The 49,245-nt window shown below is 72.7% G+C and carries 46 protein-coding genes; 22 read left to right on the plus strand and 24 right to left on the minus strand.

Going from position 1 to position 49,245, the window contains the following annotated elements; translation table 11 throughout:
* A partial coding sequence (locus tag AB0M83_RS34500; protein ID WP_364512377.1) for a manganese catalase family protein occupies window positions 1-116 on the minus strand: 116 nt, incomplete at its 3' end.
* Window positions 117-249: 133 nt separating this feature from the next.
* Between AB0M83_RS34500 and AB0M83_RS34505 the strand changes: the two genes are divergently transcribed.
* A complete protein-coding gene (locus AB0M83_RS34505; protein ID WP_364523602.1) occupies window positions 250-1,290 on the plus strand; it encodes an NAD-dependent epimerase/dehydratase family protein in 1,041 nt (346 codons plus the stop codon).
* A gap of 84 nt (window positions 1,291-1,374) precedes the next feature.
* On the opposite strand, the gene AB0M83_RS34510 is transcribed toward AB0M83_RS34505, so the two are convergent.
* Window positions 1,375-2,193: a family 1 encapsulin nanocompartment shell protein gene (locus tag AB0M83_RS34510; RefSeq protein ID WP_364523519.1), complete on the minus strand. Its 819-nt coding sequence runs from the start codon at window positions 2,191-2,193 to the stop codon at window positions 1,375-1,377.
* 1 nt (window position 2,194) lies between these two features.
* Window positions 2,195-2,746 carry a hemerythrin domain-containing protein gene (locus AB0M83_RS34515; protein ID WP_364523521.1) on the minus strand — a complete coding sequence of 184 codons (552 nt, stop codon included), beginning with the start codon at window positions 2,744-2,746 and terminating at the stop codon, window positions 2,195-2,197.
* A 154-nt stretch (window positions 2,747-2,900) separates the two neighbouring features.
* Between AB0M83_RS34515 and AB0M83_RS34520 the strand changes: the two genes are divergently transcribed.
* The 10 genes from AB0M83_RS34520 to AB0M83_RS34565 all read left to right on the plus strand — a co-directional run bounded on the left by AB0M83_RS34520 (window position 2,901) and on the right by AB0M83_RS34565 (window position 19,792).
* A complete protein-coding gene (locus tag AB0M83_RS34520; RefSeq protein WP_364523523.1) occupies window positions 2,901-3,653 on the plus strand; it encodes a D-Ala-D-Ala carboxypeptidase family metallohydrolase in 753 nt (250 codons plus the stop codon).
* 390 nt (window positions 3,654-4,043) lie between these two features.
* Entirely contained in the window at window positions 4,044-5,738 is a 1,695-nt protein-coding gene (locus AB0M83_RS34525) for a fatty acyl-AMP ligase (protein WP_364523525.1), read from the plus strand.
* A complete protein-coding gene (locus AB0M83_RS34530; protein WP_364523527.1) occupies window positions 5,738-12,589 on the plus strand; it encodes a beta-ketoacyl synthase N-terminal-like domain-containing protein in 6,852 nt (2,283 codons plus the stop codon). Before AB0M83_RS34525 ends, AB0M83_RS34530 begins: the two co-directional genes overlap by 1 nt.
* A gap of 7 nt (window positions 12,590-12,596) precedes the next feature.
* On the plus strand, window positions 12,597-14,186 hold the full coding sequence (locus AB0M83_RS34535; protein ID WP_364523529.1) for an acyl-CoA carboxylase subunit beta: 1,590 nt from the start codon (window positions 12,597-12,599) through the stop codon (window positions 14,184-14,186).
* Between the two features lie 27 nt (window positions 14,187-14,213).
* A complete protein-coding gene (locus AB0M83_RS34540; protein ID WP_364523531.1) occupies window positions 14,214-15,431 on the plus strand; it encodes a lipase family protein in 1,218 nt (405 codons plus the stop codon).
* 305 nt (window positions 15,432-15,736) lie between these two features.
* The gene (locus AB0M83_RS34545) at window positions 15,737-17,095 is read left to right on the plus strand and encodes an ATP-binding protein (protein WP_364523533.1); all 1,359 of its coding nucleotides are present in this window, start codon (window positions 15,737-15,739) and stop codon (window positions 17,093-17,095) included.
* 76 nt (window positions 17,096-17,171) lie between these two features.
* Complete coding sequence (locus tag AB0M83_RS34550; protein ID WP_364523535.1) at window positions 17,172-17,591, plus strand: roadblock/LC7 domain-containing protein; 420 nt, start codon at window positions 17,172-17,174, stop codon at window positions 17,589-17,591.
* Window positions 17,588-17,947: a DUF742 domain-containing protein gene (locus tag AB0M83_RS34555; protein WP_364523537.1), complete on the plus strand. Its 360-nt coding sequence runs from the start codon at window positions 17,588-17,590 to the stop codon at window positions 17,945-17,947. The genes AB0M83_RS34550 and AB0M83_RS34555 overlap by 4 nt, the downstream gene beginning before the upstream one ends.
* The gene (locus tag AB0M83_RS34560; RefSeq protein WP_364523604.1) at window positions 17,940-18,536 is read left to right on the plus strand and encodes an ATP/GTP-binding protein; all 597 of its coding nucleotides are present in this window, start codon (window positions 17,940-17,942) and stop codon (window positions 18,534-18,536) included. The genes AB0M83_RS34555 and AB0M83_RS34560 overlap by 8 nt, the downstream gene beginning before the upstream one ends.
* Window positions 18,533-19,792 carry a cytochrome P450 gene (locus AB0M83_RS34565; RefSeq protein ID WP_364523539.1) on the plus strand — a complete coding sequence of 420 codons (1,260 nt, stop codon included), beginning with the start codon at window positions 18,533-18,535 and terminating at the stop codon, window positions 19,790-19,792. The genes AB0M83_RS34560 and AB0M83_RS34565 overlap by 4 nt, the downstream gene beginning before the upstream one ends.
* A gap of 12 nt (window positions 19,793-19,804) precedes the next feature.
* On the opposite strand, the gene AB0M83_RS34570 is transcribed toward AB0M83_RS34565, so the two are convergent.
* Both AB0M83_RS34570 and AB0M83_RS34575 read right to left on the minus strand, forming a co-directional pair.
* The gene (locus AB0M83_RS34570; protein WP_364523541.1) at window positions 19,805-21,019 is read right to left on the minus strand and encodes a cytochrome P450; all 1,215 of its coding nucleotides are present in this window, start codon (window positions 21,017-21,019) and stop codon (window positions 19,805-19,807) included.
* Window positions 21,020-21,180: 161 nt separating this feature from the next.
* Window positions 21,181-21,738 carry a CGNR zinc finger domain-containing protein gene (locus AB0M83_RS34575; RefSeq protein WP_364523543.1) on the minus strand — a complete coding sequence of 186 codons (558 nt, stop codon included), beginning with the start codon at window positions 21,736-21,738 and terminating at the stop codon, window positions 21,181-21,183.
* Between the two features lie 139 nt (window positions 21,739-21,877).
* Here AB0M83_RS34575 and AB0M83_RS34580 point away from each other — a divergent pair, with 139 nt between their 5' ends.
* Together AB0M83_RS34580 and AB0M83_RS34585 are read left to right on the plus strand one after the other, a co-directional pair.
* The gene (locus AB0M83_RS34580; RefSeq protein WP_364523545.1) at window positions 21,878-22,561 is read left to right on the plus strand and encodes an AzlC family ABC transporter permease; all 684 of its coding nucleotides are present in this window, start codon (window positions 21,878-21,880) and stop codon (window positions 22,559-22,561) included.
* Window positions 22,558-22,878: an AzlD domain-containing protein gene (locus AB0M83_RS34585; RefSeq protein ID WP_364523547.1), complete on the plus strand. Its 321-nt coding sequence runs from the start codon at window positions 22,558-22,560 to the stop codon at window positions 22,876-22,878. The genes AB0M83_RS34580 and AB0M83_RS34585 overlap by 4 nt, the downstream gene beginning before the upstream one ends.
* On the opposite strand, the gene AB0M83_RS34590 is transcribed toward AB0M83_RS34585, so the two are convergent.
* Window positions 22,871-23,095 (minus strand): hypothetical protein, encoded by a 225-nt coding sequence (locus AB0M83_RS34590; protein WP_364523549.1) that lies wholly within the window; start codon window positions 23,093-23,095, stop codon window positions 22,871-22,873. The genes AB0M83_RS34585 and AB0M83_RS34590 overlap by 8 nt on opposite strands.
* A 388-nt stretch (window positions 23,096-23,483) precedes the next feature.
* Between AB0M83_RS34590 and AB0M83_RS34595 the strand changes: the two genes are divergently transcribed.
* Window positions 23,484-24,407 (plus strand): LysR family transcriptional regulator, encoded by a 924-nt coding sequence (locus AB0M83_RS34595; protein WP_364523551.1) that lies wholly within the window; start codon window positions 23,484-23,486, stop codon window positions 24,405-24,407.
* 608 nt (window positions 24,408-25,015) lie between these two features.
* On the opposite strand, the gene AB0M83_RS34600 is transcribed toward AB0M83_RS34595, so the two are convergent.
* The 14 genes from AB0M83_RS34600 to AB0M83_RS34665 form a co-directional block, all read right to left on the minus strand.
* Window positions 25,016-25,624, minus strand: coding sequence for a flavin reductase (locus tag AB0M83_RS34600; protein WP_364523553.1), 609 nt, complete (start codon window positions 25,622-25,624; stop codon window positions 25,016-25,018).
* Between the two features lie 26 nt (window positions 25,625-25,650).
* Window positions 25,651-27,174, minus strand: a complete 1,524-nt coding sequence (locus AB0M83_RS34605) for an amino acid adenylation domain-containing protein (protein WP_364523605.1) — start codon at window positions 27,172-27,174, stop codon at window positions 25,651-25,653.
* A gap of 5 nt (window positions 27,175-27,179) precedes the next feature.
* Window positions 27,180-28,148, minus strand: a complete 969-nt coding sequence (locus AB0M83_RS34610; protein ID WP_364523555.1) for a hypothetical protein — start codon at window positions 28,146-28,148, stop codon at window positions 27,180-27,182.
* A 4-nt stretch (window positions 28,149-28,152) separates the two neighbouring features.
* The gene (locus tag AB0M83_RS34615) at window positions 28,153-28,752 is read right to left on the minus strand and encodes a 4'-phosphopantetheinyl transferase superfamily protein (protein WP_364523557.1); all 600 of its coding nucleotides are present in this window, start codon (window positions 28,750-28,752) and stop codon (window positions 28,153-28,155) included.
* A 242-nt stretch (window positions 28,753-28,994) separates the two neighbouring features.
* Window positions 28,995-30,116, minus strand: a complete 1,122-nt coding sequence (locus AB0M83_RS34620; RefSeq protein WP_364523559.1) for an acyl-CoA dehydrogenase family protein — start codon at window positions 30,114-30,116, stop codon at window positions 28,995-28,997.
* Window positions 30,109-31,260 (minus strand): acyl-CoA dehydrogenase family protein, encoded by a 1,152-nt coding sequence (locus AB0M83_RS34625; protein ID WP_364523561.1) that lies wholly within the window; start codon window positions 31,258-31,260, stop codon window positions 30,109-30,111. Before AB0M83_RS34625 ends, AB0M83_RS34620 begins: the two co-directional genes overlap by 8 nt.
* Entirely contained in the window at window positions 31,257-31,508 is a 252-nt protein-coding gene (locus AB0M83_RS34630) for a phosphopantetheine-binding protein (protein WP_364523563.1), read from the minus strand. The genes AB0M83_RS34625 and AB0M83_RS34630 overlap by 4 nt, the downstream gene beginning before the upstream one ends.
* An 11-nt stretch (window positions 31,509-31,519) precedes the next feature.
* The gene (locus tag AB0M83_RS34635; RefSeq protein ID WP_364523565.1) at window positions 31,520-32,803 is read right to left on the minus strand and encodes a type III PLP-dependent enzyme; all 1,284 of its coding nucleotides are present in this window, start codon (window positions 32,801-32,803) and stop codon (window positions 31,520-31,522) included.
* The gene (locus tag AB0M83_RS34640; RefSeq protein ID WP_364523567.1) at window positions 32,787-34,289 is read right to left on the minus strand and encodes a class I adenylate-forming enzyme family protein; all 1,503 of its coding nucleotides are present in this window, start codon (window positions 34,287-34,289) and stop codon (window positions 32,787-32,789) included. The genes AB0M83_RS34635 and AB0M83_RS34640 overlap by 17 nt, the downstream gene beginning before the upstream one ends.
* Window positions 34,286-35,392, minus strand: a complete 1,107-nt coding sequence (locus tag AB0M83_RS34645; protein ID WP_364523569.1) for an acyl carrier protein — start codon at window positions 35,390-35,392, stop codon at window positions 34,286-34,288. The genes AB0M83_RS34640 and AB0M83_RS34645 overlap by 4 nt, the downstream gene beginning before the upstream one ends.
* Entirely contained in the window at window positions 35,382-36,734 is a 1,353-nt protein-coding gene (locus tag AB0M83_RS34650) for a TrpB-like pyridoxal phosphate-dependent enzyme (RefSeq protein ID WP_364523571.1), read from the minus strand. The genes AB0M83_RS34645 and AB0M83_RS34650 overlap by 11 nt, the downstream gene beginning before the upstream one ends.
* Complete coding sequence (locus AB0M83_RS34655; protein WP_364523572.1) at window positions 36,734-37,018, minus strand: acyl carrier protein; 285 nt, start codon at window positions 37,016-37,018, stop codon at window positions 36,734-36,736. The genes AB0M83_RS34650 and AB0M83_RS34655 overlap by 1 nt, the downstream gene beginning before the upstream one ends.
* Window positions 37,015-37,755, minus strand: a complete 741-nt coding sequence (locus AB0M83_RS34660) for an alpha/beta fold hydrolase (RefSeq protein WP_364523574.1) — start codon at window positions 37,753-37,755, stop codon at window positions 37,015-37,017. Before AB0M83_RS34660 ends, AB0M83_RS34655 begins: the two co-directional genes overlap by 4 nt.
* Window positions 37,755-39,020, minus strand: a complete 1,266-nt coding sequence (locus AB0M83_RS34665; protein ID WP_364523577.1) for a glutamate-5-semialdehyde dehydrogenase — start codon at window positions 39,018-39,020, stop codon at window positions 37,755-37,757. The genes AB0M83_RS34660 and AB0M83_RS34665 overlap by 1 nt, the downstream gene beginning before the upstream one ends.
* Window positions 39,021-39,244: 224 nt before the next feature.
* Between AB0M83_RS34665 and AB0M83_RS34670 the strand changes: the two genes are divergently transcribed.
* From AB0M83_RS34670 to AB0M83_RS34690, 5 genes are all read left to right on the plus strand, one after another.
* Window positions 39,245-40,246 (plus strand): aldo/keto reductase family protein, encoded by a 1,002-nt coding sequence (locus tag AB0M83_RS34670; RefSeq protein WP_364523579.1) that lies wholly within the window; start codon window positions 39,245-39,247, stop codon window positions 40,244-40,246.
* 38 nt (window positions 40,247-40,284) lie between these two features.
* A complete protein-coding gene (locus AB0M83_RS34675) occupies window positions 40,285-41,340 on the plus strand; it encodes a fatty acid desaturase family protein (RefSeq protein ID WP_364523582.1) in 1,056 nt (351 codons plus the stop codon).
* Window positions 41,327-42,664 (plus strand): PLP-dependent transferase, encoded by a 1,338-nt coding sequence (locus tag AB0M83_RS34680; RefSeq protein WP_364523584.1) that lies wholly within the window; start codon window positions 41,327-41,329, stop codon window positions 42,662-42,664. Before AB0M83_RS34675 ends, AB0M83_RS34680 begins: the two co-directional genes overlap by 14 nt.
* The gene (locus AB0M83_RS34685) at window positions 42,661-43,404 is read left to right on the plus strand and encodes a gamma-glutamyl-gamma-aminobutyrate hydrolase family protein (RefSeq protein WP_364523586.1); all 744 of its coding nucleotides are present in this window, start codon (window positions 42,661-42,663) and stop codon (window positions 43,402-43,404) included. The genes AB0M83_RS34680 and AB0M83_RS34685 overlap by 4 nt, the downstream gene beginning before the upstream one ends.
* Window positions 43,405-43,523: 119 nt before the next feature.
* The gene (locus AB0M83_RS34690) at window positions 43,524-44,522 is read left to right on the plus strand and encodes an IS481 family transposase (protein WP_364523607.1); all 999 of its coding nucleotides are present in this window, start codon (window positions 43,524-43,526) and stop codon (window positions 44,520-44,522) included.
* Here the strand turns inward: AB0M83_RS34690 and AB0M83_RS34695 are convergent.
* Complete coding sequence (locus AB0M83_RS34695; RefSeq protein ID WP_364523588.1) at window positions 44,519-45,193, minus strand: hypothetical protein; 675 nt, start codon at window positions 45,191-45,193, stop codon at window positions 44,519-44,521. The two genes, AB0M83_RS34690 and AB0M83_RS34695, sit on opposite strands and share 4 nt — an antisense overlap.
* 94 nt (window positions 45,194-45,287) lie before the next feature.
* Here AB0M83_RS34695 and AB0M83_RS34700 point away from each other — a divergent pair, with 94 nt between their 5' ends.
* Window positions 45,288-45,719 carry a nitroreductase family deazaflavin-dependent oxidoreductase gene (locus tag AB0M83_RS34700; RefSeq protein WP_364523590.1) on the plus strand — a complete coding sequence of 144 codons (432 nt, stop codon included), beginning with the start codon at window positions 45,288-45,290 and terminating at the stop codon, window positions 45,717-45,719.
* 79 nt (window positions 45,720-45,798) lie between these two features.
* Here the strand turns inward: AB0M83_RS34700 and AB0M83_RS34705 are convergent, their stop codons facing one another.
* Both AB0M83_RS34705 and AB0M83_RS34710 read right to left on the minus strand, forming a co-directional pair.
* A complete protein-coding gene (locus AB0M83_RS34705; protein WP_364523592.1) occupies window positions 45,799-46,194 on the minus strand; it encodes an HPF/RaiA family ribosome-associated protein in 396 nt (131 codons plus the stop codon).
* A gap of 67 nt (window positions 46,195-46,261) precedes the next feature.
* Window positions 46,262-47,296 carry an alpha/beta fold hydrolase gene (locus AB0M83_RS34710; protein WP_364523594.1) on the minus strand — a complete coding sequence of 345 codons (1,035 nt, stop codon included), beginning with the start codon at window positions 47,294-47,296 and terminating at the stop codon, window positions 46,262-46,264.
* A gap of 137 nt (window positions 47,297-47,433) precedes the next feature.
* Between AB0M83_RS34710 and AB0M83_RS34715 the strand changes: the two genes are divergently transcribed.
* Entirely contained in the window at window positions 47,434-48,075 is a 642-nt protein-coding gene (locus tag AB0M83_RS34715) for a class I SAM-dependent methyltransferase (RefSeq protein WP_364523596.1), read from the plus strand.
* 130 nt (window positions 48,076-48,205) lie between these two features.
* Here the strand turns inward: AB0M83_RS34715 and AB0M83_RS34720 are convergent, their stop codons facing one another.
* Window positions 48,206-48,814 (minus strand): TetR/AcrR family transcriptional regulator, encoded by a 609-nt coding sequence (locus tag AB0M83_RS34720; RefSeq protein ID WP_364523598.1) that lies wholly within the window; start codon window positions 48,812-48,814, stop codon window positions 48,206-48,208.
* 94 nt (window positions 48,815-48,908) lie between these two features.
* Between AB0M83_RS34720 and AB0M83_RS34725 the strand changes: the two genes are divergently transcribed.
* Window positions 48,909-49,190: an SDR family NAD(P)-dependent oxidoreductase gene (locus AB0M83_RS34725; RefSeq protein WP_364523600.1), complete on the plus strand. Its 282-nt coding sequence runs from the start codon at window positions 48,909-48,911 to the stop codon at window positions 49,188-49,190.
* Window positions 49,191-49,245: the final 55 nt, after the last annotated feature.

Raw genomic sequence — 49,245 nt, forward strand, 5'->3', positions numbered from 1 at the left:
GTCACGGTCATCTCGCCGTAGGCGCCGCCGATGAGTTCTTGGAGCTTGTGGGCGTAGACGGGGTCGGGCTTTTCGGGCTTGGCTTCGAACTGCAGGAGCTTGGTGTGACGGAACACGCGCTTCCCTTTCTCCGACTGGCTGGGAAGTCGGGGTGTGCCCGCCGAGGCCCGGGTTAACCGGAATCAGCCCCAGAGGGGGAATCCGGTTGGGCCGCGGCCGCCCGGGTACCCGCGCCGCATGAGCGACGGAATGCGCATCGTGGTCACCGGGGCCACGGGCAACCTCGGCACCGCGACCCTCGACGCGCTGGCCCGCGAGCCGCGTGTCGGCTCCCTGGTCGGGCTCGCCCGCCGGGCGCCGGCGCCCGGGCGGGGCGAGACGGAGTTCGTCCGCGCCGACGTCGAACACGACGACCTGGCCCGGCTGTTCCGCGGCGCCGACGTCGTCGTGCACCTGGCGTGGCTGTTCCAGCCGACGCACCGCCCGGAGCGGACGTGGCGCGCGAACGTCCTGGGTTCGCTGCGCGTCTTCGACGCCGTGGCGGAAGCGGGGGTGCCGAAGCTGGTGTGCGCGTCCTCGGTGGGGGCCTACTCGCCGCGGGAAGACGACGTCCCGGTCGGCGAGGACTGGCCCACCCACGGCTGGCCCGGCGCCGCCTACACCCGGGAAAAGGCGTACGTGGAGCGGTGTCTCGACGTCTTCGAACGCCGAAACCCCGCGATCGACGTGGTCCGCGTCCGGCCCGGGTTCGTGTTCCAGCGCGCGGCGGCGTCGGAGCAACGGCGGTTGTTCGCCGGCCCGTTCGTGCCGGGCAGCCTGGTCCGGCCGGGGCTGGTCCCGGTGCTGCCCGACCTGCCGGGCCTGCGGATGCAGGTCGTGCACGCGGCCGACGTCGGCGACGCGCTCGCGCGGTGCGTGCTGCGGCCGGTGTCGGGCGCGTTCAACATCGCCACCGGCCCGGTCGTGGACACCCGGTTCGTCGCCGGCCTGCTGGGCGCCCGCCCGGTGCCCGTGCCTCGTGCGCTGGTGCGCGCGGCGCTCGGGGGAGCGTGGCGGCTGCACCTGGTCCCAGCGACGCCCGGCCTGTTCGACGCCGTGCTGCGGCTGCCCGTGATGGACACCTCCCGCGCGGCCGCGGAACTGGACTGGGCACCGCGGCACGACGCGGCCGACGCGCTGCGGGCGTTCTTCAGCGGGCTCCGCTCCGGCGCCGGAGGCGGTACCGAGCCCTTGGCCGCCGACCACCTGCGGCTGCGAGAGGTCGCCACCGGGGTGGGGGAGCGGCCCTGACCCGCGAGAGGGTGTTGCTCCTCGGACGGCGATGCGGTCGGGACGACGCTCGGTACGCCGTCCCGACCGTGAACCGGTGGCCGGTCAGGTGGTCAGGGTGATCGCGGCGTCGGCTTCGACGACCCGGAAGCTGAAGCTCTCTTCGAGGTAGAGCGACACGGTGTCGGCGTCGTGGTGGCTGTAGCCGACCGCGAGGTCCTGGCCCAGCTCGAGCGAGAAGTCACCGCCGTCGAGGCTCACGACGAGGGCGCCGTCCAGGCCCGGGGCGCGCACCACCTTGCCGCCGCCCAGGATGCGGCGGAGGTGGTCGAACAGCAGGTGGCCGCCGTGCTCGGTGCTCTCCACGATCCGCGTGTACCCCGCCGGGGCGATCGCCAGCCCGTACGGGCCCTTGATGCCGGCCTGGCGGAGCGTGTCCACCGCGCGGGCGACGACGCCGGGGTACGCCTCGGGATCCTCGCCGAGCGACGGGGTGTCGTACGGGCAGGTCTCGGTGATGCCGGTGATGCCGGCCGCCGCCCAGCCGTGGAAGACGGCGCGGTTTTCGATCATCGCGATCTGCTTCGCCGCGCGGTCGAGGTCGTCGAACTCGAGGTCGTCGGCGCCGCGCTCGGCGTCGTCCAGCTCCGCGCGGGACACCGTGAACGGCACCCGCACCTCGGTGAGCGGCAGGACCCGCCGCTGCCGGACCACCGCGCCCTCGCCCGCTTCGGCCAGGGAAGCCGAGGCGAGAGTGGTGGTCCGGCCGAGGTCCGTGGCCGAGTGGCGCCAGCCGTGCGGGCCGGCGACGTCGACGAGGCGGCGGGCCGCCAGGTGGGTCTGCAGCCGCTCCCGGGCCTCGGCGTCGACTTCCTTCCAGCCCGCCTCGGTGATCGGGGCGAGGCCGCGCATCAGGTGGTTCATGTCAGTCCTGTTCCTTGAGGCCGCCGATGCCGAGCGAGCCGTCGGCGGGGTGGTCGCCGAGCCGTTCGTCGACGTACTGCTGCGGGTCGATGTCGCTGACGTCGAGGTCGCGCGCGCCTTCGTGCTGCCGCTTGAACTCGACGAACCGGCGGCCGAGCTCCTCGCGCAGGCCGGGATCGGCGTGGCGCCGGAAGTCGGCGAGGCCTTCGTCCTCCTCCTCGGCCATGTGCTCGCTGTTGGCGAACCGGGCCTTGTTCACCGCCGCGTGCCAGGCGGTGCTGCCGACGGGGTGCAGGGCGGCTTCGTGGACGCCGTCGCGGATGTCGTTGTGGTCGCCGACGGCGTCGAGCGTCTCCTCCTCGGCGTCGTCGCCGCGACGCAGCAGCTGGGGGTAGAAAATTTCCTCCTCGGCGCGGGCGTGCACGTCGAGCAGGTCGGCCAAGGGCTGCCAGACCTCCGCCAGGTCGGCGGGGTCGGTGAGGTCGTCGAGCCGGGCGAACTGGCGCCGGAACCAGTCGTGGTCGTCGAGGATGAGGCTGGTGATGTCGGCCATGCCGCACTCCTACCCTCATCCGGAGCCCGGGAAACGCGGACCCTGTGGTGCGAACGCCCCACAGTGCGGTGCCCGGAACCGCACTACCGTGCCGGACAGTGAATCGCCGACGATCCACGGGTATCACCTTCCCTGCTCGAAAGGTGTTCCGGTCATGCGCATGCGTCTCGTCCTGCCCCTGCTCGCCCTGCTGGCCGGGTTCTGCTCGGTGGGTGCCGCTCCGGTGGCCGCCGATCCCGGTCCCGTGACGGCCATGGCCGTCACCGACGCCTGTTACACCTGGGGACGCACGCTGGCGCAAGGCGCGTCCGGTGACGACGTCCGCCAGCTGCAGATCCGGGTCGCCGGCTACCCGGGTTACGGCGGCGTCCTGGCCATCGACGGCCAGTTCGGCGCGGGGACCAAGGCCGCGGTCACCCGGTTCCAGCAGGCCTACGGCCTCGGCGCGGACGGCATCGCCGGACCCGCGACCTTCGGCAAGATCTACCAGCTGCAGGACGACGACTGCACGCCGGTCAACTTCAGCTACGCCGAACTGAACCGGTGCAACTCGGACTGGTCGGGCGGCAACGTCTCCGCCGCGACCGCGAAGGCCAACGCGCTGGTGTCGATGTGGAAGCTGCAGGCGATGCGGCACGCGATGGGGGATCGCCCGATCGTGGTCAACGGCGGTTTCCGCAGCGTCGCCTGCAACAACGCGGTCGGCGGGGCGGCCGCCAGCCGTCACCTCTACGGCGACGCGGTCGATCTCGGGGCCGGGGCGCAAGGCTTCTGCGGACTGGCGCTGCAGGCCCGCAACCACGGCTTCAGCGAGATCCTCGGCCCGGGCTACCCGGGCCACAGCGACCACACGCACGTGGCGCACCGGTCGAGCCGCTTCTGGTCGGCGTCGTCCTGCGGAATCTGAGTGACTCCCGGAAACGCCGGCGCCCCACCTCTCGCGGTGGGGCGCCGGCGTTGTTCTGTCGCGCCGAGAACAATCGGACCCGAGGAAGTTGTCACCGCGGTTACAGGTGGCAGCCCCGGTTGCGGGACGGTGCTTCCCGCGCCCGGTCGAGCGTGGGCGCTGACCGTCTTCCTTGCCCGGACGGTGGAACTCCGTCCTCCGGTGACAATCGCGACCGTCGGTTCTCCGTTGCCCGATGAGTGTCGCGATCCGAAAAACGGTCTTCCCGTTCCGCGCGATTGACACTCTTCGTCCGCGCGAAATAACCTTCCGCCGAAGGTGATGATCAGCGCATTCGGCGCACTTCGCCGCGCAATTCACGCGTTCCTGCGACGTCATTGGCGAGGGGTTATGGAAACCATTTCCGAGGCGGCTTTCGCGGTACCCGCGGTCGGTGGCCCGGTCGAGGGCGACTCGTTCGCCACCCTGCTCGGCCGGTGGGCCCGGCGCCTCGGCGACGAGGTCGCCCTGACCTTCCTGGACCACCGCGGCAGCGCCGACGGCCGCGCGGTGAGCTTGACCTGGCGCGCACTGGACGACCGGGTCAGCGCCGTCGCCGCGCACCTGCAGGGCGTCGCCCGGCCCGGGGCGCGAGCCGCCGTGCTGGCGCCGCAGTCCGCCGACTACGTCGTCGCCTTCCTCGGGGCCGTCCGGGCCGGGCTGGTCGCCGTGCCGCTTTTCGCGCCCGACCTGCCCGGGCACGCGGGCCGCCTCGCCGCGACGCTCACCGACTGCGCCCCTCAGGTCGTGCTCACCACCACGGAGGTGACCGGCGAGGTCACCGGCTTCCTCGGCACGCTCGAGAGCGAAGCCACCGTCGTGGCCGTCGACGCGCTGCCGCCGGCCGCCGCGGGCGAGCACGAATGGCACCGGCCCGCGCCGGACGAACTGGCCTACCTGCAGTACACGTCCGGCTCCACGCGCTCGCCGGCCGGGGTCATGCTGACCCATCACAACGTGCTCTCCAACGCCCGGCAGTGCTGCACCGCGTACGGCGCCGAGACCGGTACGACCTCGACCGTCAGCTGGCTGCCGCTCTTCCACGACATGGGGCTGATCCTCGGGATCGGCGCGCCGATGTTCGGCGGCCTGGCTTCGGTGCTGATGGACCCGCTCGCGTTCCTCGAGCGGCCCGCCCGGTGGCTGCGAGCGCTCTCGGCCAGCCCCGGCGCGATCAGCGCGGCCCCCAACTTCGCCTACGCCTACAGCGCTTCCCGCGTGACCGAGGACGAGAAGAGCTACCTCGAGCTGAGCCGGGTCGTCTCGCTGATCAACGGCAGCGAGCCGGTCCTGCCCGCCACCCTCGCGAAGTTCCAGGACGCGTTCGGCGAGTGCGGCCTGCGGCCGGAGGTCCACCGGGCCTCCTACGGGCTGGCCGAGGCGACCGTCCTGGTCTCCGTGACCGACGCGGGCACGCCGCCGCGTCAGGTCACCTTCGACCGGGACAAGCTGGCCGGAGGGTTCGCGGTCCCCGCCGGTGCCGGCACCACGCTCGTCTCCTGCGGGCGCCCGGTGGACCAGCGGATCCGCCTCGCCGACCCGGCGACCGGCGCGCCGGTCGCGGACGGCGAAGTGGGCGAGATCCGGGTGAGCGGGCCGAACGTCGGCCAGGGCTACTGGGGTCGTCCCGAAACTCCGGCGTTCGGAGACGACTGGCTGGCCACCGGGGACCTCGGCGTCCGGTTCGAGGGCGAGCTGTACCTGACCGGACGGCTGAAGGACCTCGTGATCGTCGACGGCCGCAACCACTACCCGCAGGACATCGAGCAGACCGTGGAAGCCTGCCCCGCCGTGCGCCCGCACTCCGCCGCGGCCTTCGCGATCCCGCACGAGGAGGGCGAGGTGGCGGTCGTCGTGCTGGAGCGGGCCAAGAACACCGATGCCGACGTCGCCGTCGGGGCGTTGCGCGCGGCGGTGTCCGCCGAGCACGGCCTGCGGCTGCACGACATCGTCGTGCTGGCACCCGGCGAGGTGCCCCGCACCTCCAGCGGCAAGATCAGCCGGGCCCGGTGCCGGGAGTCCTACCTGGACGGACGGTGGCGGTGATGACGACCCCGGGCGCCATCCGGGCGTGGCTCGTCGAGCGGGTCGCCGAGGTCACCGGAGTCCCCGCCGGGCAGGTCGATCCCGACCGGTCGTTGCAGGAGACCGGACTGTCCTCCCGGGACGCGACGAGCCTGGCCGGGGACCTCGGCCGGCTCGTCGGACGTCCCCTGGCGGCGACCTTCGTGTGGCAGCACCCCAGCATCACGGCGCTCGTCGCCGCATTGTCCACAGACATCGCACCGCCCGCCCCGGTGCCGATGGCCGCGGGCGAGCCGATCGCGATCATCGGCGTCGGCTGCCGGCTGCCCGGCGGCGTCGAGTCGCCCGCGCAGTTCTGGCGGTTCCTCGACGCCGGCGCCGACGGGATCGGCGAGGTTCCCGGGGGCCGCTGGGAATCCTTCGCCCCACCCGAAACTCTCGCCGGGCTGCCCCGCCGCGGCGGGTTCCTGCGTGACGTCGCCGGGTTCGACGCCGGGTTCTTCGGCATCACCCCGCGCGAAGCCGAGGCGATGGACCCGCAGCAGCGGATGCTCCTGGAGGTGACCTGGGCGGCCCTGGAGCACGCGGGTCTCCCGCCCGGCTCGCTGCGCGGCTCCCGGACCGGCGTGTTCGTCGGGCTGTCGGCCGGCGAGTACGGCTACCTCACGATGACCGACCTCGCCGGCATCGACGCCTGGTCCGGCACCGGTGCCGCGGCGAGCATCGCGGCGAACCGGCTGTCGTACCTGCTCGACCTGCGCGGACCCAGCCTCACCCTCGACACGGCGTGCTCGTCGTCGCTGGTCGCCGTGCACCAGGCCGTGCAGAGCCTGCGGCGCGGCGAGAGCGACACCGCGCTGGCGGCGGGCGCGAACCTGCTGCTGTCCCCGGGCATCACCGCGAACTTCCACCGGGCCGGGGTGCTGGCGGCCGACGGGCACTGCAAGCCGTTCGACGCCGACGCCGACGGGATCGTCCGGGGCGAAGGGTGCGGCGTGGTCGTGCTCAAGCCGCTGAAGGCCGCCCGGGCCGCCGGTGACCGCGTGCTGGCGGTGATCCGCGGCAGCGCCGTGAACTCCGACGGCCGCTCCAACGGCCTGATGGCCCCCAACCCGGACGCCCAGGCGGCGTTGCTGCGCGATGCCTACGCCGTCGCCGATGTCGATCCGTCCTCAGTGGACTACGTGGAGGCGCACGGCACCGGCACCCTGCTCGGCGACCCGATCGAAGCCGAAGCGCTGGGGGCCGTCCTCGGTGCCGGGCGCGAACCCGGGCGTCCGCTGCTCGTCGGCTCGGTCAAGAGCAACCTGGGGCACCTCGAAGGCGCCGCCGGGATCGCCGGGCTGATCAAGGTGGTCCTTTCCCTGGTGCACCGGCGGTTGCCGCCGAGCCTGCACTACCGCACCGCCAACCCGCACATCGACTTCGCCCGTCTCGGCCTGCGGGTGACCGCGGCCGGCACGGACTGGCCCCGCTACCCGGGTACGGCCCGCGCCGGCGTCTCCGCCTTCGGTTTCGGCGGGACCAACGCCCACGTCGTGCTGGAGGAGTGGCCCGCCGCGTCGTTCCCGCCTCGCGCCACGGCCGACCGCCCGCGGATCTTCGCGCTCTCGGCGCGTTCGGCCGACGTGCTGCACGCCCGCGCGGGCGAGCTGGCGGACTGGCTGGACTCGCCGGCCGGGCGCGCGACGCCGCTGAGTGCCGTCGCGGCGACCTTGGCGACGCGGCGCGAGCACCTGCCCGTCCGCGCCGCGGTGGTCGCCGAGGAGCGCGGCGAGCTGGTCGAGGCCTTGCGCGACGTCGTCGCCGGCGAAGTTCAGGGGCGGACCGACGTCGTGTTCGTGTTCTCCGGCTACGGCTCCCAGTGGCCGGAGATGGGCCGCCGGCTGCTGGCGGCCGAGCCGGCGTTCCGTGCCGAGATCGACGCACTCGACCCGGCCTTCCGCGCCCAGGCGGGTTTCTCCTTGCGCGAAGTCCTTGCGGGTGAACAGGATCTGCCCGACCTCGGGGCCACGCAGCTGGCGTTGTTCGGCATGCAGATCGCTCTGGCCGGGTTGTGGCGCGCCCACGACGTCGTTCCCGCCGCGGTGCTGGGGCACTCGATGGGCGAGGTCGCCGCGGCCGTCGTCGCCGGTGCGCTCGACGTCACCGACGGGCTGCGCGTGATGGCGACCCGCGCGCGGCTGCTCGCCGAGGTCGACGCGGGCGGCGCCGGCGCGATGGCCGTGGTCGAGCTGTCCCCGGCCGAGCTGGCCGACCTCGAAACCGACTACCCCGGCATCACCGTCGCGGTGTACGCGTCGCCGACCCAGTGCACGGTCAGCGGCGACGCCGCCGAGGTCGACGCGCTCGTCTCGCACGTCGAGCTGCTGGGCAGGCTCGCCCGCCGGCTCCCCGTCCGCGGCGCCGGGCACTCGCCCGCCGTCGACGCCGTGCTCGGCCGGTTCCACGCCGAGCTGGCCGGCCTCAGGCCCGGCCAGGCCGGAATCCGGTGCTACAGCAGCGTTCTCGACGACCCGCGTGAGACTCCCGCCTTCGACGTCGGCTACTGGGCAGCGAACCTGCGCCGTCCGGTGCGGTTCACGCAGGCCCTGGCCGCCGCGACGGAAGACGGCCACACGGTCTTCGTCGAGGTTTCGCCGCACCCCATCGCGCTGGCCGCGATCGAGCAGACCACCGGCGGCGCGGCGATCGGCCTGGCCAGCGGCAGCCGCAAGCTCGACGAACGGGTCGCGTTCCTGACCAGCCTCGCCCGGCTGCACGTCCTCGGCCGGCCCGGCGTCCTGGACCACGGCCCGCGCACGGCGCCGGTCGAGCTGCCCGGCCCGGTCTGGCGGCACGAGCGCTTCTGGCCGCAGCGCCCGGCGCACCGGCCGGACACCGGCGCGCACCCGCTGCTCGGCGTCCACATCGAACAGCCTGGCGGGGACACGCACCTGTGGCGGGCCGACGTCGGCACCGCCGGGTTGCCCTGGCTCGCCGACCACGCCGCGATGGGTGTCCCGCTGTTCCCGGCGACCGGGTTCCTCGAACTCGCGCTCGCGGCGGCGGGCGGGGGCCGCATCGGCGACCTCGAACTGCACCAGGTGCTCCCGCTGGACGCGCACACCGAGGTGACGACGAGCCTCACGGGCACGGAAGTGAGTGTGCACGCGAAGTCCGCGTCCGGCGGCTGGGTCCGGTACGCCACGGCGCGGGTCCTCGACGGTTCGCCGCCCCTGACGCCGTTCGGTGCCGTTTCCGGTGACAGGGTCGACCTCTACCGGGCTTTCGAGGACCTGGGCCAGGACTACGGCCCGGCGTTCCGCGGCCTGCGCCGGGTCGTGGCCGCACCGGGCCGGGCGTCGGCGTCGATCGCGCGGCCCGCGGAAGCCCGGGACCACCCGGCCTACCGGCTGCACCCCGCGCTCGCCGATGCCTGCCTGCACGCGCTGGCCGCCGCGACCGGCGAGCAGCTCGGCGAGGCCGGTGGCCTCTACCTGCCGCTGACGATCGGGGAGGTCGTGCTGGCCGGCGACCCCCGCCGCGGCGTCCGGGTCGACGCCGTCCTCGATTCGGTCGACGAATCGGGCGACGGCCTGCTCGGCAGCGTCCAGCTCGCCGACGCCGACGGCGCGGTGCTGGTCCAGTTCCGCGACGTCTACTGCCGGCGCCTCCGGCGTTCGGCGCTGCCGAGCCTGGTCTTCGAGGCGACCTGGCAGGAGACCGAGCTGCCGCCGGTGCCCGCGGACGCGACACACAGCTGGATCGTCCTCCTCGACGCCGAGCAGGAGGGCAAGCCGTGGCTGGCCACGCTGCGCGCCGGCGTCGCCCAAGCCGGGGGCGAGCTGTGCACCGCGCGGTTCGGCGACGGTCTCGCGAAGCTGCTTCGCACCCGCGCGGTGACCGGCGTGCTGGCGATGGTCGGCCGCGCGGACGAACTCAGCACGCCGGATCCGGCGCGAGCCGGTGACCTGGTCCTGACGCTGTCGGGCGTGGTCGCCGAGCTGGCCGACGTGCCGGAGCCGCCGAGGTTGTGGCTGGTCAGCGCGGGAGCGGCGGCGGTCGAGCCGGGCGAAACCGGCCACCCCGAACTCGCGGCGTTGCGGGGTTTGGTGCGCGTGCTGGCGTTCGAACACCCGGAGCTGCGGGTGAGCCACCTCGACTTCGACGCCGAACCCGACCCCGCGCGGTTGTGGGTGGCGGAGCTGCAGGACGAGGTCCGGGCGGACGGCCCGGACGACGAGATCGCCTGGCGCGAAGGCATGCGCCACACCCGCCGCCTGACCCGCCCGCAGCTCGCCGAGCCGCCACGGGACTCGGGTGGTCGCGGTGGCGACCGTTTGTCGGTGGTCGAGGTGTCGCGGGACTCGGGTGGTCGCGGCGGCAACCGCCCGTCCGTTGCCGAGCCACCGCGGGCCCCGGGCGGCCATGGTGGCGACCGTTCGTCGGTTGCCGAGGCGCTGCGAGACCCGGGCGGCCCCAGCGGCGACCGTTCGTCGGTTGCCGAGGTGTCGCGGGACTCGGGTGGTCGTGGTGGCGACCGTTTGTCGGTGGTCGAGCCGCCGCGGGACCTGGGTGGTCGCGGCGGCAACCGCCCGTCCGTTGCCGAGCCGCCGCGGGCCCCGGGCGGCCATGGTGGCGATCGTTCGTCGGTGGTCGAGGTGTCGCGGGACCCGGGCGGCCCCAGCGGCAACCACCCGTCCGCCACCGAGGCGTCGCGGCGTCCGACCGGCCGTGCCGGCGTGCCCGTCGTGCGCGATGGCGCCTACCTCATCACCGGTGGCCTCGGCGGTCTCGGCCTGGTCGCGGCGAAGTGGCTCGCCGAGCGTGGCGCCACCCGGCTGATCCTCTCCGGGCGTCGCCGCCCCACCCGCGACACCGAAGACTTCCTACGCGACCTCAATGCCGACGTCCGCGTCATCACCGGCGACATCGCCGAACCCGGCACCGCCGAACGACTCGTGGCGGCCGCCGGTGACCTCCCGTTGCGCGGTGTGCTGCACGCGGCCGGCGCCCTGGCCGACGGTGCGGCGATCGCCCTCACCGCCGAAGCCGTCGACACCGCCTGGCGGCCCAAGGCCCTCGGTGCGTGGCGGCTGCACGAAGCCACCCTGGGGCACGACCTCGACTGGTGGCTCGTGTACTCCTCGGCCGCCGCGCTGTTCGGCTCGCCGGGCCAGGCCGCCTACGCCACCGCGAACGCCTGGGCCGACGGCCTCGTCGCCTGGCGCCGGGGGCTCGGCCTGCCCGCCGCGACGATCAACTGGGGCGCCTGGGGCGAAGCCGGTGCCGCCACCGGCAGCCGGAACCCGGTGCTCGACCCGCTCGGCACCGGGGAAGCCCTCGACGCGCTCGAGGCCGTGCTCGCCGACGGCCGCGAAGCGACCGGCGTCGCCCGGGTCGACACCGAGACCGTGCTGGCGCTGTTCCCGCGGCTGGCCGAACGCCCCTTCTTCGAGTTGTTCGTTCCGGCCGAAGCACCCGGCACCGCCGAACCGTCCACTTGGGACGGTATGGCCGCACTGCGGGACGGCGACCCCGGACAGGCGCGGAAAGCGATGACCGACCACCTCGCGGGCGTCGTCGCCGGGCTGATGGGCTTCGCCGCCGGTGACGTCGACCGGCACGCGCCGCTGACCAGCCTCGGGCTGGACTCGCTGATGGCGATGCGGGCCCGCGGTGCGGTGGAACGCGACTTCGGGCTGCCGCTGCCGGTGCCCCTGCTGCTGCGCGGTGCGAGTCTCACGGAGATCGCCGGGCACCTGGCCGAACAGGCCGGTTTCGGCGCGGGCACCCCGGCCGAACCACCCCACGTCGTGCTCGGCCCGCGGGACCCGGCCGAGCGCTGGGTCGCCCGGCACTGGCGAGCCGTGTTCGGCGGCCCGGAACCGGGAGTCTACGACGACTTCTTCGCCGTCGGCGGCGACGCGGACCACGCGCAAAGGCTGCGAGACGCGTTCACCGAGCACCTCGACGAGGTGCCCGACGCGGACCTGCTGTTCGCCACGCCCACGATCGCCGCGCAGGCCGACCTGCTGCGCGCGCGGATCGAAGGGCTCGGCGGAGGCCCGGTGCGGCTGCTGCGTGACGGCGTCGCCGCGGACCCCCTGTTCCTGTTCCACCCGGCGGGCGGCCCGACGAGCGTCTACCAGGAGCTCGTCCGGCTGCTGCCCGAAGGACAGCCGGTGTACGGGCTGGAGCGGATCGACGAAGAGGACACCGTCGAGGGCAAGGCGGCGTGCTACCTCGAGCTGATCCGGGAGATCCAGCCGCAGGGGCCGTACCTGCTGGGCGGCTGGTCCTTCGGCGGCTGCCTCGCCTACGAGACGGCCCAGCGGCTGACCGCCGCGGGGGAGCGCGTCGGCGTCGTGGTCATGATCGACACGATCCTGCCGCTGCCCGCACCGGAAAAGCCGGTGCGGGAGCTGCTCCTCGAGCGGTTCGAACGGTTCGCCGAGCACGTCGGACAGACCTACGGCGTCCCGCTGGACATCCCGCGCGCCGAACTCGAACAACTCGAAGAGGACGACCAGATCAAGTTCGTGCTGGGCCGGCTGGCCGCCCGGGTCCCCGGCCTGGGCCAGGGGGTCCTGCACCACCAGTACACGTCCTATGTGGACGCCCGCGTCGCCGAACGCTACGACCCCGGGCGCTACGCCGGGAAGGTGCTGCTGCTGCGCGCCCAGGACCCGCACCCGCTGACGACCACGCTCGACCCGCGGTACCTGCGCACCGACGACACCCTCGGGTGGGACGCGCACTGCGCCGACCTGGAGATCGTCCGCGTACCCGGCGACCACCTCTCGATGATCGACCCGCCGCACGTGTCGGTGATCGCGGCCGCGCTCGCGGCCCGGCTCGAGACCGGACAGCACGCAGGAAAGGGGTGAGACGACGATGTCGCTCGAAGACGCCTCCTTCGCGCCGACGACGTCGTTCCGGATCGCCGACCTGGCCTCGCGCCAGGACGAGGTCGTCCGGATCGCCGAGAAGCGCGCGATCGACCGGCAGCACGCCAAGGGCAAGCTGACCGCCCGCGAGCGGATCGACCTGCTGGCCGACCCGGGCTCGTTCGTCGAGCTCGACCAGTTCGCCCGGCACCGCTGCACCGAGTTCGGGATGGACGCCCACCGCCCCTGGGGCGACGGCGTCGTCACCGGGCACGCCACTGTGGACGGACGGCGGATCTGCCTGTTCTCCCAGGACTTCAGCGTCTTCGGCGGCAGCATGGGCGAGGTCTTCGGCGAGAAGGTCCTCAAGGTGATGGACCTGGCGATGACGCTCGGCTGCCCGGTCGTCGGCATCAACGACTCCGGCGGCGCGCGGATCCAGGAAGGCGTCGTCTCGCTCGCCTACTACGCGGAACTGGGGCGGCGCAACGCCCACGCGTCCGGCGTGATCCCGCAGATCTCGATGATCATGGGTCCGTGCGCGGGCGGCGCGGTCTATTCACCCGCCATCACCGACTTCACCGTGATGGTCGACGAGACCTCGCACATGTTCGTCACCGGCCCGGACGTCGTGCACGCCGTGACCGGCGAACGCGTCACCGCGCAGCAGCTCGGCGGCGCGGCGGCCAACAGCGAGGTCGCCGGCAACGCCCACCACCGGGCCGCCGGCGAGCACGACGCGATCGAGTGGGTCCAGACCCTGCTGGGCTACCTGCCCTCGAACAACCTCGACCCCGGGCCGGAGTACGCCGACGACACCGATCCCGGGCTCACCGCGGCCGACCTGGAGCTCGACCGGCTGGTGCCGGACTCGCTGAACCAGGCCTACGACATGACCGAGGTGATCGCCCGGCTGGTCGACGACGGCGAGTTCACCGAGATCCACAGTGCCTTCGCGCCCAACATGATCTGCGCGTTCGCCCGGATCGAGGGCCGCTCGGTCGGCGTCGTCGCCAACCAGCCCCGCCACCAGGCCGGCGTGCTCGACATCGACGCGTCCGAAAAGGCCGCGCGCTTCGTCCGGTTCTGCGACGCGTTCGGCATCCCGCTGCTCACCCTCGCCGACGTCCCCGGGTACCTGCCCGGGGCGGACCAGGAACGCGGCGGGATCATCCGCCGCGGCGCCAAGCTGATCTACGCCTACGCGGAAGCCACCGTGCCGAAGGTGACCGTCGTGACGCGCAAGGCCTACGGCGGCGGCTACGCCGTGATGGGGTCCAAGCACCTCGGCGCCGACGTCAACCTGGCCTGGCCGACCGCGGAGATCGCGGTGATGGGTGCCGAAGGCGCGGTGGAGGTCCTGCACCGGCGTGAACTGGCCGCGCTGCCCCCGGCGGAGCGGGCCGTCGCCCGGCGCCGCCTCATCGAGGAGTACCGCGAGCGCTACGCGAGTCCTTATCCGGCCGCCGAACGCGGCTACGTCGACCAGGTCGTCGCGCCGTCGCAGACCCGCCTGCAGGTGGCCCGCGCGCTGCGGGCGCTGCGGACCAAGCGGCAGACCCTGCCGGCCAGGAAGCACGGGAACATCCCGCTGTAGGAGCCCCGCCCGAAGTTCCCTTCCCCGATGGAGGTTCCGGTGAAACGCAAAGTGTTGCTCGCCCTGCTGAGCTTGTCGCTGCTGACGGTAGGCGTTGCGGTCGCCGGGTCTCCGGCGACCGCCGCTCCCGCCGCCGTGGGCCTGCCCGGGCCGTTCGACGACTCGTTCTACAAGGCCCCGTCCCCGCTGCCGGCCGGGCAGCCTGGTGACGTCCTCCGCTGGCGGCCGTCGGTGCCGCTGCTGAACGCCGCCAACGCCGACGCCTGGCAGGTCATGTACCTCTCGACCGACGCGCAGGGCCGCCCGGACGCGGTGACCGGCACCATCCTGGTCCCGAAGGGCGTCGACCCGGCGAAGGCGCCGATCGTCGGGTACGCCGTCGGCACGCAGGGCCCGGCGTTCAAGTGCACGCCGTCCAAGGCGATCGAACGCGGGACGCTGTACGACCAGCCCGCGATCAACGACTCGCTCTCCAGCGGGTACGCCGTCGCGGTCACCGACTACGAGGGCTACTCCCCGGCGACCGTGCCCACCTACATCACCGGGCAGTCGATGGGCCCGGCCGTGATCGACTCGGTCCGGGCGGCGCAGCGGTTCTCCCCGGCCAGGCTGTCGGCCACCGCCAAAGTGATCTTCCAGGGGTATTCCCAGGGCGGCGGCGGTGCGATGTGGGCGGGGGAGAAGCAGCCGTCCTACGCGCCGGAGCTCAACCTGGTCGGCGTCGCGGCCGGCGGGGTCCCGGCCGACCTGACCGAGGTCGCCAAAGGCCTCGACGGCTACGTCGGCTTCGGCTTCCTCGCCTTCGCCGCGCTCGGGCTGGACGCGGCCTACCCGGACCTGAAGCTGGACTCCTACCTCAACGCCACCGGCCGGCAGCAGCTGGACGACGCCAAGCGGAACGCCTGCGTCGTCGAACTGCTGGCGAACTACCCGTTCAAGAAGATCAGCGACTACACGACGTCGAACCCGCTGGACACCCCGCAGTGGAAGGCGCGGCTGGCCCAGAACAAGCTCGGCGCGCACCCGCCGCGCGTGCCGGTGTTCCAGTACCACGCGAACACCGACGAGATCGTCAACACCCCGCAGGCCGACGCGCTGCACCGGGCCTACTGCGCCGCCGGGGTCCGCGAGCAGTGGAACACCTACGTCTCCGACCACCTGTCCGGCATCTTCGCCGGCAACGGGGACGCCCACCAGTGGATCGTGAAGCGGTTCAACGGCGACCAGGCGCCGTCCAACTGCTGACGGACCGCCGAGGTGACCGCAGGCGCCGTTAATTCCACAAAGGACAATCGCCGACCTGCGGTGAATCGGAAATCCGCCTGCTTCGCGGCACAAATGGTAATCCGGATTTTATCCAGCGGCGAACTGTCCTCCCGGGCAGTCCGGGAGGACAGTTCGCGCCACTTCGAAACCGAGTCGTGATCCCTGTTGGCAAACCGAGTAGTGTTCGGGCACCAATCGGACTCGAGGAAGTGGAGCGGATGTCGGAACGACCGCCCGCACAGCGTCGGGAAGTACGCGAGTCAGCCGGCCGGGCGGTCATCGGGGTGCTGATCACCGCTGTCGCCGCCGCCGCGATCTGGACCGGGGTGTCCCTGTCGGTTTCCGGTGGTCAGGCGATTCTCGTCGCCGTCGCCGGCGCGTTCACCGGGATCGTCGCCTGTGTCGCCGTGTTCTTCGCGCTGCGCGGCGGGGACCAGGTCGCGCACGCGAACGCGCAGGCCGAAGCCGCGCTCGGCGAAGCCCGGCGCGCCCGCGAATCCGTGCAGATCAGCGAGGATGCGCTGGCCCGGCTGCTCGACCGGACGGTCCCCGAAGCGGTCCGGCGGCTGCGCGCGGGCACGCCCGCGGACAGCGTGCTGGCCGAAGTCCCGCGTCCCGCCGACGAACTGCACGAGCGCGTCCTGCGGCTCGTGGTCGACGAAATCGCCGTCGGTGAACGCCGCCGCGCCGCCGCGACGGCCGCCTGCGCGAGCGCGGCGGGCCGGCTGCAGGCCCTGGCGACCAGCACGCTCGGCGACCTGCGCGAAATGGAGAACCGGTCGTCCGACGCGATGCTCGGGGACCTCCTGAAGGTGGACCACAGCACGGCGCAGGCGGGGCGGCTGGCCGACAGCATCGCCGTGCTCACCGGCGCGCGGTCGGGCCGCCGGTGGACGAAACCGATCCGGATGGAAAGCATCCTGCGCGGGGCGCTCGGCCGCATCGGCGCCTATCAGCGGGTGCGGGTGCATTCCGCGAGCGGCGTCGCGGTCGTCGGTTATGCCGCGGAAGACGTCATGCACGCGCTCGCCGAACTGATGGACAATGCCACGAAGTTCTCGGCGCCGTCGGAAGAAGTGCACGTTTATGTCGAAGACCTGCACAATGGTGCGGTCATCACCATCGAGGACGGCGGCCTCGGGATGAAGGCGCAGGCCCTCGTCCGCGCCGAGCGCGCGGTGTCCCTCGACCAGCCGCTCGACCTGACCTCGATGTCGGGGACGCGGCTCGGGCTCGCGGTCGTGGGCAGCCTGGCGCGCAAGCACCAGCTGCACGTGTTCTTCCGGCCTTCGTCCCGCGGCGGGATCGGCGTGGTCATGCGCATCCCGACGCAGCTGATCACGCAGCCCCGGCCCGAGGCCCTGCCGGAGGCGGCGGAGCCGGCCGAGACCGTCGTGTGGCCCGGGCCCGCCGACACGAGCCACGAAGTCGCCGGCGACCTGACCGAGCCGTCCGAACTGCCGAAACGCTCACGCGGGCAGACGCTGACCGCCGCGTCGCGCCGGCCGCCGTCTCCCACGCCGGGCCCCGCCCGGGCCGAGCGTGACTCCGGTTCCCGGTTCGGGGCCTTCCAGCAGCGCCGCAGCGGTGGCGCCACGTCGTCGCGCCACGCCGCCCCGTCCGACACCGGCGAAGACGCGTGACCTCCTCGCTCTGCCCGTACACCCGCACACCGCCAGATGGGAGCAAGGGGACTCGCCGCGCCGGGCCCCGGATTCGATGACTGATTCGGACAAGAGCCTCGAATGGCTCCTCGAGAACCTCGTCGGCAACACCGCCGGCGCCTGCCACGCCCTCGTGCTGTCCCGCGACGGCCTGAAGCTCTGCCACACCCAGGGGCTCACCGTCGACCGCGCCGACCAGCTGGCCGCGATCGCCGCCGGCGTCCAGGCGCTGGCGCACGGCGCGTCGGTCGAGTTCGGTGACGGCACCGGCGGCGTGCGGAACTCGATGACCGAGTTCCACGGCGGGATCCTCTTCATCGTGGAGGCCGGGGTCGGCTCGCACCTGGCCGTGATCGCCACGGAGGACGCCGACGTCGGCCTGATCGGGCACAACATGGACGAGCTGGTGGAGCAGATCGGCTCGGTCTTCACCGCCCCGCCGCGCTTCGTGGCGGCCGACAACCCGGCTTCGTGACGCGCTCGGCGCTCGACGGGGAAGACCCGGACCGGCTCTACACGGTCACGGGCGGGCGCAGCAGCGCGGACGACATCGACCTGGATCTCGTGACGTTGATCGTCCGGGAGTCGGAGCCGTCGGCGGGCATGCAGTCCGAACACGTCAAGATTCTCGGCATCACCGGGAAGCCGACGTCCGTCGTGGAGCTGTCGGCCGAGCTGGCGCTCCCGGTGAGCGTGACCAAGATCCTGCTCGCGGACCTGCTGGCCACGGGCAAGGTGTCCGCCCGACATCCGTCGTCGGCCCAGGCCGCGGGACGGACCTCCGACTCGGAATTCCTCAAGAAGGTGCTCGTTGGACTCCGCAATCTCTGAAACAGGCGAACGGCTCCCTCTGGCCGACACCGCGACCGACGGCCTGAAGATCGTCATCGTCGGCGGCTTCGGCGTCGGGAAGACGACCATGGTCCGGTCGGTCAGCGAGATCCGGCCGCTGAGCACCGAAGAGACGATGACCCAGGCCGGGATCGGCGTCGACCACACCCGGGGGGTGCAGGCCAAGACGACGACCACGGTGGCGTTCGACTTCGGCCGGATCAGCCTCGACGAGCAGCTGATCCTCTACCTGTTCGGCGCGCCGGGACAGGAACGGTTCTGGTTCCTCTGGGACAGCCTGTTCTCCGGCACCCTCGGTGCCGTCGTCCTGGTGGACGCCCGCAGGCTGGCCGAATCGTGGTACGCGATCGACCGGCTCGAGCACCACGGGACGCCGTTCATCGTGGCGCGCAACAACTTCGGGCCGCCGAAGCACAGCCTCGACGACGTCCGCGCCGCGCTCGACCTGGACGGCGAGGTGCCCCTCGTCGACTGCGACGCCCGCGACCGGGACTCGTCCAAGCAGGTCCTGATCTCGCTCGTCGACCACCTCTACACCCTGTCCAAAGTCCGGGAGGGCGCATCGTGACCGGTTTCCAGACCAGCACCCCGGCGGAGACGATCCCCGCCGAGGACCGGGTCCGGTTGTACGGACCCGAGTTCCAGAAGGATCCCGCCGCGCTGTACGCCCGGATCCGGCGGCAGTACGGCGGGGTCGTCCCGGTCCTGCTCGACGGTGACGTCCCCGCGTGGCTGCTGACCGGCTACCGCGAGATCCACCAGGTGTGCCAGGACTCGCAGCTGTTCGCCCGCGACAGCCGCCGGTGGAACCAGTGGGACAACATCGCCGACGACTGGCCGCTGCTGCCCTACGTCATGCACAACCCGTCGGTGATGTTCACCGAGGCCGGCGAGCACCGGCGCCGCGCGGGCGCGATCGGCGACGCGCTGTCCGCGGTCGACCAGTTCGACCTCGGCGCGCACTGCGAGCGCATCGCGGACCGGCTGATCGACTCCTTCGCGGGCACCGGCGAAGCCGACCTGATCGCCCGCTTCGCCCAGCAGGCGCCGCTGCTCGCGGTCGCCAAGATGTACGGCATGCCCGACTCCGAGGCGCCCGCGCTGGTGCGCGACGTCGCGCTGTCGCTGGACGTCGGTCCCGAAGCGCTGCCCGCGTACGTCCGGGTGCAGGAGGCGATGGCGCGGCTGGTGGCGGTGAAACGCGAGCAGCCGGGCGCGGACGTGCCCACCGCGATGCTGCGGCACCCGGCGAACCTGACCGACGACGAGGTCGTCCAGGACCTGCTCGTGGTGACCGCCGCGGCGCAGCAGCCGACGGCGAACTGGATCGGCAACACCATCCGGCTGATGCTGACCGACAGCCGGTTCGCGATGACGCTCTCGGGTGGCCGGGGCAGTGTCGGCCAGGCCCTCAACGAGGTGCTGTGGCACGACACGCCCACGCAGAACTTCATCGGGCGCTTCGCGAGCCGCGACACCGTGCTCAGCGGTGTCCGCGTGCGGCAGGGGGACCTGGTCGTGCTCGGGCTGGCGGCGGGGAACGCCGACCCGCACGCCCGGCCCGACGCGGCGGCCGGTGCCCTGGGCAACCACGCGCACATGTCGTTCGGCCACGGCGAGCACGGTTGTCCCTACCCGGCACCGGAAGTGGCGGAGGTCATCGCCCGCACCACGGTCGAAGTCCTGCTGGACCGGCTGCCGGACCTCGAGCTCGCGGTCCCGGCGGAGGAGCTGGTGTGGCGGCCGTCGGTGTGGATGCGGGGCCTGGAGAGCCTGCCGGTGCACTTCACCCCGGTCCACGTGGCGGGACCGGGGGCGTGGTGACCGCTGCGGCGGCTACGCCGGGGTGAACGTCACCGGCAGTGACGCCGGTCCCCGGGTGAAGACGCCTCGTTCGCCCGGGGCCGCGCCCTCGGCGAGCCGCAGGTCCGGCATCGCGTCGAGCAGCTGGTTGACGCCGACCTCGATCTCGGTCTTCGCCAGGAGCGCGCCGACGCAGAAGTGGCGGCCCAGCGCGAAGGACAGGTGACTGGCCGCCGCCGAAAACGCGGTCTCGGTCGGCAGGTCCGTGCGGAAGATGTCGAACGCGCCGGGGTTCGCGAACCGCCGCGGGTCGCGGTTCGCCGCGCCGATCAGGCAGGTCACCGTGCTGCCGGCGGGAATCGTCTCGCCGCCGATCTCGATGTCCTCCGCCGGCTGCCGCATGATCATGTGCACCGGCGGGGTGTGCCGCAGGGTTTCGGCGAACGCCTTCGCGACCAGGGAGCGGTCGGCGCGCACGGCGTCGAGCTGGTCGGGGTGCTCCAGCAGGTTCCGGAACAGGCTGGCGATCGCCTTGTCGGTCGTTTCGCCACCGGCGGCCAGCAGCAGGCTGCAGAAGGCTTTGATGTCCTCGTCGCTCATGCTGGTGCCGTCGACCTCGGCGGCGCAGAGCGCCGAAAGGAGGTCGTCGCCGGGGTTTTCGCGGCGGTCCCGGATGATCGGGATCATGTACGCGGCGAGCTCGTCGTGGGTCCGGAGCCCGGCCGCGGCGACGTCCGCGTCCTGGCTGAGGTTGCCGAGGAAGGCGATGATCGCGCTGTACCAGCGCTGGAACCGGGCGTGGTCGTGCTGGTCCAGCCCGAGCATGTCGACGATGACGTTGATCGGGAAGTGGCGGGCGTAGTCGGTGACGATGTCGGCCGAGCCGCGGCCGCGGAAGGCGTCGATGAGCTGCGCGGAGTTCCGTTCGATCACCGGGCGGAACTTCTGCTCCAGCTCGTTGCCCCGGAACGCCGGCGCCACCAGCGCGCGGCGGACCGCGTGCTCCCGGCCGCTCATCTGCAGGATCGTCCGGCCGTGCACCGGTTCCAGCTGCCAGCCGTAGTTGTCGGTGGTGAACGCGCTCTCCTTGAAGGCGCGCGACACGTCGTCGTAGCGCGAAAGGACGTAGCTCTGCATTCCTTCGTGCCAGAACACCGGCGAATCTTCGAGCATGACGTCGTACGCGGAATACGGATCGGCGGCGAACTCCGGCGACAGAAGGTCCGGCGCGTGCCCTGCTGAAGTCACGAGACTCCTTTGTTCGGCGGTCGAGCCGCCCAGGCTAGCGGGGATGCTTGCGGTGGCGAAAGAGTTCGCCGCCGGTCCCCGGCGCCGCAACGGAATCTCCGCGGCGCGGGACCGCGTGCGCGCCGTTCCGCGCGGCGGGTTTCGCCGGCGTCCGCCGGACTTCACCGCGCGGTGCGGCCCGCGGCCTGGCGGGCCCGGTACGCCCGCATCTTGTGCCGGGCGCCGCACACGGACGTCTCGCACCAGCGGCTCACCGCGTTGGGGGAGCGGTCGTAGAAGGCCCACAGGCAGTCCTCCGCCGCGCAGATCTTCAGGCGGCGCAGGGACCCGTCGAGGCTGGTGGTGACCACCGCGGCGAGCACCCGGGTGATCGCCTTGTCCAGCGAGGTCGGGCCGTCGCCGAGGAACTCCGCGGCCGGCGGCCCGGCCCGCAGGACGGGACGGGTGCCGGTGCGGGCCAGTTCGCCGTTGAGGACGCCCTCCGCGGCCGGTGCCTCCTCGGTGCCGCCCAGGAACTGGCGCAGCGCCTCCCGGAGCCTGCGCACGCGGGTCAGGTCGGCCTCCGTCGGCCGGGACGGGCCCGGCAGGCCCTCGGTCTCCGCCCACGTCACCAGGCCGGCCGGGGTGCTCAGGTCGTCCCGGTCCTCCAGCAGCTCGCGGGTGTTGACCAGGCTTTGCACCACGGTGAGCGGGGCTGGTGCTGCGGGACGGGGAACCATGGTGCCATGTTACCAGCAGATTCGCGCGATGGTTACTCAATCGGCGGATCAACCTGCGAATATGGCACACGATCGCCCGATCCGGTTACCAACAATCGCCGTTGCTGGTAACGTCAAGGTCATCGAGGAGGTGAGCACCATGACCGAAACCACCGCCGAACCCCGTTCGCCGGGCCAAGTCGTGCGCCCAGTGCTGCCGGTGGCCGCGGCCGACCTGGCCGACGGCATGGCGTTCGGTGCGCTCGCGGCCTCGGTCGGCATGGGCGTGCTGGCTCCGGTGGCCATGTCGCTGCTGGTGTTCTCCGGCAGCGCCCAGTACGGCGCGGTCGCCGTCATCGGCCAGCACGGCTCGGTCTGGGCCGTGATCGGCGCGGCCGCCGCGCTCAACGCCCGCTACCTGTTGATGGGCACCACGATCGCCCCCGCGCTGACCGGGTCCGCCTGGTCGCGGGCGGGCACGGCGCTGCTGATCACCGACGGGTCCTGGGCGATCGCCCACCGCGGTGAAGGGCGCTACGACCTGCGAACCCTGCGGGTGGCCGGCGCGCTGTGCCTGTGCGGCTGGACCGCCGGGACCGCGCTGGGCGCCATCCTCGGTGACGCCATCGGCGACCCGGGACGGCTGGGGCTGGACGCCGCCTATCCGGTGTTCTTCCTCGGCCTGCTGCGCACGCACCTGATGACCCCGCGCGACTGGGGGCTGGCGGTCCTCGGCGTCGTCGCCGCGGGTGCGCTGGTCGCCTGGACGCCCCCGGGGGTCCCGGTGCTGGTGGCCGGAGCCGCCGGTGCCGTGGCCGGAACGGCCTTGGGGGTGCGGCGATGAGCTACCAGTGGATCATCGTGCTGGCCCTCGGCGCCACCGCGCTCACCTTGCGCGTGGTGGTCCCGCTGGCGGCCGGTGGACGAGAACTGCCGACGTGGCTGCGCAACGCGCTGACCTGCGCGACTCCGGCCCTCATCGCCGGTCTCGTGGTCACGTTGCTGTGGCCGTCCTCGGGTGAGGTCACCTCCACGCGGACGCTCACCGCGCTGGCGGGGGTCGGTGTCGGGGTCGCGCTCCTGGCCGGCAAGCGGTCGATCCTGACCGCGATGATCGGCGCCGCGGTCGTGAGTGCGTTGCTGCGCCTGGTGTTCACCTGATCCCGCGCGCCCGGTGACCGCGCTCGAAGTACGGCTGATCGACAACTGCACAACGGAAAATCCCGAAGATCGAAACGGGCGCTTCCGCTGCGGAGAGGCCGAATCGGGCAACGGTGGCGACGCTGCTCTCTTGGAGTGAGGAAATCGTCGAACCGGCCACGATGGGTGAAAAGGAAATAGGCCTTTCCTGCCTGATGGTGGCAGTTTGCCTGATCATCGTCCGGTGGTACCCGCAGCGGGTCACCGGTCGAGGCCGGTTCGCCCGGGACGGGCGTGGCCAAGAGCACGAGCGAAAGAGCGAGGGGCATCCGGCGCCGCGAGCGTGCCGAGGATGCCGATCGGGGGAACGACGTGAATGGTGTCGTGCCGGCAGCGAGTGGCCGGCCGCTAGGAGGTTTCGTGGTCGAGACCGAGTTCCACCACGGTGAGAGAGTGGCCGGCCGGACGGCCCGTCCGCGGACCGTCGCGGACGCCGCGCACCGGGATCACCGCGTGCGGAAGGAAGCGGTCCCGCGAAAACTCACGCCGCTCAGCGAAGGGAACACACGCCCGTGCCCGGGGATCGCACCCCGTGCCGCTCGTCCCGGCAGGCGGTGATCCGGGCCGTGGACACCGCCTCCCTCTCCACCTTCCTCAGGGTGGCCGAGCAGTCGAGCTTCACCAAGGCGGCCAGCGATCTGAGCCTGGCCCAGCCGACGGTCACCGCCCGGATCAAGAAACTCGAGCGCGACCTCGCCTGCGATCTGTTCAACCGCACCGGCGCGCTCGTCCGGCTCACCACCGCCGGCCAGCGGTTCCGGCGCTACGCCCACAAGATCGTCAAGCTCAGCCGGATGGCGGAGGAGACCGTGCTCGAGGGCACCGCTCCCGGCGACGCGCTGACCGTGGGCGCCGACAGCGGGCTCACCTCCTACCGGCTGGTGCCGATCATCGAGTACCTGTACCGGCGGCACCCCGAACTGGCGCTGGAGATCCGGCCGCTGGAAGAGGACCCGTGGAGCCGCATCGGGGATTCCGACGTCGACTGCGCGTTCTTCATCGACGTCTGCGAGTCCTCGCCGAAAGCCGATTCGACCCTGCTGTGCCCGGAGCCGCTCGTGGTGGTCGCCGGCCAGGACGGGCCGCTCGGCCGTGACCCGGTCCCGACCTCGCGGCTGGCGAGGTACCCCTTGCTGTGCGCGCACCGCGGCAGCGGCTACCAGCGCCTGTTCGAGCAGACGCTGGGCGACGTCGGCGACACCCGGATCCGGGCGCTGACCTTCGGCTCGATCGACGCGGTGAAGCACGCGCTGACCGCCGGGCTGGGCATCGCGCTGCTGCCCCGGCTCAGCGTTGCCGGCGAGCTGGCCGAGGGCCGGCTGGTCGAGGTGCCGTGGACAGCGCCGTTCCAGGTCTTCACCCAGGTCGCCTGGCACGGCGAGATCCGCACCGACCCCCGGTTCTCGGTACTGCTCGACGCGGCGGCCCGCGCTACTGCCGAGCAGGTCGCGGACGCGGGAGCGCGCCCGGCCCAGCGGTCCGCCCTCTGAGAGGCGGGCCGTCGAGCCGGGCGCTGGTCCCGGTTCAGGCTCCGGGTGGTTGTTGCTGTTGTCCGTGGAGCGCTGTTGGTGTCGCGTAGCCAGATGACTTTGCCGACGACCACGGTGTGGTCCAGCAGCGTCTCGGTGTCGCCGACTTCGCAGATCAGCGCTACTGGTGAGCAGGTCGCGGATGCGGGAACGCGCCCGGCCCAGCGGTCTGCCCTGTGAGGGGCGGGCCGCTAGGCCGGGCGTTGGTCTTGTTTCAGGCTCCGAGGAGGCATTGTCGTCGTCCGTGGAGCACTGTTGGTCGCGTAGCCAATTGCCGACGACCACGGTGTGGTCCAGCTCTGTCGCCCACTGCGCAGATCAGCGCTACCGCCGAGCAGGTCGCGGACGCGGGAGCGCGCCCGGCCCAGCGGTCCGCCCTCTGAGAGGCGGGCCGCTAGGCCGGGCGTTGGTCCCGGTTCAGGCTCCGGGTGGTTGTTGCTGTTGTCCGTGGAGCACTGTTGGTGTCGGGTAACCAGTTGACTTTGCCGGTCGCGGACGCGGAAAAGCGCCCGGCCCAGCGGTCCGCCCTCTGAGAGGCGGGCCGCCAAGCCGGGCGCGCTGGTTCCGGTTCAGGCCCCGAGCGGGTACTGCTCTCGTCCGTAGAGCACCGTCGGGACCGCGTTCGTGTCCCGCAGCCAGACGACCTTGCCGACGACCACGGTGTGGTCCAGCAGCGTCGCGGTGTCACCCACTTCGCAGAGCAGCGCCACTCCCGCGGCGGACAGCACGGGGATCCGGCGCTGGGGCTGCCACGGCACGCCGTCGAACCGTTCGGCCGGGCTGCCGGTGGCGAACTTGCGGGTCAGCGCCCGCTGTGACCAGGACAGCGTGTTCACCGCGAAGACCCCGTTGTCGAGGATGGCTTCGAGGGTCCGGCTGTGGCAGCCCAGCGACACCAGGACGCTCGGGGTGTCGGCCGAAAGCGACATCACCGCGTTGGCCGTGCACCCGACGGGCGTGTCCTCGGTGACGGTGGTGAGCACGGTGACCCCGGTCGGCAGCTTCGCGATCGCCCGGCGGAACCCGTCCGCGGGCACCAGCCCCGGTGCGGGCGGGATTCCGGTGGGCGGGCTCGGCGCCGAGGCGTCCTGTGGTGGCGAGATGGCTTGCGCCGCACGGGTTTCCGCGGGCGGGCACGCGGTCTCGAGCCGGGGCTGGGGGACGGGTGCGGTTCCCATGGTGTTCCCTTCCGGGGGTGGGGTGGTCATCCGCGCTGCCCGATCGCGTCCGCGGTGAGGGCCGAGCGGTCGATCTTGCCGTTGACGTTGAGCGGCAGCTCGTCCAGCACGCTGAGCCGCCGGGGCACCATGTACCCGGGCAGCCGGCCGGCGACGGCGGCGAGCAGCCGCTCGGGGTCGAGGTGCGCACCCGTGCACACCGCTTCGAGCTCGGTGGTGCCGCCGCTGCCGGGCAGGGCGAGCACGATCGCGTCGCGCACCGCCTCCTGATCCCGCAGCGCGGCTTCGATCTCGCCGAGCTCGACCCGGTAGCCCTGCACCTTCACCTGCTGGTCCGACCGTCCCAAGTGGACGAGCGAACCGTCCTGCCAGGACACCCGGTCCCCGGTGCGGTACCAGGCGGTGTCGTCGAGCTCGTCGCCCGCGCGGTGCGGCCGCGCGCTCCGGTCGCCGTCGCCGAAGTGGTAGAAGCGGCCCTCGTTGTCGGCCGGGTCGAGGTAGCCGGGGAACCGCTGGGGCCCGCGCGCGCAGAGTTCCCCTTCCACGGCGGGGTATCCCTGGTCGTTCAGCACGACGTGACCGACGTTGGGGTGGAGGCGCCCGATCGGCACCGTCCCGTTGGCGGTGGCCGGCCAGTCCGCCGGATCGGCCGGCAGCCGGAACGCGGTGCAGCTGATGGTCAGCTCGGTGGGGCCGTAGAGGTTCTCCACCACACCGCCGGGGGCGGCGCGCTGCCAGGCCGCGGCCTGGTGCGTGGTGAGCGGTTCACCGCAGAACAGGCTCCAGCGCAGCGTGGGCATGCTGCCGGGCCGCAGGCTGCGCAGGCGCTGGGCGAAGGACACCATCGAGGGCACCGAGAACCAGTGGGTGAGTTCCTTCTCCGCGACGAACCGCACCGGCGCCAGCAGGTCCTCGCGGCTGGGGACGACGAGCGTCGCGCCGCCGCCCCAGGCGGTGAACATGTCGAACACCGACAGGTCGAAGGTCAGGTCGAACGTCTGCGAGACGCGGCTGCCCGGCGCCATCTCGTACCGCGGCACGACGTGCTCGAGGTAGGCGCAGACGTTGCGGTGCCGGATCGGGACGCCCTTGGGCTGCCCGGTCGAGCCCGAGGTGAACAGGATGTAGGCCAGGTCCCCGGCGCGGGACTCCGGCGGGGTGCGCGCGGCGCCGTCGGCGGGTTCGGTCATGAGCAGCTCCGGCACGCCGAGGCCGGCGGGCGCGCCCGGGTCCTCGGTGAGGACCAGGTCGAGACCGGCGGCCTCGGCGATCATCCGGTTGCGCTCGGCGGGGAACGCGGGGTTGAGCGGGACGGCGGTGCTGCCCAGCCGTTGCGCGGCGAGGTAGCCGGCGTAGGTCAGCACGCTGCGCTCGGCCAGCACGCCGATCCGGTCGGGCACCGTCCCCGCCGCGGTGACGGCCTCGGCGGCGAGGTGCCCGGCAAGGTCCCGCAGTCCGGCGTAGGTCAGGGTGCGCGCTCCGACTTCGAGCGCGGGCGCGCCGGCGTGCTTCTCGGCCGACGCGGCGAACCACTGGTACAGGGTTTCCATCGTGCTCATCCCTCCGATACGGGTGCGGTGGTCGTCTTTTCGTGGATGCGCAACAGGTCGTCGAAGGTCCGCCGCAGCAGGCCGGCCCGCGGCCGGCCCCGGGCGGCGGACTCCGCGGCGAACCGGACGACCTTGGCCAGCTCGCCCCAGCTCACCGCGGCCGCGGCGGCGGTCTCCGCGCAGATTTCGCCGTTCGCGGCGAGCACTTCGAGGCGGTAGGTGTAGTGCCTGCTCGCCGCCCACAGGTCGTCGCCGTAGCGGGCCGCGGCGGTGTCGTCCTCGGTCAGCACTTCGCTGACGCGCTCGAGCGCCTCCGGCAGGCCGCGGGTCCAGGCACCCGGGTCGGCCGGGGGCTCCTCGCCGGTGGCGCGCGCCAGCCAGCGGAACCGGTCCGCGTGCACCGGCTCCACGGCGGTGCCCAGCGCGTAGCGGTCGCGGTTGGCGATCTCCGGCGGCCACGGCGTGTGCGGGGCCAGCGCGCGCTCCAGCGTGGCGTCGTCCAGCCAGCCGAGGAAGGGTTCCTGCTCGCCGAGCGGGGTCAGCGCGCGGAAGTGGTCGGCCACCAGCCACCGCCCGTCGCGCCGGCCGAGCAGCAGCAGCCAGTGCGGCGAGTGCGCGCTTTCGTACGCCGGGGACCAGGACAGGTGGAAGGTGTCGGCGACGGCCAGCACCCGCCCCGAGCGGGTGAGCTCGGCCTGGAGGCCGGCGACGGCCCGCCCCCAGTCGGCCGCGCCGTGGTAGCCGAGCGCGGCGTCGCCGTCGATCCGCGCGTGCTGGGAGAAGACCAGCTCGCCGGGGCCGGTGTCGAGCCGGACCGCCAGGCGCACGGCGTGCGCCAGGCGCGACTGCACGCCGGGCTCGCCGGTTTCGAGGTAGGCCACCAGGTTGGTGGTGTAGCAGCTGAGTTCCGGGACTACGTCCGGGGCGTTGACGAGGTGCACGTCGACCTCCGTCGTCGTGGTCGGGTCCCGCACCGGGTCACGGAGCGGGCTGGAAGGCGCAGCTGAGCGGCACCGGCGATCGGGTGCGCAGGCTCAGCCAGGCGAAGCCGCCCCAGTGCCCGGACACCGCGCCGGGCGGGACGTCGATCGACCAGGGCCGCCCGGCCAGGCCGGTGCCCGCGGCCTTGACGCAGGCTTCCTGCACGGTCCACACCCAGGCGAACTCCTTCGCCCGCCGGGCGCGCGGCAGGGCGGTGACCGCCGGGGCGTGCGGGCCGAGGCACCGGCGCACGGCCGAGTCGGTCAGCCGCGCCGGGGGCAGCTGGACGTCGACGCCCACGTCCCCGTGCGCGCACACCGCCGCCGCGATCCGGTCCCCGTCGTGGGAGATCGTGACACCGGGCAGCGCGAGGTCCTCGGCGCTGCCCGGGTCCAGCCGGGGTTTCCCGGCCGGGTCGGCGCACAGCGGCAGCGCGGCCAGGTCGGGCCGGACCCGCCGCAGCAGGCGCCGCAGCAGGTGCCGGCCGGCGAGGAACTCCCCGCGGCGCCAGCGCGGCCGGGTGCCGGCCTCGGCGAGGTCCCCCGCGTGGGCGGGCGCATCGCCGAGGTCGGCCCGGGTGGCCGAAGCGACCCACACACCGGGCGCGACCTCGGCCCCGTCGACAGTGACCTCGGTGAGCCCACCGCCCCGGCCGATCTCTGCGCCCGCGGTGACTTCCGCAAACCCCCGGGCTGCGCCACTTTTCCGTGAAAGCTCCGCCTCGAGAGCTGCACTTTCCCGGGAAAGTGCCGGCTTGGGAGTGTCGATTTCACGGGAAAGTGGCGGGGCGGGCGGGAGCCGGTGGGGGGCGCCGGGCGCGGTTGTCTCGTCTCGGGTGCTCATGCGCGCAGTTCCTCGAGCACTGTCTCGGCGTTGTCGGCGACCGCGCCGAGCATCAGCTCGGTCACTCCGCCGCCGATGCCGAACACCGCGGCCTCGGCCCGCACGAGCTGCAGGCCGCCGTCGGCGAAACCGTCGGCGCCCTGCCAGCGCGCGCAGCAGGACAGCACGTCGTCGGCGGTGAGCCCGACCGCCGCCTTCAGCGTCGCCGCGCTCGTCGTGTCGTGGTCCTCCACGACCCGCTCGCCCAGTGCTTCGTACAGCGCGCGCAACGAGCGCACCCGGACCAGGCAGCCCGCGAACTCTTGGCGGACCGAGTCGTGGTCCCACAGCGCGCGCCCGTCGATCTCCCGCTCCACCAACGCGGTCCTGGTCTTCGCCAGCACCCGGCTGGTGAGCGCGGTCGCCCACTGGGCGCCGGCGAGCCGTTCGGTGCCCATGTGCCGGGCGAACAGCGCCAGCCCGCGCCCGGTCCGGCCGAGCACGGCGGAGGCGGGCAGCCGCACTCCGGCGAACTCGACGTGCCCGATGCCCGCGCCCGCGAGCAGGGTGGACGTGGCAGGCGAGACCCGCACCCCCGCGGCGTCCGCCGGGACCAGGACCCACGTGAAGGCGGTGAAGTGCCGGCCGGGGCGGTGCCGGGCCAGCACCAGGAAGTACGCGGCGCGGGTCGCCGTGGTCACCCACCGCTTCGCGCCCTCGAGCCGGACGGTGTCCCCGTCGATCTCGATCTCCGTGCCCAGCCCGGTGAGATCGGACCCGGCCGCCGCGGCGTCCGTGGCGGCCAGCGCGACCTCGCGGTCGCCGCTGACGACCTCGTCGAACTCCGGCCCGGTCCCGGCGGCCAGGATCGGCAGCGCGCTCGCGGACTGCACCAGCACGCTCAGCGTGGTCCCGTTGTCCTCCCGCGCGTCGACCGCGCGGAGGGTGGCGCCGAGCCGGTCCGGGTCGGCGACCAGCCCGGTCGGGGTGCGCCGCCGGTACTGCTCCCGCAGCACGCCGGTGGCGCCGAGCCGCTGCCACACGCGCGCGGCGGAGGCGCTGGGGTCCACAGTGGACAGCGCGTCCGCGGCGTCCGGACCGGCGCGCACCCGGTCTTCGAGGAGGGCTGACTCAGGCAAAGCGCACCTCCTGGTCGAGCAGGGTGAGCCGGCCGTCGGCGAGGTGCAGCCGGTCGTTGCTGTAGTTCAGCACCGCCGAGCGCAGGTCCCGCAGCGACTGCTCCAGCCGCGTGGGGGAATCGCGCAGGTAGCCGTGGCGCATCCCGACGGCGTCGACCAGTTCGTCGACGGCGCGGTAGCACTCCTCGGCGGCGGTGATCTTCACGGCGTTGATCAGCAGCTGCACCTTCGGCACGCTGAGGTCCGCGGTCGTCTCGACGACGTGGCGGGCGTGGCCGATCAGCGCGTGCACGGTGTCCAGCCGCTGGCGCGCCCGCGACAGCCGCGTCATCAGCAGTTCCGAGCTCAGGTCGGTCTTCCCCCGGCTGCCGCGCAGCGACGCGATCACCCGGGACAGCGCCCCGGCCGCCGTGCCCAGCCAGCAGGACGCCCAGCCGAGGTGCGCCAGCGGGCCGAACACGGTGGTGACGATCGTGTGGAAGTCGCCGTGGCGCCCGACGACCTGGTGGGCGGGGAGCCGCCCGCGCAGCCGCAGGGCACCGCTGTCACTGGCGCGCATGCCCAGCGGCTGCCAGCCACCCGCCCGCTCGATCTCCAGCTGGTCGCGGGCGGCGTAGACGAGCGACACCTGGTTGTCCGCTTCCGCGTCCGGGGCGCGCAGGGTGATCAGGAACCCGTCGGCGTGGTTGCCCCCGGTGACGACCGGCGCGAAGCGGTCGACGAGCAGTTCGCCCTCGCTCCAGGCCGCGGCGGACTCGGCGGTCAGCAGGTGCCCGCCCTTGCCCGCCTCGGTGGTGACCGAGCCGAGGTAGAGCCGGCCCGCGGCGATCTCGGGGAGCAGTTCCGCGCGCAGCCGGCCTTCGGCGTGCGCGAGCACGGCGGCGACCTGCTGGCAGTGCATCGCGAAGATCATCGCCACCGACATGTCGACCCGGCCGAGCTCGGTGCTGGTCTCGAGCACGTCGGCCAGCGACCCGCCGAGCCCGCCGTCTTCGGCGGGCACGAGCAGGCCCAGCAGTCCGGTGGCGCGCAGCTCGTCGAGCGCCTGCACCGGGAACGCGGCGGTTTCGTCGGCCTCGCGGACGTGCTCTTCGGCGACCTTGGTCACGCGTCCGACGAGTTCGGCCAGCGGGGCGGCGGTCACGACGACACCCCCTGGCGCTCCAGCTGGGCGCTCACCGCGGTCCACAGGGTGGCCGGGGTGGCGAAGGTGGCGTCGGTGATGTCCTCGTCCGGCAGGGAGACGCCGAAGACGTCCTCGATCTCGAACAGCACGTTGATCGACTGCATCGAGTCGAGCCCGCGCTCGCGCAGCGAGTCGTCCGGGCCGAGCTCGCGGCCGTTGAGGAACTTGAGGAACGGGGTGAGCAGTTCGGCCATGCGGGGATCCATCGGTTCACTCCTCATACTCGGTCCGCCGAAGCGGGGTCAGTGGTCCTGACCAGTTCCACGCGCGAGGTCCGCGCGGGGGCGCCGGGGCGGTCGCCGTCGACGACGACCTCCGCCGGCAGGGGGTGGCCCAGGAAGGCGACGAGGCTGGCGTACAGCCCGTAGGCGCCGACGTTCGGCACCGCCACCAGGTCGCCGGGGCTCAGCTCGGGCAGTTTTCCGTTGCGCGTCCAGGTGTCCAGCGGTGTACACAGTGGACCGGCGACGAGCGCGTCCAGCGCGGGCGGGCCGGCCGGGCCGAGCAGGTGCGGCGAGAGCGGGGGCAGCCGCCGCATCCCGGACATGCCGCCGAGGTGGTTGATGCCGGACTCGAGCACGACGATGTCCTTGCCCTGCGAACGCTTGACGTCCAGCACCGCCGTGACGAGGGTGCCCGCTGTGCCGACCAGATAACGGCCGGACTCGAACACGACTTCCGGGCCCCGCTCGCGCCAGCCCGGCAGCTTCTCGCCGAGCAGCGCTTCGAGCCCTTCACACAGGCCGGGCAGTTCACCCGCGGTGCCGTCCTTCGCGAACGGGGCGCCGAAACCGCCGCCGAGGTCGAGGGTCCGGAAGCGGACGCCGTGCGGCGCCAGGGCTTCCCGCAGCTTCGCGGCGGTGTCCAGCGCGCGGCCGAACTGCCCGATCAGGTCGGCCGCCTCGGTGAGGTTGGTGCCCATGTACAGGTGCAGCCCCGCCGCCTCGGCGTGCTCGCGCCCGGCGAAGCGAGCGGGCTCGGCGAGGATCCAGCCGGTGTCGGCGCCGAACTGCGAAGACACCCCGGTCATCGCCAGGCCCTGGCCCGGCACCGGCTGGTCGTCGTTGACGCGCAGCAGGTAGCGGGCGCGGACCCCGGCCTCGCCGGCGAGCCGGTCGAGCTGGGTGATGGCGTGCGGGGAGTCCACGGAGAACTCCCGCACCCCGGCCCGCAGCGCGGCCGCGATCTCGGCGTCCCGCTTCCCGGGGCCGGTGTAGAGCACCTGCGCGCCGGTCCAGCCGGCGTCGAGCGCGGCCCGCAGCTCGCCGGAGGAACAGACCTCCGGGCGGCTCCCGGCTTCGCGCAGTGTGCTCAGCACGTCCGGGTGGGGATTGGCCTTGAGCGAGTACAGCAGCCCGGTGCCGCCGGGCAGGGCCGCGTCGAGGCGCCGGTGGTTGTGACGGACTTCGGCGAGGTCGTAGACGTAGGCGGGCGTGGGCATCCCGGCGAGGTCGCCGGGCAGGTCCGCGAGCGGCGAAAGCCGCTCATCGAGCAGCTCCACCGGCCACCTCCTCCACCATCGAGGCCAGCGCCTTGCGGTCGACCTTTCCGTTGCCGGTCAAGGGAAGCGCGCCCACCCGCAGGCAGCTCGCCGGAATCTTGAACTCCTCGATCCGGGTGCGCATCGCGTCGAGCACGCCCTCGGCGGCCAGGTCGCCGGTGACGAACAGCCAGGCCGGGCGGGTGTCCTTCGGGACCAGCACGGCGGCTTCGCGGACCCCGGGCACGCCGCGGGCGGCGGTCTCGACCTCGGTCGCGCTGACGCGGAACCCGCGCTCCTTGTAGATGTCGTCGCGGCGGCCGTCGAAGTAGAGGTAGCCCTCTTCGTCGAGCCGGCCGTAGTCCCCGGTCCGCAGTTCCGGGAACAGCCCGTCCACGCGCGGGAACTTCTCCTCGGTGAGCTCCGGGCGGCGCCAGTACCCGGCCATCACGTTCGGGCCGCGCACCACGATCTCGCCGACCTCCCCGGCGGGCAGCCGCTCGCCGGACTCGCCGATGACGAAGACCTCCGTGCCGGGCAGGGCCCGGCCGCTCGAACCGGGCCGGTCCAGATCGCCGTCCACCGGCATGATGGTGGCGCGCTTGCACTCGGTCAGCCCGAACATCAGCTGCACGCGCAGGCCGGGAATGGCCTGCCGCAGCGATCCCAGCGTGCCGGTGGGCATCGCGGCACCGGTGTTGGTGAGCAGCCGCAGCGCGGGGGCGGGCTTCGGGCGGCGCCGCAGCAGCGCGCTGAGCGCCTCGGCGACGGCCGGGACGGCGGGCAGCACGGTCGCGTTCGCCCGCACCAGGTTGCCGACCAGCGACGGTCCCACCTCGGTGGGGGCGCCCATGACCAGGTTCGACCCGGCGGTGGCGGACAAGAAGACCTGGTACAGCCCGTAGTCGAAGGACAGCGGCAGCGGGCTGTAGACCACGTCGTCGCTGCGGTACTCCAGCACCGACGCGATCGCCCGGACGGCGAACAACATCTGCTGGTGGGTGCTGACCACGGCCTTCGGCAGCGAGGTGGTGCCCGAGGTGTAGATCAGGCACACCGGGTCCACCGGCAGCGGGGGAGCGGGCAGCGTGACGTCCCGGCCGGGGCCGGCGGCGAGGTCCTCCACCGAGACCGCGGGGACCCCGGCCGCTTCGGCCGACCGCCGCACGTCGTCGTCGCCGGTTACCATCAGCACCGGCTCGGAGTCCGCGAGCACGTGGTCGAGGCTGCCGCCGCGAACCTGTTCGTGCAGCAGGGAAAACGCGACCCCGGCGCGGGCGGCGCCGAAGAGCACGGCGGGCAGCAGCGTGCTCGCCGGGGCGCTGATCAGCAGCCGGTCGCCGCGGCGGGTGCCCCGGGCGGCGAGCGAGGCGGCGACCCGCTCCGCGGCGGCGGCGAGCTCGGCGTAGGTCGCCGACGTTCCCCGGCAGGTCAGCGCGGTCCGGTTCGGCCACTGCCGGGCGGCGTGGGCGAGCAGTTCGTGGAGCACGCCGGGCGAGTAGGTCATCGGGTTCCTCCTGCGTCCAGGACGGCGCGGCAGAGGCCGTCGACGTGGGTGAGCTTCTCCGGGACGAGGTCCTCGGCGGCGAACTCGACGCCGAGGTCGCTTTCGATCCGCTCGACGATCTCCATCATGCGGAAGGAGCTGAAGCCGGGGATGTCGCCGAGCGCGTGGTCGCCTTCGGCCGGCCCGGTGCCCAGCACGGTCCCGATCACCGCGGCGACGGACTCACGCAGCTCCGGCGGCACCTCGACGGTGTCCACTGTGGACTCCGTGACGGGTTCGGCGGTGCCGCCGAACGCCGTGTGGTCCGCGGCGAGGCACTCGGCGAGGCGGGGGAACAGCGCCCGCGGCTCGGCCCGGCCCGCGGAGACCCGGCGGCTCGCCAGGTAGACCTGCTTCGCGAGCGCGTCCCACTCGGCCAGGTGCGCCCGGACCGTGTCGGTGTCCAGCCCCATGGCCGCGGCGTGCAGGCGGCGGCTGCGGGTCAGCAGCCAGGTCTGCAACGTCAGTCCCCGCAGCGCCCGCACGCGGTCGGGGTGGTCGGCGTAGGTCGCCACGAACGTGCCGGCGTCGGCCAGCTCCACCAGCGGCGTGCGCTCGGCGGGGAGGTCGCCGGCGACGAGGGTGAACGTCAACGCCCCCTCGGGAAGCGCTTCGGCGAGCTCCGCGTGGCCGAGCGTCCACCGGCCCGGCCGGGCCGCGCCCCACTGGGTGTCGTTGTGGTAGCCGTCGACGACGGTGACGCCGTCGCCGGCGGGCTCGACCAGGAAGCTGTGCTCGAGGTGCTGGTTGTGGTGGTAGGGGACCCAGGGGAGGTGGTAGGCGTCCGCGACGACGTAGCAGCCGGGGCCGGGCTCGAGGTCGTCCGCGGCGGTGATCTGCTCGCGCCGGGTGATGCGCAGTCCCAGCAGGTCGGCGGATTCGGACACGTGCGCGTCGACCCGCGGCTCCACGGTGGGCAGCCCGTCCGCGCCCGGCCGGGGCCAGAAGCGCAGGATCCGGCCCAGAGCGAGGTGCGTGCCTTCGCCGTGCAAGCGGTCGGCGAGCTCGGCCAGGTTCACCTGGACGCAGTCGAAGAGGCGGTGGTCCATCGGCTCAGACGGCATGACCACTCCCGGCGGTCGCGAGCCCCGGGACCGGCTGCAGCCGGTCCATCGCCGTCACCAGCGCCTGCTCCTCCGGTGGCTCGCTGCTGAGCTCGCCGTCGGCCAGTTGCTGGTACGCGGAGAGGTCGAGGTACCCGTGCCCGCTCACGCAGGCGACGACGCCGCGGGAGGACCCGCCGCCGGCGGCCAGGCGCGCGGCGACGGCCAGCGCGTGCCCGGACTCCGGTGCGGGGAGCACCATCTCCGAGCGGGTGAAGGCCTGCCCGGCCTCCAGCGCTTCGACCTGCCCGACGGCCTGGGCGGTGACCTGGTCCTGGTGCCGCATGGCGGAGATGACCTTCGCGGCGCCGTGGAAGCGCAGGCCGGCCGAGTGCGAGTCCGGAATCGGGTAGCTGCTGCCGATCGTGTACATCGCCTCCATCGGGCTGACCCCGGTGGCGTCGGTCTTGTCGTAGGCGTAGACGCCGCGGGTGAGCTTCGGGGTGGTGCTGGACTCCGCGGCCACCAGCCGCGGGCACTCCGCCCCGGTCACGGCGGCCTCGGCGAAGAAGGGCAGGGCGATCCCGCCGAAGTTCGAGCCGGCGCCGACGCAGCCGACGACGCTGTCCACTTCGGCCTCCAGCTCGGCGAGCTGCTCGATGGCCTCCAGCCCGATGACGGACTGGTGCAGGATGCTGTAGGTTTCGCCGCTGCCGATGCAGAACGCGGCCCCTTCGGTGCGCCCGGCGTATTCGACGGCTTCGCCGATGGCCAGGGCGAGGCTGTTCACCCCGCCGCCGGTGCGGGCGGCCACCTCGGTCAGCTCGCTCGGGCTGGCGTGCACGGTGGCGCCGAGGGTCCGCATCAGCGTGCCCCGGTAGGGCTTTTTCTGCAGGCTCGTGCCCACCATGAACACCCGGCAGCGCAGCCCGAACATCGCGCAGGCGGCGGCGAGCGCCGTGCCCCACTGCCCGGCCCCGGTCCCGGTGACCAGTTCCTTCACCCCGGCCTTGGCGTAGTAGTAGGCCTGCGCGAGGGCGGTGTTCAGCTTGTGGCTGCCGGAGATGTTGCCGCCTTCGTACTTGACGTAGATCGGCACCCGCGCGCCGACGGTCTCCTCGAACCGGCGGGCCCGCCACAGCGGGGTGGGCCGGAAGCTGCGGTAGGCGTCGAGCACTTCGACGGGGATGTCCCAGAACTCCCGGCCCGGGGACGACTGGCGCACCAGGGCGAACGGCAGGTTCACCGACACCCCCGTGTCCGAGCCGCCCGCGGCCGCCTCCGGGCTGCGGTCGGGCGGCAGCGGCTCGTCCAGGTGCGGCAGCACGCTGCGCCAGCTGGTGGGCATGCGGACCGTGCTCATCACAGCTCCTCCGTTTCGCGGGTTCCTTCGGCGACGACCTCGACGAGGTCGTCGACCGTCTTGAACGTGCGGCCGACGAACAGGTCGTCGGGCAGGGTCACGTCGAGCTCGTCCTCCAGGCGCACGAGCATGCCGACGAAACCCATCGAGTTGACGCGCAGCAGGTCGCCGCTGAGCGGCTCGTCGTCCTGGATCTGGTGCGGCTCCAGGGAAAGCCGGGATTCGGCGATCACCACGCGCTTGACCGAGTCGGCGACCGTCGCGTGATCGGGTTCGGCTGTCATCGTTGCCCTCCAAGGCTCATCGGGGATGGGGTCCGTTCTCCGGCCAGGAATTCGTCGAGGTGGGTGAGCACGTCGGGGAGCGCTTTCCGGCCGAACACGTCGAAGTGGCCGCAGTCCAGTTCGCGGACGCGCAGCCGCCCGGACAGCCGGGCCCAGTTCTCGACCTGGGTGCGGCGGTGCGGGCTCGCGCACGCCATCAGCAGCGCGGGGCCGGGGTGGGTGCTGGTCACCCGGTGCCGGCCCGACGCGGTGACGTGGGCGTGGGCGGTGGTTTCGGCCCAGGGCTGGTCGCGGGGCGCGACCCGGGCGTGCACCGAGCGCATGATCCGCTCGACGACCGCGTGCCGCTGTCCCGCGGTGCGGAACTCGTCCCGGCAGGTGAAGCTGTCGATCATCACGACCGCCGGCGCCGGGCCGGTCGCGGCGAGCCGCGCGCCCAGCTCCCAGGCGAGGACTCCGCCCATGGACCAGCCCACCAGCAGTTCGGGCCGTCGGGGCAGGGTGTCCAGCAGCGGCAGGTACCGCCGCGTCATCGCGCCGACGTCGGAGTCGGGCCGCTCGCCGGCGAACAGGCCGCTGGCCCGGATCCCGCTCACCCCGCGGCGCCGGGCCAGCCGCAGGGCCAGCGGCGTGTACGGGCCCAGGCCGCCCCCGCCGGGGTGCACGAGCACCGCCTGCGGTGCGTGGGGACGCCGGCTGAGCGGGAGCAGCAGCGGCGGCCGTGCGGGGCTGGACATCAGCTCGCCTCGCGCAGCCGGCCGTTGGCCTCGACCACCCAGCAGTAGTTCACCAGCGCGGCCAGGGTGATGGGCCCGCGGGCGTGCAGCCTGCTGGTGCTGATCGCGATCTCCGAGCCCAGCTCCAGCGTCGGCCCGTCGTTGAGCCGCAGGGAACCGTTGACGACGATGGTGGCCGCGTCCACCCGGTCGGTGAACTCGGCGGTGGCCACCGGGTCGGTGGCGGCGATCGCCTCGCTGTGCCCGGAGCCGTACCGCTGGACGAACTCCACCGCCTCGCCCGGGGAATCCACCGCCACCACACCGATCGTGCTGTCGAGAAACTCCCGGCCCAGGTCGTGCTCACCCAGTTCTTCCACCCGCCACTGCCCGGTGGTCTCCGGTCGCCGGAGCCCTTCGCCGACCCGCACGGTCAGCGGCCGGCCGTCGCGGCGGGCGCCGTCGAGCAGGGCGGCCACGAACTCGTCGGCCACCGGCCGGTCGACCAGCGCGATCTCCAGCGACGTGCACCCGGCCGGGGCGGGCAGCTTGCTGTCCAGCGCGATCGCGACCGCCTGGGCCAGTTCGGCGCTGCGGTGCACGTAGAGGTGGTTGACCCCGCCGCCGCTGGCCAGCACCGGGATGGTGCTCGCGCGGTCGCAGTAGTCGACCAGGGAAGCGCTTCCCCGGGGGATGAGCACGTCGATCTCGCCGGGCCGGCGCAGCAGTTCCCGCAGCAGCGCACGGCTGGGGTCGTCCAGCACGGTGACCAGGCCCGCGGGCAGCTCCGCGTCTTCCAGGGCGGCCGTGACGGCGGCGCCGAGCGCGGCGTTCGTCCGCGCGATCTCCTTGCCGCCACGCAGGATCACCGCGTTGCCGGCCGCGACGTTCAGCAGCGCGCCCTCGACGGTGACGGTCGGGCGGGCCTCGAAGATCATCAGCACCACGCCCAGCGGCCGCGGCACGCGGTGCCGCACGCCCCAGTCGCCGATCGGGGTGCCCGGTGGCCGACGGGTCAGCTCGCGCAGCTCCTCGGCGACGGTCGAGGTCAGGGCCACCAGCCCGGCGAGGTGCTCGTCGGTCAGCCGCAGCCGGTCGACGAGGACGTCGGGCATGCCTTTTTCCCGCGCCTGCACCACGTCGGCGTCGTTCGCGTCCCGGATCCGCGGCCAAGCCGCGGTCAGCCGTCCGGCCAGTCCGGTGCAGAACCGGTCGTACGCCTCGTTGCCCAGCGGCGGTGCCGCCACGGTCGCCGCACGTGCGGCGCCGACGATCTTGTCAACCATTGTTCTCCCGATCTCGAACCGGATTCCAGCCGCGGCGACTCCGCGGCGATTCCGGTGATTTCCCCGGCAGATGCTTCACGCTGCCATCGGAAAATAGCCGGGGCAATGGTGATCATGGACCTGTTGATCGTCTCATCACCACTTTCTATGACCCCATCGACAGCACCCTTTTCCGCGGCTTTAAACGTTGACTACGCAGAAAAATCCTTGGAGTGTCGTGAGGCATGGAACATCGTCGACTGGGCCGCAGCGGCCTCTCACTCAGCAGGATTTCGTACGGCAACTGGATCACCCACGGATCGCAGGTGGCCGAAGAACAAGCGAAGAAATGCGTGGAAGCGGCGTGGGACGCCGGGATCACCACCTTCGACACCGCCGACATGTACGCGAACACCCGGGCCGAAGAGGTGCTGGGACGCGCACTGTCGGGCCGGCGCCGGGAGAGCCTGGAGATCTGCACCAAGGTGTACTGGCCGACCGGGCCCGGCGGCCCCAACGACCAGGGCCTGAGCCGCAAGCACATCATGGAGTCCGCGCACGGCTCCCTGCGCCGGCTCGGGACCGACTACCTCGATCTCTACCAGGCCCACCAGTTCGACTCCACGGTCGAGCTGGAGGAGACCATGCTGGCCTTCGCCGACCTGGTGCGCCAGGGCAAGGTCCTCTACATCGGCGTCTCGGAGTGGACCGCCGAGCAGATCACCCGCGCCGCCGCGCTGGCCCGCGAGCTGCGGGTCCCGCTGGCCGGCAGCCAGACGCAGTATTCGATGCTGTGGCGGGTCATCGAGGCCCAGGTCATCCCGGCCTGCGAGCGCGAGGGCATGGGCCAGCTCGTCTGGTCGCCGATGGCCCAGGGCGTGCTGACCGGCAAGTACCTGCCCGGCAAGCGGCCGCCCGAAGGGTCCCGCGCCACCGACGGCGAAGGCAGCGGCTACATGGTCCGCTGGTTGCAGGACGACGTGCTCCGCAAGGTGCAGGAGCTGCGCCCGATCGCCGAGCAGCTCGGCCTGACCATGGCGCAGCTGGCCCTCGCCTGGGTGCTGCAGAACCCCAACGTCACCACCGCGATCACCGGTGCCTCGCGCCCGGAGCAGCTCACGGACAACCTCAAGGCCGTCGACGTCGTGCTCGAGGACGCCGTCATGGCCAAGATCGACGAGCTGCTCGACGGCGTCAGCCGCTTCGACCCGACCCTCATCGGCGTGCCGCTCACCGCCCTCGTGTGACCGAACCGCCACCACAGCACCCGATTCAGGGAGGACGCGTGCCGGACACCACGTGGGCGTTCGACGGGAAGCGCTACCGGATGCACCGCTTCCCCGCCGAAGTCCGGGCCCGGATGAAACCCCTCAACCGCAGCGACAACTGGCACGCCGGGCTGGCCTGGCTCGAGGACGCCTGCTGGATCGCGGCGTGCGTGTGGCTGTGCGTCGCGGTGTCGTGGTGGTGCTACCCGTTGGCGGCGCTGGTCATCGGCGCCCGCCAGCGGGGGCTGTCCACAATCCTGCACGACTGCGCCCACGGCGTCGGCGCGGCCGACCACCGGGTGCGGATGCTGCTCGGCACCGTGCTCACCGCGTACCCGATCTTCCAGCAGCACTACGCGTACAAGATCTCGCACGTGTTCACCCACCACCCGCGGCTGGGCGACCCGGACCGCGACCCGGACCTGCGGTTCTTCATCGAGCAGGGCGCCTACCGGGCCGCCTCGCCGCGGGCGTACGTGCGCCGGGTGGTGCTGATGCCGCTGTTCGGCACGCAGACCTGGGCCTACCTGCGGTACCTGGTGCGCAACCGGTACCGGGTGCTGCGCGCGGGCCGCGCCCGGGAAGCGTCTCCGGTCCAGCCCCGCAAGCGGCTGCTCGACCGCCTCGGGTTCTGGGCGTTCTGGGCCGTCGTGGCCGGCGTCTGCTGGTCGCAGGGCTGGATGGTGGAGCTGCTGCTGTTCTGGTTCGTGCCGTACCTGACGAGCTTCCAGATCCTGGGCTGGTACATCGAACTGTCCGAGCACACCCCGCTCGTGCGGGACTCCCGGACCGACCTGTACATGACGCGCAACCGCAAGAGCCGCGGCTGGGAGAAGTTCCTCACCGGCATCCACAACGACAACTACCACCTGGAACACCACCTCGACCCGCGCACGCCGTTCTGGAACCTCGGCAAGGCGCGCCGGGTGCGGCTGGCCGACCCGGACTACGCCGCGGTCGACGCCGTGCTGGGTGGGCTGTTCACGCGCGGGCCGCAGGGCCAGCCCAGCGCCGTCACCGCGATCGTCACGTCCATGTCCGCACCGAGGGAGTACGCCCATGCCGGTCACTGAGAGAACCGCCAGCGCGCCGAAGGACTACCGGCGGCGCGAGTCCGCGGTGCTGCACGCGGGCGCGGAGCTGCGCACCGGCCCGACGGCCCCGGTGATCACCCCGATCTTCCAGACCGCCGCCTACGAACTGCCCGGCACCGGCGCCGCCGCGGGCATCTTCGACCTCAGCGAGGACGGTCACGCCTACAGCCGCCTCAACAACCCCACCTGCGACGTGCTCGAAGCGCGGATCGCGGGGGTCGACGGCGCTCCGGCGGCGCTGGCCGTCGCCTCCGGCCAGGCCGCGACCACCGTCGCGCTGCTGAACCTGTGCCAGGCCGGCGACAACATCGTCAGCTCCGACGAGCTCTACGGCGGCACGTGGAACCTGCTGGCCAACACCTTCGCCCGGTTCGGCGTCGAGACCCGGTTCGTCAGCCCCGAGGACCCGAAGAACTTCGCCGCCGCCACCGACGACCGCACCCGGTGCTACTTCGGCGAAACCCTGCCCAACCCCAAGCTGCGCATCTTCCCCATCGAAGACGTCGCCGGGCTCGCGGAGCAGGCCGGGGTGCCCCTGGTGCTGGACAACACGCTGCTCCCGATGGTCTGCAACCCGCTGGAGTTCGGCGCGAACATCCTGGTGTACTCGGCGACGAAGTACATCGGCGGGCACGGCAGCGCCCTCGGCGGGCTCATCGTGGACGGGGGCACCTTCGACTGGACCCGCCACGCCGAGCGGCACCCGCTGCTCACCGAACCCGACGCCGCGCACGGCGGCGCGGTGTGGACCGAAGAGGGCGCCGGGCTCGACAGCGCGCTGGGACGCAGTCCGTACCTGCTCAAGGCGCGGGAGACGATGGTGCGCGACCTCGGGTCGTGCCTGAGCCCGTTCAACGCCTTCCTGCTCATCCAGGGCATCGAGACGCTGCCGCTGCGGATGCGGGCGCACGGCGAGAACGCGGCCGCGGTGGCGCGCTTCCTCGCCGCGCACCCGGCGGTGGCATCGGTCCGCCACCCGAGCCTCGCCGGCGGCGAGCAGGAAGAGCTGCTGCGGCGTTACCTCGGCGGCAACGGCGGCCCGCTGGTGCAGTTCGAGCTCCTCGGCGGGCAGGAGGCGGGCAGCCGGTTCATCGAAGCCCTCCGCCTGTTCGCGCACGTGACCAACATCGGCGACGTCCGGTCGCTGGCCACGCACCCGGCGTCGACGACCCACGCCCAGCTGCCGGTGGCCGATCAGCTCGCGGCGGGGGTGACGCCGGGTTCGGTGCGGTTGTCGCTGGGGTTGGAGCATCCTGACGACTTGCTCGAAGACTTGGCTCGGGCGTTGGAGTGTGCCCGGTGAGCCGGCCGCTCGTCGCGCTCGCGGCGTCGGCCGAAGTGGTCGACGACGTGGCGCACGTCGCGGTGCGCGACGTCTACGTCCGGGCCCTCGAACGGGTTTCCGGCTGTGCGGTCGCCGTCGTCGGCGGTCCCGCGCCGTACCTGGCGGAGCTGCTGGACCGGTTCGACGGCGTCGTGTTCGGCGGGCACCAGACCGACGTGCAGCCCGCCCGCTACGGCGGTCCGCCCCGGCTCGCCCCGGCGGACCCGGACCGCGACGAGTTCGCGTTGCGGGTGCTGCCCGCCGCGTTGCGGGCGAAGCTGCCGGTGCTGGGGATCTGCCGCGGGGTGCAGGAGCTGAACGTCGCCTTGGGCGGCACCCTGCGCGACCTGCCCGGCGACGACCACCGCGAGGACCTCTCGCAGCCCAGGGACCGGCAGTACCTGCCCGCCCACGAGATCCGCCTCCGCGAAGGCGGGGTGCTGCGGCGGCTGCTGGGCACCTCGGCCGTGTCGGTGAACTCGTTGCACCACCAGGCGATCGACCGGGTCGCGCCGGACCTGCGGGTGGAAGCGGTGTCCGCCGACGGCGTGGTCGAGGCCGTCTCGGCGCGGGCTCCGGCGGGGTTCTGCCTCGCCGTGCAGTGGCACCCGGAGTGGTACGCGGGCACCGACCCGGTCTCCGCCGCGCTCTTCCGTGAGTTCGGCACCGCGGCCCGGCTCGCCGCCGGCCGCCGGGCGCACCTCGCCGAGGCCGGCTAGCTGTTCTGTCCGGGGAGGTTGCGATCGTGGTGACACGTGATCGGATGATCTTGCTGTAGGGAAGGGCCTCCGGGTTCGGTGTGGATTGCGACGTCTACACCGATCAACGGAGGCCCTTCGTGACTCACGCTAACGCACCTTTGACTGCGACCGGGAGATTGCGCCTCGCTCGCTGTGTCGTGGAAGACCGGTGGCCGTTGCGGCGGGCCGCGGAACGGTTCCAGGTGTCGGTCTCCACCGCTGCGCGGTGGGCCGGCCGCTACCGCGAGCTGGGTGAAGCGGGGATGACCGACCGCTCGTCGAGGCCGGTGACCAGCCCGAACCGGACCCCGACCCGGACTGAGCGGCGGATCATCAAGGTCCGGGTGCTGCGCCGGTGGGGACCGGCCCGGATCGCCTACCTGCTCGGGTTGAACCCCTCCACCGTCCACCGCGTGCTGGTCCGCTACCGGCTGGCCCGCCTCGCCCACCTCGATCGGGCCACCGGCCGGCCGGTCCGCCGCTACGAACATCCCGCGCCCGGTGATCTGGTGCACGTGGACATCAAGAAGCTGGGCAATATCCCCGACGGCGGCGGGCACAAGGTCCTCGGCCGTGCTGTCGGGGAGCGCAACAGCAACGCCCACCGCGACCCCGCCCGGCCTCGCACGCTCAGCAACCGCGCCAACCTCGGCTACAGCTACCTGCACAACGCCGTGGACGATCACTCCCGCCTGGCCTACACCGAGATCCTGCCCGATGAGACCAAGGAAACCGCGGCCGCGTTCTGGATCCGGGCGCAGGCGTTTTTCACCAGCTGGGGGATCACCGTCACCCGGGTCTTGACCGACAACGGGTCCTGCTACCGCTCATGTCTGTGGCGCGACACGCTGCGCGACGCGCAGGTCACGCACAAGCGCACCCGTCCCTACCGGCCGCAGACCAACGGCAAGGTGGAACGGTTCAACCGGACCCTGCTCGATGAATGGGCTTATGACCGGCCCTACCGGTCCGAGACCGAACGCCGCCAAGCCCTACCGGGCTGGCTGCACACCTACAATCACCACCGCGGCCACACCGCACTCGCAGGCCAACCACCTGCCAGCCGCGTTCCCAACCTCACGGGTCAGTACAGCTAGCCCGGCTTTTCCCGGCCCCGCCCCATGTCCAGCAGCGGCATGAACAGGTGGGCCAGCGGCCCGATCGCGCAGGCGTACAGCACGGTCCCGATGCCCAAGGTGGCGCCGAGCAGGAACCCGATCACCAGCACCGCGAGCTCGATGCCCCAGCGCACCGCCCAGATCGGGTGCCCGCGCTCGGCGAGCCCGGTCATCAGCCCGTCCCGCGGCCCCGGCCCGGCCTGGGCACCGATGTAGCAGCCGGTGGCGAACCCGTTCAGCACGATGCCCGCGACCAGCACGACCCAGCGCAGCCACAGGTGCCCGAACGACGGCAGCAGCGCGAGCGTGAGGTCCATCGAGGTGCCGACGAGCAGGACGTTGCACAGCGTGCCCAGCCCCGGCTTCTGGCGCAGCGGGATCCACAGCAGCAGCACGGCGGCGCCGATCAGGTTGGTCCAGAGGCCGATGCTGAGCCCGGCGGTGCGGGTCAGCCCCTGCGCGAGCGCGTCCCACGGCTCCACGCCGAGCCCGGCCGCCACGACCATCGCGTCGCTGATCCCGTAGAGCACCAGCCCGGTGAGCAGCTGGACCCCTCGGCGCACCGGCCGGCCCGGCGGCACCAGCGGCGACTGCAGCAGAGACACCACCGTCCGGGTCAGTCCTTCCGCCGGGTCCGCAGCACTGGGCACCGGTGATTTTACGGGAGACCGGCGTCCTCGCAGCCTGGGTGTGGCGTGCGTCAGGCGGGGAATGAACTGCGGATCCGCGGTGTTGATCTAGGGCATGTCCGAGAAAACCGCAGAATTCAGCCCCACGGATTGGGTGCAGGACCAGACCAAGAAGATCCTGGAGACCGGGACGACCGAGGGGATCGAGGTACTCGGGTCGCCGGTCGTGCTGCTGACGCTGCGCGGCGCGAAGACCGGCAAGCTGCGCTACACCCCGGTGATGCGGGTGGAGCACGCCGGGAGCTATGCCGTGGTGGCGTCCAAGGGCGGCGCTCCGGAGCACCCCGTCTGGTACCACAACATCAAGGCGCACCCGGAGTTCCCGCTGCAGGACGGGACCGTGACCAAGACCTACGTCGCGCGCGAGGTCGAGGGAGCCGAGCGGGCCGAGTGGTGGGAACGCGCGGTGGCGGCGTACCCGTCCTACGCCGAGTACCAGCAGAAGACCGACCGGCAGATCCCGGTGTTCGTGCTCGACCCGAAGTAACGCCGGTCACCACGCTTCGAACAGAGCCGGAAGAGGGGGTGCGGCCGGGTGGCCGCACCCCCTCTTCGCCCGGCGTCGATCAGGCCTGCGGCTCGTCCTCGAGCGCGCCGACCTGCTCCGGATCCTCCGGCCCGGCCATGTGCCGGATGCTGTCGCTGCCCTTGTGGTCGTGGGCCTTGGCGTACCGGGAATCCAGCACCCGTCCCAGTTTGTGCGCCGCCCCGGCGTAGGCGTCGTCCACGGTGGCCGCGTGGTGGGTGACCGCGACCGGTTGCTTGCCCCCGGGCCGCGCCTCGATCACGCACTTCATGTCTTCCGGCTTGCCGCCGCCGTCCTCGCTGAGGTGTACCTCCACCCGGGTCAGCCATCCGCCGAACCGGGAGAGGCTGGTCTCCAGGTCGGTGCTCACGTAGGTGACGAGTCCTTCGCCACCGTGGACGTTGTGGCCGGTGTTGACCTGGATCTGCACGAGCACCCTCCAAAGCGGACGACGATGATCCCCGTCAGTACCCACGGGGACGGCAAGCTCAAACCGGGCACCGTCACAGCAGCCCCGCGGTGGCGGCGTGCGCGGCGGCCGCCGCCCGCGACGACACGCCCAGCTTGCCGCGGATGTTCGACACGTGGCGGTGCGCCGTGTGGACGCTGATCCCGAGCCGGCGCGCGATCTCCTGATCGCTCAACCCCTGCGCGACCAGGCGCAGCACGTCGAGTTCGCGGCCGGAGAGCTCGCCGCGCGGCGAGCCGGCCCGGCGCACTCGCCGGCCGGCGCCGAGGAACTCCCGCACGGCGCGGGTGAGCGAGTCCGCGTCGCCGCGCCAGGGCAGGTGGTCGGTGCCGTCGAGCGGGACGAAGGTCGCGCCCGGGATGCGGGTGGCGACGTCCTGGCCCAGGGCGAACGGGATCGCGCGGTCGTCGCGGCGGTGCAGGACGAGGGTGGGGACCTCGATCGTGGCCAGCCGGTCCCGGACGTCGAACGCGTACACCGCCGCGAGCGAGCGCACCGCCTTCTCCGCCGTCAGGCTGCCGCGCTGGAACCGGACGAACTCGTCGCGTTCCGCCGGCGTCGCGGTCGGCAGGAACAGGTCGGCGAGGATCCGGGAGCCCACGCCCCAATGCCGTCCGACGAGCGCCAGCAGGGAATCCCGCGCTTCCGCCGTGGCGATCTCGGTGCCGCGGGCGTAGCTGCCGTACAGGACGAGCCGCTCCACGCGGTCCGGGTGGGCCGCCGCGTACGCCATCGCGGCGCAGCCCCCCGAAGACCCGCCGAAGAGGCTCACCTTCTCCCCGGCCGCGTCGACGACGGCGCTCAGCGCGGCCACTTCGTCGGCGAGCGAAGTGACCAGCGGCCCGGCGGGGTCGGACAGGCCGGCGCCGGGCCGGTCGTAGCGGATGAGCGTGCACCGGTCGCCGAGCAGCCCGGTGAAGCGCCGGAACAACGGGTCCCGCCAGTCCAGCTCCAGGTGCCCGCACCACCAGCCGCCGACGACGAGCGGTGGGCCCGCGCCCGCGGCGGCCCAGGCGACCGTGCGAGCGCCCGCAGCGGTGAACCGCACGGCTTGGTCCTGACCTGGCATTCCCCGAGCGTAGGCCGTTTCGCGAGAGCGCGTGGCCCGTTCCGGCCAGCACCCGGAATGGCACGAGTGGGTGATGCGGCGGCCGGCGGGTCGCTGATGAACTGCGTCCCGTCGGGCGGCGGTTCCAGGGAGGAACGATGGTTGGAGAAGACAGCGCACGGAACGGGCTCGGGGATCGCTTCGGGGCGGCCCTCTACGACCCGTTCTTACGCCGGGGGGAGCGGCTGGGCCTGGCAGGCCGGCGCGCGGAGCTGCTGCGGCGCGCGCGGGGACAGGTGGTCGAAATCGGGGCGGGGACCGGGCTCAACGTCCGGCACTACCCGCCGACGGCGCAGGTCGTGCTGACCGAGCCCGTCCCGGCGATGTACCGGCGGCTCGAGAAGCGCGTGCGAGACCGCGCCGGACTGCGGCCGGTGCGAGCCGCCGCCGACGCGCTGCCGATGGCGGACGCCAGCGTCGACACGGTCGTGTCGACGCTGGTCCTCTGCACGGTGCCCGACGTCGACCGCGTGCTGGCCGAGCTCGTGCGGGTGCTGCGCCCCGGCGGGCGGCTGCTGTTCTGCGAGCACGTGCGTGCCGAAGACCCGAAGCTGGCGCGAAGGCAGAAGCGCCTGGCGGGTCCGTGGGCGGCGTTCGCGCAGGGCTGCCGGTGCGACCGCGACACGGTCGCGTTCGTCAAGCAGCGGTTCGCCATCGAGGACATGACCACGGCCCGCTGGCGCGGGATGCCGTCGGTGGTCCGCCCGCTGATCATCGGAACGGCGACGCCGGCCCGCTAGCCCGGCAAGACTCCCGGCCGCCGATGCGGTGAATGACCCATTCCCCTCGCCCGACGCCATGAATGACTCATTCCTGGCATCACGACCCACCCTCAGGCGCGTGAGACCAGCGCCGTGGTGACGGCGGTGGTCAGGTGGGCGGCCAGTTCCGCAGGGCGACCTCGGCCACCTGCTCGAGTTCGTCGCGCTCGGCGCCGCCCGCGGCTTGGACGGCGATGCCGTTCGCCACCGTCATGAGGTACCGGGCGAGCAGTCCCGGATCGGCCTCCGGGGGGAGGTCGCCTTCGTCGACGGCTTGCCGGAAGCGGTCCCGCAGGTGCAGGCGGCCCTTGTCCCGCCAGGCGGCGAGGGTGTCGCGGGCGGGCCGCCCGGCCTCACCGGCGGCCAGCGAGCCCTGGACGCCCAGGCAGCCGGCGGGGCAGCCGGGGCGGGTGCTCGCCCCGACCGAGCCGGCGAGGAACGCCGTGGCGACTTCTCGGGCGGTCGGCTGCCGCAACGCCCGTTCCACATATGCCGCAGGGCCTTCTTCGTAGCGCTCCAGGGCTTTGCGGAACAGGTCCTCCTTGTTGCCGAAGGCGGCGTACATGCTCGTCTTCGTGATGCCCATGGCGCTGGTCAGGTCGGCCAGGCTGGCGCCTTCGTAGCCCTGCTCCCAGAAGACGATCATGGCGCGCTCGAGGGCCGCGTCGGCGTCGAACCCCCGCGGCCGGCCGATCGGTGTCTTCCCGGCAACGTCCATGCCTCTGATCCTACCCCTTCGGTACCGATCGGTCTGGAAGTGCTACGGTCGAGATCTGTACCGATCGGTTCTAAAATCTGCGGAGGTTCGGGTCATGGGAAAGCTGGCAGGCAAGACGGCCGTCGTCACCGGCGGCGGCACGCGGGGGATCGGCCGGGCCACGGCCGCGCGGCTGGTCGCCGAAGGGGCGCACGTGTTCATCACCGGCCGGCGCAAGACCGAGCTGGACGAGGCCGTGGAAGTCATCGGCTCGGGGGTCACCGCGGTGCCGGGCGACATCACGGACCCGGCCGACCTGGACCGGCTGTACGACGCGGTCCGCGATCGCGGTCAGGGCCTGGATGACGGACGAGCGGCGTGTATGGAAAAAGTGTAGTAGCAAGAATTTAGTTATCGGTTGTCGACTTATAATAAAAATAGGGGGGGGGGTT

It is taken from the genome of Amycolatopsis sp. NPDC051106, assembly GCF_040682775.1.
Taxonomy (GTDB): domain Bacteria; phylum Actinomycetota; class Actinomycetes; order Mycobacteriales; family Pseudonocardiaceae; genus Amycolatopsis.

Excerpts from the sequence above, each read along its gene's own strand:
- AB0M83_RS34530 (WP_364523527.1), top strand. The coding sequence starts at position 5,738 with ATGACGACCCCGGGCGCCATCCGGGCGTGGCTCGTCGAGCGGGTCGCC.
- AB0M83_RS34710 (WP_364523594.1), bottom strand. The coding sequence starts at position 47,296 with ATGCCAGGTCAGGACCAAGCCGTGCGGTTCACCGCTGCGGGCGCTCGC.
- AB0M83_RS34605 (WP_364523605.1), bottom strand. The coding sequence starts at position 27,174 with ATGGAAACCCTGTACCAGTGGTTCGCCGCGTCGGCCGAGAAGCACGCC.
- AB0M83_RS34665 (WP_364523577.1), bottom strand. The coding sequence starts at position 39,020 with ATGGTTGACAAGATCGTCGGCGCCGCACGTGCGGCGACCGTGGCGGCA.
- AB0M83_RS34510 (WP_364523519.1), bottom strand. The coding sequence starts at position 2,193 with ATGAACCACCTGATGCGCGGCCTCGCCCCGATCACCGAGGCGGGCTGG.
- AB0M83_RS34640 (WP_364523567.1), bottom strand. The coding sequence starts at position 34,289 with ATGACCTACTCGCCCGGCGTGCTCCACGAACTGCTCGCCCACGCCGCC.
- AB0M83_RS34540 (WP_364523531.1), top strand. The coding sequence starts at position 14,214 with ATGGAGGTTCCGGTGAAACGCAAAGTGTTGCTCGCCCTGCTGAGCTTG.
- AB0M83_RS34630 (WP_364523563.1), bottom strand. The coding sequence starts at position 31,508 with ATGGATCCCCGCATGGCCGAACTGCTCACCCCGTTCCTCAAGTTCCTC.
- AB0M83_RS34645 (WP_364523569.1), bottom strand. The coding sequence starts at position 35,392 with ATGCCGTCTGAGCCGATGGACCACCGCCTCTTCGACTGCGTCCAGGTG.
- AB0M83_RS34525 (WP_364523525.1), top strand. The coding sequence starts at position 4,044 with ATGGAAACCATTTCCGAGGCGGCTTTCGCGGTACCCGCGGTCGGTGGC.
- AB0M83_RS34650 (WP_364523571.1), bottom strand. The coding sequence starts at position 36,734 with ATGAGCACGGTCCGCATGCCCACCAGCTGGCGCAGCGTGCTGCCGCAC.
- AB0M83_RS34680 (WP_364523584.1), top strand. The coding sequence starts at position 41,327 with ATGCCGGTCACTGAGAGAACCGCCAGCGCGCCGAAGGACTACCGGCGG.
- AB0M83_RS34535 (WP_364523529.1), top strand. The coding sequence starts at position 12,597 with ATGTCGCTCGAAGACGCCTCCTTCGCGCCGACGACGTCGTTCCGGATC.
- AB0M83_RS34660 (WP_364523574.1), bottom strand. The coding sequence starts at position 37,755 with ATGTCCAGCCCCGCACGGCCGCCGCTGCTGCTCCCGCTCAGCCGGCGT.
- AB0M83_RS34580 (WP_364523545.1), top strand. The coding sequence starts at position 21,878 with ATGACCGAAACCACCGCCGAACCCCGTTCGCCGGGCCAAGTCGTGCGC.
- AB0M83_RS34715 (WP_364523596.1), top strand. The coding sequence starts at position 47,434 with ATGGTTGGAGAAGACAGCGCACGGAACGGGCTCGGGGATCGCTTCGGG.
- AB0M83_RS34720 (WP_364523598.1), bottom strand. The coding sequence starts at position 48,814 with ATGGACGTTGCCGGGAAGACACCGATCGGCCGGCCGCGGGGGTTCGAC.
- AB0M83_RS34585 (WP_364523547.1), top strand. The coding sequence starts at position 22,558 with ATGAGCTACCAGTGGATCATCGTGCTGGCCCTCGGCGCCACCGCGCTC.
- AB0M83_RS34655 (WP_364523572.1), bottom strand. The coding sequence starts at position 37,018 with ATGACAGCCGAACCCGATCACGCGACGGTCGCCGACTCGGTCAAGCGC.
- AB0M83_RS34575 (WP_364523543.1), bottom strand. The coding sequence starts at position 21,738 with ATGGTTCCCCGTCCCGCAGCACCAGCCCCGCTCACCGTGGTGCAAAGC.
- AB0M83_RS34700 (WP_364523590.1), top strand. The coding sequence starts at position 45,288 with ATGTCCGAGAAAACCGCAGAATTCAGCCCCACGGATTGGGTGCAGGAC.
- AB0M83_RS34520 (WP_364523523.1), top strand. The coding sequence starts at position 2,901 with ATGCGCATGCGTCTCGTCCTGCCCCTGCTCGCCCTGCTGGCCGGGTTC.
- AB0M83_RS34600 (WP_364523553.1), bottom strand. The coding sequence starts at position 25,624 with ATGGGAACCGCACCCGTCCCCCAGCCCCGGCTCGAGACCGCGTGCCCG.
- AB0M83_RS34590 (WP_364523549.1), bottom strand. The coding sequence starts at position 23,095 with ATGATCAGGCAAACTGCCACCATCAGGCAGGAAAGGCCTATTTCCTTT.
- AB0M83_RS34515 (WP_364523521.1), bottom strand. The coding sequence starts at position 2,746 with ATGGCCGACATCACCAGCCTCATCCTCGACGACCACGACTGGTTCCGG.
- AB0M83_RS34505 (WP_364523602.1), top strand. The coding sequence starts at position 250 with ATGCGCATCGTGGTCACCGGGGCCACGGGCAACCTCGGCACCGCGACC.
- AB0M83_RS34725 (WP_364523600.1), top strand. The coding sequence starts at position 48,909 with ATGGGAAAGCTGGCAGGCAAGACGGCCGTCGTCACCGGCGGCGGCACG.
- AB0M83_RS34670 (WP_364523579.1), top strand. The coding sequence starts at position 39,245 with ATGGAACATCGTCGACTGGGCCGCAGCGGCCTCTCACTCAGCAGGATT.
- AB0M83_RS34550 (WP_364523535.1), top strand. The coding sequence starts at position 17,172 with ATGACTGATTCGGACAAGAGCCTCGAATGGCTCCTCGAGAACCTCGTC.